General features: G+C 67.4%; 43 protein-coding genes. 26 read left to right on the plus strand and 17 right to left on the minus strand.

The genetic code is table 11. The annotated features are described in order from the left end of the window. Window positions 1–80: 80 nt before the first annotated feature. The 3 genes from AC13GI_RS11365 to adh all read right to left on the minus strand — a co-directional run bounded on the left by AC13GI_RS11365 (window position 81) and on the right by adh (window position 3,207). Complete coding sequence (locus AC13GI_RS11365) at window positions 81–470, minus strand: hypothetical protein (RefSeq protein ID WP_099819675.1); 390 nt, start codon at window positions 468–470, stop codon at window positions 81–83. Between the two features lie 104 nt (window positions 471–574). After that, a complete protein-coding gene (adhP, locus tag AC13GI_RS11370) occupies window positions 575–1,603 on the minus strand; it encodes an alcohol dehydrogenase AdhP (RefSeq protein ID WP_482996309.1) in 1,029 nt (342 codons plus the stop codon). A gap of 74 nt (window positions 1,604–1,677) precedes the next feature. Next, window positions 1,678–3,207, minus strand: coding sequence for an aldehyde dehydrogenase (adh, locus tag AC13GI_RS11375; RefSeq protein WP_099819434.1), 1,530 nt, complete (start codon window positions 3,205–3,207; stop codon window positions 1,678–1,680). A gap of 222 nt (window positions 3,208–3,429) precedes the next feature. Here adh and AC13GI_RS11380 point away from each other — a divergent pair, with 222 nt between their 5' ends. Then, entirely contained in the window at window positions 3,430–5,280 is a 1,851-nt protein-coding gene (locus AC13GI_RS11380; RefSeq protein ID WP_243379971.1) for a sigma-54-dependent Fis family transcriptional regulator, read from the plus strand. A gap of 51 nt (window positions 5,281–5,331) precedes the next feature. Here AC13GI_RS11380 and eda read toward each other — a convergent pair whose 3' ends face one another. Both eda and AC13GI_RS11390 read right to left on the minus strand, forming a co-directional pair. Next, entirely contained in the window at window positions 5,332–5,970 is a 639-nt protein-coding gene (gene eda, locus AC13GI_RS11385) for a bifunctional 4-hydroxy-2-oxoglutarate aldolase/2-dehydro-3-deoxy-phosphogluconate aldolase (protein ID WP_099819436.1), read from the minus strand. Further along, window positions 5,957–6,976: a sugar kinase gene (locus AC13GI_RS11390; protein WP_099819437.1), complete on the minus strand. Its 1,020-nt coding sequence runs from the start codon at window positions 6,974–6,976 to the stop codon at window positions 5,957–5,959. Before AC13GI_RS11390 ends, eda begins: the two co-directional genes overlap by 14 nt. 285 nt (window positions 6,977–7,261) lie before the next feature. Between AC13GI_RS11390 and AC13GI_RS11395 the strand changes: the two genes are divergently transcribed. Then, window positions 7,262–10,024: a TonB-dependent receptor gene (locus tag AC13GI_RS11395; RefSeq protein ID WP_482996310.1), complete on the plus strand. Its 2,763-nt coding sequence runs from the start codon at window positions 7,262–7,264 to the stop codon at window positions 10,022–10,024. Between the two features lie 136 nt (window positions 10,025–10,160). Then, window positions 10,161–13,964 carry a LamG-like jellyroll fold domain-containing protein gene (locus AC13GI_RS11400; RefSeq protein ID WP_482996311.1) on the plus strand — a complete coding sequence of 1,268 codons (3,804 nt, stop codon included), beginning with the start codon at window positions 10,161–10,163 and terminating at the stop codon, window positions 13,962–13,964. Between the two features lie 92 nt (window positions 13,965–14,056). Here the strand turns inward: AC13GI_RS11400 and AC13GI_RS11405 are convergent, their stop codons facing one another. The 3 genes from AC13GI_RS11405 to AC13GI_RS11415 are packed head-to-tail and all read right to left on the minus strand — an operon-like array spanning window position 14,057 to window position 17,298. After that, the gene (locus AC13GI_RS11405; protein WP_099819440.1) at window positions 14,057–14,644 is read right to left on the minus strand and encodes a cysteine dioxygenase family protein; all 588 of its coding nucleotides are present in this window, start codon (window positions 14,642–14,644) and stop codon (window positions 14,057–14,059) included. A gap of 51 nt (window positions 14,645–14,695) precedes the next feature. After that, window positions 14,696–16,318, minus strand: a complete 1,623-nt coding sequence (locus AC13GI_RS11410) for a carboxylesterase/lipase family protein (protein ID WP_482996312.1) — start codon at window positions 16,316–16,318, stop codon at window positions 14,696–14,698. Next, window positions 16,315–17,298: an alpha/beta hydrolase gene (locus AC13GI_RS11415; RefSeq protein ID WP_099819442.1), complete on the minus strand. Its 984-nt coding sequence runs from the start codon at window positions 17,296–17,298 to the stop codon at window positions 16,315–16,317. Before AC13GI_RS11415 ends, AC13GI_RS11410 begins: the two co-directional genes overlap by 4 nt. Window positions 17,299–17,455: 157 nt before the next feature. Between AC13GI_RS11415 and AC13GI_RS11420 the strand changes: the two genes are divergently transcribed. The 9 genes from AC13GI_RS11420 (at window position 17,456) to AC13GI_RS11460 (ending at window position 26,965) form a co-directional block, all read left to right on the plus strand. Further along, entirely contained in the window at window positions 17,456–18,283 is an 828-nt protein-coding gene (locus AC13GI_RS11420) for a 2-keto-4-pentenoate hydratase (protein WP_099819443.1), read from the plus strand. A 39-nt stretch (window positions 18,284–18,322) separates the two neighbouring features. Beyond that, window positions 18,323–19,327, plus strand: coding sequence for a TRAP transporter substrate-binding protein (locus AC13GI_RS11425; protein WP_346558512.1), 1,005 nt, complete (start codon window positions 18,323–18,325; stop codon window positions 19,325–19,327). Window positions 19,328–19,337: 10 nt separating this feature from the next. After that, entirely contained in the window at window positions 19,338–19,868 is a 531-nt protein-coding gene (locus AC13GI_RS11430; RefSeq protein ID WP_380651722.1) for a TRAP transporter small permease, read from the plus strand. Window positions 19,869–19,871: 3 nt separating this feature from the next. Beyond that, a complete protein-coding gene (locus AC13GI_RS11435) occupies window positions 19,872–21,155 on the plus strand; it encodes a TRAP transporter large permease (protein ID WP_346565165.1) in 1,284 nt (427 codons plus the stop codon). A 17-nt stretch (window positions 21,156–21,172) separates the two neighbouring features. After that, window positions 21,173–22,762, plus strand: a complete 1,590-nt coding sequence (locus AC13GI_RS11440; RefSeq protein ID WP_482996313.1) for a family 43 glycosylhydrolase — start codon at window positions 21,173–21,175, stop codon at window positions 22,760–22,762. Window positions 22,763–22,800: 38 nt separating this feature from the next. Continuing rightward, a complete protein-coding gene (locus AC13GI_RS11445; RefSeq protein WP_025875485.1) occupies window positions 22,801–23,859 on the plus strand; it encodes a LacI family DNA-binding transcriptional regulator in 1,059 nt (352 codons plus the stop codon). A 230-nt stretch (window positions 23,860–24,089) separates the two neighbouring features. Further along, window positions 24,090–24,938: a 5-dehydro-4-deoxy-D-glucuronate isomerase gene (gene kduI / locus AC13GI_RS11450; protein WP_089241851.1), complete on the plus strand. Its 849-nt coding sequence runs from the start codon at window positions 24,090–24,092 to the stop codon at window positions 24,936–24,938. Between the two features lie 80 nt (window positions 24,939–25,018). After that, window positions 25,019–25,774, plus strand: a complete 756-nt coding sequence (gene kduD, locus AC13GI_RS11455) for a 2-dehydro-3-deoxy-D-gluconate 5-dehydrogenase KduD (RefSeq protein ID WP_099819448.1) — start codon at window positions 25,019–25,021, stop codon at window positions 25,772–25,774. Window positions 25,775–25,867: 93 nt separating this feature from the next. After that, the gene (locus tag AC13GI_RS11460) at window positions 25,868–26,965 is read left to right on the plus strand and encodes a GDSL-type esterase/lipase family protein (protein WP_482996314.1); all 1,098 of its coding nucleotides are present in this window, start codon (window positions 25,868–25,870) and stop codon (window positions 26,963–26,965) included. A 75-nt stretch (window positions 26,966–27,040) separates the two neighbouring features. On the opposite strand, the gene AC13GI_RS11465 is transcribed toward AC13GI_RS11460, so the two are convergent. Both AC13GI_RS11465 and AC13GI_RS11470 read right to left on the minus strand, forming a co-directional pair. After that, window positions 27,041–27,517 (minus strand): Imm26 family immunity protein, encoded by a 477-nt coding sequence (locus tag AC13GI_RS11465; RefSeq protein WP_482996315.1) that lies wholly within the window; start codon window positions 27,515–27,517, stop codon window positions 27,041–27,043. Window positions 27,518–27,725: 208 nt separating this feature from the next. Continuing rightward, window positions 27,726–28,382, minus strand: a complete 657-nt coding sequence (locus AC13GI_RS11470) for a DMP19 family protein (RefSeq protein WP_482996316.1) — start codon at window positions 28,380–28,382, stop codon at window positions 27,726–27,728. Window positions 28,383–28,545: 163 nt separating this feature from the next. Here AC13GI_RS11470 and AC13GI_RS11475 point away from each other — a divergent pair, with 163 nt between their 5' ends. Beyond that, the gene (locus AC13GI_RS11475) at window positions 28,546–29,721 is read left to right on the plus strand and encodes a Fic family protein (protein WP_482996317.1); all 1,176 of its coding nucleotides are present in this window, start codon (window positions 28,546–28,548) and stop codon (window positions 29,719–29,721) included. A gap of 12 nt (window positions 29,722–29,733) precedes the next feature. On the opposite strand, the gene phhA is transcribed toward AC13GI_RS11475, so the two are convergent. Further along, window positions 29,734–30,627 (minus strand): phenylalanine 4-monooxygenase, encoded by an 894-nt coding sequence (gene phhA / locus AC13GI_RS11480; protein WP_482996318.1) that lies wholly within the window; start codon window positions 30,625–30,627, stop codon window positions 29,734–29,736. Window positions 30,628–30,752: 125 nt separating this feature from the next. Here phhA and AC13GI_RS11485 point away from each other — a divergent pair, with 125 nt between their 5' ends. Both AC13GI_RS11485 and AC13GI_RS11490 read left to right on the plus strand, forming a co-directional pair. Next, complete coding sequence (locus AC13GI_RS11485; protein ID WP_025875473.1) at window positions 30,753–31,235, plus strand: Lrp/AsnC family transcriptional regulator; 483 nt, start codon at window positions 30,753–30,755, stop codon at window positions 31,233–31,235. A 103-nt stretch (window positions 31,236–31,338) separates the two neighbouring features. Beyond that, window positions 31,339–33,342 (plus strand): hypothetical protein, encoded by a 2,004-nt coding sequence (locus AC13GI_RS11490; RefSeq protein WP_099819452.1) that lies wholly within the window; start codon window positions 31,339–31,341, stop codon window positions 33,340–33,342. A gap of 27 nt (window positions 33,343–33,369) precedes the next feature. Here the strand turns inward: AC13GI_RS11490 and AC13GI_RS11495 are convergent, their stop codons facing one another. Beyond that, the gene (locus tag AC13GI_RS11495) at window positions 33,370–34,362 is read right to left on the minus strand and encodes a patatin-like phospholipase family protein (RefSeq protein ID WP_099819676.1); all 993 of its coding nucleotides are present in this window, start codon (window positions 34,360–34,362) and stop codon (window positions 33,370–33,372) included. Window positions 34,363–34,573: 211 nt separating this feature from the next. After that, complete coding sequence (locus tag AC13GI_RS11500; protein ID WP_099819453.1) at window positions 34,574–35,578, minus strand: TIGR00266 family protein; 1,005 nt, start codon at window positions 35,576–35,578, stop codon at window positions 34,574–34,576. 159 nt (window positions 35,579–35,737) lie between these two features. On the opposite strand from AC13GI_RS11500, the gene AC13GI_RS11505 reads away from it, so the two are divergent. Continuing rightward, window positions 35,738–38,008 carry a TonB-dependent receptor gene (locus AC13GI_RS11505; protein ID WP_099819454.1) on the plus strand — a complete coding sequence of 757 codons (2,271 nt, stop codon included), beginning with the start codon at window positions 35,738–35,740 and terminating at the stop codon, window positions 38,006–38,008. Between the two features lie 132 nt (window positions 38,009–38,140). Here the strand turns inward: AC13GI_RS11505 and AC13GI_RS11510 are convergent, their stop codons facing one another. Continuing rightward, on the minus strand, window positions 38,141–38,980 hold the full coding sequence (locus AC13GI_RS11510) for an acid phosphatase (protein WP_099819455.1): 840 nt from the start codon (window positions 38,978–38,980) through the stop codon (window positions 38,141–38,143). 233 nt (window positions 38,981–39,213) lie between these two features. On the opposite strand from AC13GI_RS11510, the gene AC13GI_RS11515 reads away from it, so the two are divergent. Together AC13GI_RS11515 and AC13GI_RS11520 are read left to right on the plus strand one after the other, a co-directional pair. Next, window positions 39,214–40,092, plus strand: a complete 879-nt coding sequence (locus AC13GI_RS11515; protein ID WP_099819456.1) for a hypothetical protein — start codon at window positions 39,214–39,216, stop codon at window positions 40,090–40,092. Window positions 40,093–40,103: 11 nt separating this feature from the next. Next, entirely contained in the window at window positions 40,104–41,303 is a 1,200-nt protein-coding gene (locus tag AC13GI_RS11520; protein WP_482996319.1) for a DUF4785 domain-containing protein, read from the plus strand. A 128-nt stretch (window positions 41,304–41,431) separates the two neighbouring features. Here AC13GI_RS11520 and AC13GI_RS11525 read toward each other — a convergent pair whose 3' ends face one another. Next, window positions 41,432–42,190 (minus strand): ABC transporter ATP-binding protein, encoded by a 759-nt coding sequence (locus AC13GI_RS11525; RefSeq protein WP_482996326.1) that lies wholly within the window; start codon window positions 42,188–42,190, stop codon window positions 41,432–41,434. A gap of 215 nt (window positions 42,191–42,405) precedes the next feature. Between AC13GI_RS11525 and AC13GI_RS11530 the strand changes: the two genes are divergently transcribed. The 6 genes from AC13GI_RS11530 (at window position 42,406) to AC13GI_RS11555 (ending at window position 49,544) form a co-directional block, all read left to right on the plus strand. After that, entirely contained in the window at window positions 42,406–43,608 is a 1,203-nt protein-coding gene (locus AC13GI_RS11530) for a DesA family fatty acid desaturase (protein ID WP_099819458.1), read from the plus strand. Further along, entirely contained in the window at window positions 43,605–43,940 is a 336-nt protein-coding gene (locus AC13GI_RS11535) for an EF-hand domain-containing protein (protein WP_482996320.1), read from the plus strand. Before AC13GI_RS11530 ends, AC13GI_RS11535 begins: the two co-directional genes overlap by 4 nt. Before the next feature lie 19 nt (window positions 43,941–43,959). Beyond that, a complete protein-coding gene (mutM, locus tag AC13GI_RS11540; protein WP_100554311.1) occupies window positions 43,960–44,772 on the plus strand; it encodes a bifunctional DNA-formamidopyrimidine glycosylase/DNA-(apurinic or apyrimidinic site) lyase in 813 nt (270 codons plus the stop codon). A 69-nt stretch (window positions 44,773–44,841) separates the two neighbouring features. Then, window positions 44,842–45,408: an ECF-type sigma factor gene (locus AC13GI_RS11545; RefSeq protein ID WP_099819461.1), complete on the plus strand. Its 567-nt coding sequence runs from the start codon at window positions 44,842–44,844 to the stop codon at window positions 45,406–45,408. 17 nt (window positions 45,409–45,425) lie between these two features. Beyond that, complete coding sequence (locus tag AC13GI_RS11550; protein ID WP_482996321.1) at window positions 45,426–47,891, plus strand: serine/threonine-protein kinase; 2,466 nt, start codon at window positions 45,426–45,428, stop codon at window positions 47,889–47,891. Between the two features lie 48 nt (window positions 47,892–47,939). Further along, complete coding sequence (locus AC13GI_RS11555; protein WP_482996322.1) at window positions 47,940–49,544, plus strand: OpgD/OpgG family glucan biosynthesis protein; 1,605 nt, start codon at window positions 47,940–47,942, stop codon at window positions 49,542–49,544. A gap of 39 nt (window positions 49,545–49,583) precedes the next feature. Here the strand turns inward: AC13GI_RS11555 and AC13GI_RS11560 are convergent, their stop codons facing one another. Next, on the minus strand, window positions 49,584–50,381 hold the full coding sequence (locus tag AC13GI_RS11560) for an SEL1-like repeat protein (protein WP_243379974.1): 798 nt from the start codon (window positions 50,379–50,381) through the stop codon (window positions 49,584–49,586). A gap of 3 nt (window positions 50,382–50,384) precedes the next feature. Next, a complete protein-coding gene (locus AC13GI_RS11565) occupies window positions 50,385–51,005 on the minus strand; it encodes a thymidine kinase (RefSeq protein ID WP_099819678.1) in 621 nt (206 codons plus the stop codon). Between the two features lie 102 nt (window positions 51,006–51,107). On the opposite strand from AC13GI_RS11565, the gene AC13GI_RS11570 reads away from it, so the two are divergent. Further along, window positions 51,108–53,084: a UvrD-helicase domain-containing protein gene (locus AC13GI_RS11570; protein ID WP_099819465.1), complete on the plus strand. Its 1,977-nt coding sequence runs from the start codon at window positions 51,108–51,110 to the stop codon at window positions 53,082–53,084. 262 nt (window positions 53,085–53,346) lie between these two features. Further along, on the plus strand, window positions 53,347–53,871 hold the full coding sequence (locus AC13GI_RS11575) for a GNAT family N-acetyltransferase (protein WP_099819466.1): 525 nt from the start codon (window positions 53,347–53,349) through the stop codon (window positions 53,869–53,871). Window positions 53,872–53,932 lie beyond the last annotated feature (61 nt).

Raw genomic sequence — 53,932 nt, forward strand, 5'->3', positions numbered from 1 at the left:
TTGGGTTGGGGCGGGCGGGGGCCCTCATTTTTTTGTTTCTGGGGGGGGGCGGCCCCGCGCCCGCCACTACCGGTATCCGCTCAGCGCGGATCGCGCGATGCGCGACGACCGAACCACCAGCCAACCAGCAACTGCACCGGCAGCGAAACCAGCAGGCCGATGACGAACCACTGTGGGAAATCGCCCCCCATCACCCACAGGCCATAGCCCGCGCCAAGCACCAGCAACGACCAGATCGAAGTGCCATGCGCGCGCGGCCAGCACGGTGCGTAGTAGGTGGCAAAGGCAATGGCGGCGATGCCGCCGAGCACGGTGAATGCCAGGTCCCAGCCGAGCTGCGCCTCGCTTCCCGGCGTCATGCCCAGCAGCGACGGCAGCCAGCCGGCGGCACTGCTGACCAGGGCCAGCGCGAGCAGCGCGCCGATCAGGGCGAGCAGGGAGAGAAAGATGGTCTTGAGCGTGGCGGGCATGCGCGCATTGTACGGCCGCCAGGCTGCCCGGCGCTGCCGGTGGATCGGCATGGCCGCCGTGCCCGTGGGAGAGGGGAACGGGCACGGCGGCCATGCACAGGGGGTCAGGCAGCGAAGTCGATCACCACGCGGCCTTCGATGGTGCCGGCGTGCATGCGCGCGAACACATCGTTGACGTTCTCCAGGCGATCGGTGCTGACCGTTGCCGCAACCTTGCCTTCTGCGGCGAACCGCAGCGACTCCTGCAGGTCCAGGCGGGTGCCGACGATCGATCCGCGCACGGTGACGCCGTTGAGCACCATGCCGAAGATGTCCAGCGGGAAATTGCCCGGTGGCAGGCCGTTGAGCGAGACCGTGCCGCCGCGACGGACCATCCCCAGCGCCTGTTCGAACGCCTTGGGCGAAACCGCGGTGACCAGTGCACCATGCGCGCCGCCGATCTCCTTCTTCAGGAACGCGGCCGGATCGGTGGTGCGCGCGTTGACGGTGACCTGCGCGCCCAGGCGCCTGGCCAGGGCCAGCTTGGCGTCGTCCACGTCCACCGCAGCAACGTTCAGGCCCATCGCGCGGGCGTACTGCACGGCCATGTGGCCGAGGCCGCCGATGCCGGAAATGGCCACCCAATCACCGGGCTTGGTGTCGGTGACCTTCAGGCCCTTGTACACGGTGACGCCCGCGCACAGCACCGGCGCGATCTCGACAAAGCCCACTTCCTTCGGAAGCAGGCCGACATAGTTGGCATCGGCCAGTGCGTACTCGGCGAAGCCGCCGTTGACCGAGTAGCCGGTATTGCGCTGCGTTTCGCACAGCGTTTCCCAGCCTCCCAGGCAGTGTTCGCAATGGCCACACGCCGAGTACAACCAGGGGATGCCGACCCTGTCACCTTCCTTGATGTGCCCTACCCCGCCTCCCACGGCCACGACGTGCCCCACGCCCTCGTGGCCGGGGATGAACGGCGGGTTCGGTTTCACCGGCCAGTCGCCCTCGGCGGCGTGCAGGTCGGTGTGGCAGACGCCACAGGCCTCGATCTTGACCAGCACCTCGCCCGCCCCCGGGCGCGGTACCACGACTTCTTCGATGACCAGCGGCTTGCCGAACTCACGGACGACGGCGGCCTTCATGGTTCTGTTCATGCGTGCTTCTCCGTAGTGCGCTTGCAGACAGGATGGCGCCGGCCCCATGCCCGCGCCTTGATCCCGATCAATCCTCAGAAGAAGCCGAGCTTCTTCGGTGCGTAGCTGACCAGCAGGTTCTTGGTCTGCTGGTAGTGGTCGAGCATCATCCGGTGGTTCTCGCGGCCGATGCCGGACTGTTTGTAGCCGCCGAACGCGGCGTGTGCCGGGTAGGCGTGGTAGCAGTTGGTCCATACCCGCCCGGCCTGGATCGCGCGGCCCACCCGGTACAGGCGCGCGGCATCGCGGCTCCAGACGCCGGCACCCAGCCCGTACAGCGTGTCGTTGGCGATCTGCAGCGCTTCTTCCTCGGTCTTGAACGTGGTCACCGACACCACCGGCCCGAAGATCTCCTCCTGGAACACGCGCATGCCGTTGTGGCCCTTGAACACGGTCGGCTGCACATAGAAGCCGCCGGCCAGGTCGCCACCGAGCGCAGCCTTGTCGCCGCCAATCAGCACCTCGGCGCCTTCCTCGCGGCCGATGGCGATGTAGGACAGGATCTTCTCCAGCTGTTCGGCCGATGCCTGCGCACCCACCATGGTGTTCGGGTCCAGCGGATTGCCCTGCCGGATCGCTGCCACGCGTTCCAGCACGCGCTCCATGAAGCGTTCGTAGATCGATTCCTGCACCAGCGCGCGCGACGGGCAGGTGCAGACCTCGCCTTGGTTGAAGGCGAACATGACGAAACCTTCCACCGCCTTGTCGAGGAAATCATCGTCCTCGGCCATCACGTCGGCGAAGAACAGATTCGGCGATTTGCCCCCCAGTTCCAGCGTCACCGGAATCAGGTTCTGGCTGGCGTACTGCATGATCAGGCGGCCGGTGGAGGTTTCGCCGGTGAAGGCGATCTTGGCGATGCGCGGGCTGCTGGCCAGCGGCTTGCCCGCCTCCAGGCCGAAGCCGTTGACCACGTTGAGCACGCCCGGCGGCAGCAGGTCGCCGATCACTTCCATCAGCACCAGGATCGACGCCGGCGTCTGCTCGGCCGGTTTGAGCACCACGCAGTTGCCCGCGGCCAGTGCCGGCGCCAGCTTCCAGGCCGCCATCAGCAGCGGGAAGTTCCACGGGATGATCTGCCCGACCACGCCCAGCGGTTCGTGGAAATGGTAGGCCACGGTGTCGTCGTCGATCTGCGACAGGCTGCCTTCCTGCGCACGCAGGCAACCGGCGAAGTAGCGGAAGTGGTCGGCCATCAGCGGCACGTCGGCGTTGAGCGTCTCGCGGATCGGCTTGCCGTTGTCCCAGGTCTCGGCATGGGCCAGCAGTTCCAGGTTCTGTTCGATGCGATCGGCGATGCGGTTGAGCAGCAGCGCGCGGTGTGCGGCCGATGTGCGGCCCCAGGCGTCCTTGGCGGCGTGCGCGGCATCGAGTGCGGCGTCGACGTCCTCGGCGTTGGAGCGGGCCACTTCAGTGAACACCTGGCCGTTCACCGGCGAGAGGTTGTCGAAGTACTGGCCGCTGCGCGGGGCGACCCATTCGCCACCGATGTAGTTGCCATAGCGCGGCTTGAACAGGGAGCGCGGATCGGTGGCATGCGGGCGGGTGGACGGTATGGCGTTCATGGCGGTTCCTGCGATGGGCGTGGTACCTCCACAGGCGCAAGGACGATGCCAACCCTGGCCTGCTGCGCTGCATCACGCCTTCATCGCCCGGCCGTCGGTCATCCTGTCGCGCGCCCTGCGGCGGCGCAGCAAGCGCGGCCGTTGCAGGCCGGCGCAGGGTGTGCTGTTAATCGGGACAGGTCCCGCAACAACTGTCGCAATGTGCGACACAGGAGGCTGTCGGTGTCCCCGCTTGCTCCCGATCCCCGCCTGGGCAGTGCCCGGCGCAGTTTCTTCGAGCGCGGCGCTGCCCCGGTCGGCGCGGTGCCGGAGGCGATCCTGCATTCCTGGCAACGCTGCCAGCGGCACGGCCTGCTGGTGGATGCGCAGCCGGCCGCCGAACCACTGACCGACCACCGCCTGCGCGAACTGCGCCAGCGCCGCGAGCGCCTGTGGCGACAGGCGCGCCCTGAGCTGGATGGGTTGGCGGCGGAAATGACCCACAGCGGCAGCATCGTGCTGCTGACCGATGAAGACGGCTGGATTCTCGACGCCGAAGGCAGTGCCGGTTTTCTCGACAAGGCGGGTCGTGTCGCGCTGATGCCGGGCATGCGCTGGGACGAGGGCACGGTCGGCACCAACGCGATCGGCACCGCGCTGGTCGACGGGCGCGCGCTGCAGGTGCGTGGCGGCGAGCACTACTTCGCCCCGCACGGCATCCTCACCTGTTCGGCGGTGCCGATCCTCGATCCCTACGGACAGTGCCTGGGTGTGCTCGATGTTTCGGGCGACGCGCGGCTGCCACACGTGCACGCGCTGGCGCTGGTGCGGCAGGCGGTAGCGCAGATCGAGCACCGCGGTTTCGCCGACGGCCTGGCCGACTGCGAGCTGCTGCGCCTGCATCATCAACCCGCGCTGCTCGGCAGTGCGCGCGAGGGTGTGCTCGGCTTCCGCGGCGGTCGCCTGGTCGCAGCCAATCGTGCCGGCCTGTCCCTGTTCGGGCTCGATCGGCAGGACATCGGCCGCACGCCGTACGAAGCACTGTTCGAACAACCGCTGTCACGGCTGGCCGATGACGGCGTGCTGCTTGATCGCCAGGGTCGTCGTCTGTACGGCGTGCGCGAAGCACGCGCGTCGCGACGCAGTGTGGCCACGCCGGCGGCGACCGCGCCGTTGCCGGCGCGCGCGCAGGGGCCGCTGTTCGATACCGCACAGCAACAGCAGCTGGCCACCGCCGGGCGTGTGCTGCAGGCCGGGTTGCCGGTGCTGCTGCAGGGCGAGACCGGCACCGGCAAGGAAGTCTTCGCGCGCGAACTGCACGCACGCAGCACGCGTGCCGGTAAGCCCTTCGTCGCGGTGAACTGCGCGGCGTTGCCGGAAGGCCTGATCGAAGCAGAACTGTTCGGCTACGAGGACGGTGCCTTTACCGGTGCGCGCCGCCAGGGCAGCCCGGGCCTGCTGCGGCAGGCAGAGGGCGGCACGTTGTTCCTCGATGAGATCGGCGACATGCCGCTGGCGCTGCAACCGCGTCTGCTGCGCGTGCTGCAGGAGCGCGAGCTGTCACCGCTGGGCGGTGGCAAGCCGGTGAAACTGGATTTTGCGCTGGTCTGCGCCAGCCACTGCGAGTTGCTGCAGGCGGTGGACGCCGGTCGCTTCCGTGCGGATCTGTATTACCGCATCGCCGACCACGTGGTGACCCTGGCACCGCTGCGGCGGCATCCTGATCGCGGTGCCGTGGTGGATGCCCTGTGGCAGCGGCTGGGACAGGGCCACGTGTTGTCTGCGCAGGCGCGCGCGGCACTGCTGGCCCATGCCTGGCCCGGCAACCTGCGCCAGCTGAGCGCCTGCCTGCGCACGCTGGCCGCCCTAGCTGAGCCGGGTCAAGCGGTGGATCCGCAGCTGCTGCCGGTGGAGGTGCGTGCAGGCACGACGGCCGCGCCAGCACTGCCTGCCAGCGGTGCGCTGGAAGAAATCGCCGAGGCGGCCATGCGCCAGGCGCTGGCTGATTGCCAGGGCAACGTCAGCGCGGCCGCCAAGCGGCTGGGGATCAACCGCAGCACTCTGTACCGGCGGCTGGGTACGCCACGCGGCTGAGCGGATGCGCTGGCGCCGGGCCTGTGCCCAGCTCCAGCAGGGGCCAAGGAATCAGCTGGCCAGCACCGCGGCCTCGCGCGCCAGGCGCTCGACGCTGTCCCAGTCGCGGGTCTGCATCAGCGCGGCGGTGGTCAGCCAGGAGCCGCCCACGCACAGCACGTTGGGCAGGTGCAGGAACTGGCTGGCGGTCTGCGCGCTGATGCCGCCGGTCGGGCAGAAGCGCACATCAGCAAACGGGCCGTGCCATGCCGACAGCATCGCGGCCCCCCCGGCCTGCACGGCGGGGAAGAACTTGAAGGTATCCAGGCCATGTTCCAGGCCGACGATCAGCTCCGAGCCGGTAGCCACACCCGGTAGGTAGGGCAGATCGGCATCGCGTGCGGCGGCGTACAGCCGTGGCGTCGCCCCGGGCGAGACCGCGAAGCGGCCGCCGGCTTCCTTCACGGCCTGCATCTGTGCAGCATCGAGCACAGTGCCGGCACCGATCACCGCATCCGGCACCGCTTCGACCATGGCCTTGATGGCCTCCAGCGCGCGTGGCGTACGCAGGGTCACCTCGATCACCGGCAGGCCACCACGGAACAGTGCCTGCGCGACCTGCACCGCATCGTCGATGTCATCGGGGGTGAACACCGGAATCACCGGTGCCAGTTTCAGTACCGCACGAACGCGTGGATCAGCGCCGGACATCGAATCGCTCCTCGCCCATCAGGGCCAACACATCAGCTTCGCTGACGGGATTGAAATCGCCGGGAATGGAGTGCTTCAGGCCCCCGGCGGCCAGGCCGAAGCGCACGGTGGCGTCGGCATCGAAGGCGGACAGGATGCCATGCAGGATGCCTGCCGCGAAGGCATCACCGCCGCCGATGCGGTCGACGATGCCCTGCAGCTGGCGTACCGGCGCCTGTGCACGGGTGCCATCGCGGCCCAGCAGCAGCGCGCCCAGCGCATGGTGCTCCACGCTCAGCGTCTGCCGCTGGGTGCAGGCCAGCCACTGCAGCTGCGGGAATGCGTCGAATGCCGCTTCAGCTGCCGCTTCCACGCGCGCGACCACGTCGGCCTGTTCGAACCGCTGGCCGAGGATGACTTCGATATCGCGGTAGTCGGCAAACACGATGTCGGCCTGCGCGAACAGTTCGTGCAGGATCGCCTGCGCATCACCGCCCCAGCGCTGCCACAGCTTCGGCCGGAAGTTGCCATCGAAGGACACGCGCACCCCCAGCGCACGGGCGGCGCGCGCTGCAGCCAGCGTGGCCTGGGCCACGTCCGGGCCCAGCGCCGGACTGACCCCGGACAGGTGCAGCCACTGCGCGCCCTGCAGCAGCGCCGGCCAGTCGTAGTCGGCGGCGGTGCTGTTGGCGAATGCGGAATCGGCACGGTCATAGACCACTTCACTGGCCCGTTGCACCGCGCCGGTGGTCAGGAAATACAGGCCCATGCGACCGTCGGCATCCTCGCGCACGCTGCGCGTATCGACGCCATGCCGGCGCAGTTCGGCCAGCGCATGCGCGCCGAGCGCGTTGCCGGCGACGGTGCTGACCATGGCCACGTCATGTCCAAAGCGGGACAGCGAGACAGCCACGTTCGCCTCGGCGCCGCCGACGTGCACCTGCAGCTGCGGCGACTGCAGCAGCAGTTCGCGACCGGGTGCACCCAGGCGCAGCAGCAATTCCCCGAAACACACGATACGACCCATTTCTGCTCCTTCACGCGTGCCGCCCGCATGTGACACTGGGCGGCGTGGTTGTGGACCACGCGTGGGGCGTGGATTTGGCTAGCGGTGTCATTTCAATCCCGCCCAGCCTTGCCCTAAGCCTACCAAACTGTTGGAAGCATTGTCCTGCAAGCGTCTTGGAGACATTTCAGATCTGTTGCGGTGCAAGATGCCGGATCGGGAACGTGCTGTTAACGTCCGGCCTGACCAGCGGTGTCATCACGCTGAAACAGCCGCGATACCAGACCTTTGGGAGAGGGGAAAGGCATGCATTCTCGGAACCATGAAAAAAAGACACCGGTTACCTTGCTCGCGATGGCCGTCGCACTGGCCCTGGCAGGCAACGCCGGCGCGCAGCAGCAGAGCGCCAACCCGAACGCCACCGACCTGGATACGGTCACCGTCACCGGCTACCGCGCCAGCGTGGAGAAGGCGCTGGACATCAAGCGCGGCGAAGCCGGCGTGGTCGATGCCATCGTTGCCGAAGACATCGGCAAGTTCCCCGACCTGAACCTGGCCGAGTCGCTGCAGCGCATCCCCGGCGTGGTCATCACCCGCGAGGCCGGCGAAGGCCGCAACATCTCGGTGCGTGGCCTCGGCCCGGAATTCACCCGCGTGCGCATCAACGGCATGGAAGCGCTGACCACGGTCGGCGCCGGTGACCAGAGCGGCGGCACCAACCGCGGCCGTGGTTTCGACTTCAACGTGTTCGCCTCGGACCTGTTCTCGCAGCTGCTGGTGCGCAAGACCGCATCGGCCGACGTCGAGGAAGGCTCGCTGGGCGCTACCGTCGATCTGCGCACCGCGCGTCCGTTCGACTACGACGGCTTCACCTTCGCCGCCAGTGGCCAGGCCAGCTACAACGCGATGGCCGAGAAGGCCGACCCGCGCATCGCCGCGCTGGTCTCCAACACCTTCGCCGATGGCACCTTCGGCGCCTTGCTGTCGGTGGCCTATTCCGAGCGCCAGGCGCTGGAGGAAGGTTCCAACACCGGCCGCTGGGCCAACGGCCCGAGCAACGGCAACTTCGCCGCGTCCTCGCCGTTCGCCGCCGCGCGTGGCGCCAACGTGTTCCATCCGCGCTTCCCGCGCTACGTGCAGATGGAACACGAACAGAAGCGGCTGGGCGTAACCGGTTCGCTGCAGTGGAAGCCGAACGACGCCACCGAGATCTCGCTGGATGCGCTGTACTCGAAGATCGATGCGACGCGCGACGAGCACTACATCGAAGCGATCTCCTTCAGCCGCGGCGCCAATGCGAGCGCACGCCTGTCGGGCAAGCCGACCACCATCGTCAAGAACGGCGAGATCCGCGACAACGCATTGCTCTACGGTGAATTCGACAACGTCGACATCCGCACCGAGAACCGCCACGACGAGTGGAGCACCGAGTTCAAGCAGATCGCGCTGAACGGCCAGCACCGCTTCGGCGATGACTTCACCCTGTCCGGCAAGCTCGGCATCTCGCGCTCCAAGCACGAGAACCCGGTGCAGACCACCGTCATCATGGACAAGTACGACGTCAAGGGTTACAGCTACGACTACCGTGGCAACAGCCGTGCGCCGGTGCTCAACTACGGCATCGACCCGACCAATCCCAACGGCTGGGAACTGGCCGAGATCCGCCTGCGTCCGCAGTACGTGGACAACGACTTCGACACCGGCCAGATCGATTTCAACTGGAATATCAGCCCGGGCTTCCGCCTGAAGGGCGGTGTGCTGGCCAAGGACTACACGTTCAAGACCGTCGAACTGCGCCGCGCCAGCGAACTGGCCGTGCCCAACTTTGCCGGCGGCAGCAAGATCGTGCCGGCGGACCTGACCGAGCAGGCCGGACTGAAAGGCATCAGCGGCAGTCCGTCGAACTGGGTCGTGCCGGACCTGGATGCGATCGCCGAACAGCTGGACATCTACAGCAACAGCGGCACCTTCGCCGTTGCCCCGCGCGCCAACAACGTGCGCAGCGTGGAAGAGAAGGACCGTGGCGCCTACCTGATGGGTGAGTTCTCCACCGAACTGGGTTCGCTGCCGCTGTCGGGCAACTTCGGCGTGCGCTACGTGCGCACCAAGCAGTCGTCCACCGGGCAGTCGACGCTGGCCAACGGCACCGTCGAAACCACGGTCAGCCGCACCTACGACGACACCCTGCCCTCGTTCAACCTGGTGGCTGAAGTCACCCCGGACTTCCTGATCCGGCTGGGTGCGGCCAAGGTGATGAGCCGTCCGGGGCTGGGCAGCCTGACGCCGGGCGCGACGGTGGCGGTGGCCGGTGGCGCACGCACCATTTCCAGTGGCAACCCGGTACTGGATCCGATCCGTGCGACCAATGTCGACCTCGGCTTCGAGTGGTACTTCGCCGAAGGCGCGATGGCCGGCATCGGCCTGTTCTACAAGGACATCGAGAGCTTCGTGCAGACCACCCGCGAAGTGCGCCCGTACAGCGACAGCGGCCTGCCGGCTTCGCTGCTGGTCGGCACCGGCGCCTCGGCCACCGATGACTTCACCTACAGCAAGCCGGTCAACACCCCCGGCGGCGAACTGCACGGCGTGGAGGCCAACTACACCCAGCCCTTCACCTTCCTGCCGGGCAAGTGGGCGAACCTGGGCGTGCAGTTGAACTACACCTGGGTGGAATCGAAGATCCAGTACATCAACGCGGCCGGGCAGCCGGTGATGAAGACCGACCTGACCGGCCTGTCGAAGTCGTCGTGGAACGCCACGCTGTTCTATGAAGGCGAGAAGTTCGCCGGGCGCATCTCGGCCACCAACCGCGATGACTACCTGACCCAGGCACCGGGCCAGGAAACCGGCTTCAACCTCGATGGCTACCACGGCATGACCGGTACCACGGTGTTCGATGCGTCCATCCGCTACAAGATCAGCGACCAGCTGGAACTGAGCCTGGAAGGCATCAACCTGACCAACGAGGCGTCCGACGAGTGGGTGTACTCGCCGCTGACCGGTCGCCTGCCGCTGCAGTACACCGAGACCGGCCGCCAGTACCTGCTGGGGCTGCGCTACAAGTTCTGAGCAACGCCGGCGGCGTGCCACCCGGCACGCCGTCGTTCGCCACGACCGCTGCTGCGCCGCAAGGTGCCGTCGCGGCGTGGCCTTGCTACGGTCCGGCGGCCCTTGCCGGCCGTCGCCCGTTGAAAGGAAACGCCTGATGCCGCACCGCTCGACCCTGTCCCGCTGCCTGTTGCTGGCGGTGGCCTTGGCTGCCGGCCCCGCGATGGCCGCTACCGATGCACCCACGCTGCTGTTCCACGTCGATGCCGGCAAGGGTCTTGAGGCCGTGGTGGCGCAGGGTGAGGCGGTGCCGAACTTCCGCGACAAGGTCGACATCGTCGACGACGGAGCGCGCGGCAAGGCGATCCAGTGGCAGGACGACGGCGTGCTTGCCTGGGATGCGCCTGGCAACATCCTTGCCCAGCGCGGCACCCTCGCCTTCGACTGGCGCGCGCGGTATGCGGTGGGCGAAGCTCCGTTCGTGATCTTCCGCGTCGGCTACGCCGACCACAGCAGCTGGGACATGGCCTGGCTGCGCATCGACTGGAACGGGCATGGCTTCGATGCGTTCGTCACCGATGCCAACCTTGCCCGCACGCGTGTGTCGTTCCGCATGGACACGCCGCCACGCGCGGACCAGTGGCTGCACCTGGCCTTCGCCTGGGATGAAGACCAGGGCGTACGCCTGTTCGTCGATGGTCGCGAGGTGGCGCGTGTGCAGGCCAGCGGTGACTACGATGCGGCCCTGGACCAGCTCGGCCTGGCCGGACGGGTGATGGCGCCCTACCAGGTGCAGAGCCGCTACAACTTCCTGCGCGGCAGCGATTTCCAGCACATCCGCGTGTACGACCGCATGCTTGATGCTGCGGCCGTCAGTGCGCTCGCGCGTGGCAAGGCCGTCACCAGCGCCGTTGCCAGCGCCAGCGATGACCGCGCCTGGCGCCATCGCTTCGGCTGGGACGGCGCAGCGCCACCGGCATTGACCGCAGCCAGCACGCGCATCCGCAAGATCGAGTTCGCCGATACCCGCGATATGAAAGCGTGGATGTGGAAGGCCACCGACGGTATCGCCGAAACCACCTGGCCCGGTGTCTACAACCGCTCGCGCCTGCCCGGCCGCAACGACTACTTCCAGTTGCCGGACTGGAACACCTATGTGGAAAGCGGCCAGCACCTGGACCTCACCCTCCCGGCCGGCGAGACCGTCAACCGCGTGGAGATCCGCGGTGCGGCGTTCGGCACGCTGGCCCACGGCCGCGATGCGGCGCACGCCACGCAGGTGCTGGCAACGCGTCCCCAAGGCGTGGTGCGCAGCGTCGACGACATTCCGGCACAGACCGGGGGCGTGCTGCGTTTCAGCAACGTTGAACAGGAGACGCCGATCCAAGAGATCTGGGCGTATGACGTGAGCGAAGGCGCCGAGCCCGATGGCACGGTCAAGCAGAACTATGTCATCGACAGCCAGGCGCTGCCCGACTACACCAACCTGGACACGCTGCGCCGTTACATCGACGGCCGCTATCCGCTGGCCGAACGCAGCACGGTGATGGCGCTGCCGAAGGGCGCAGGCTCGCGGCGCCGCAGCGCCGACACGCTGCCGGCCGAGCCGAAGCCGATCGTGCACGTGCTGATTCCCTCCGGCGTGGGTGATGCGCCGGCCAACCAGCCGTTGATCCGCAGCTGGGCCTACAGCTGGGAAAACATGCATGACGGCCTGGACGGCGTGGCCATCGACATCCCCGCACTGGACCTGCCGGCCACGCACGATGGGCTGATCCCGCTGAACATCCGCATCAAGGATCCGATCTGGCCGGCGCGCGACATGATCGATGTTTCGGTCTCGGTGCAGCCCGGGCAGAAGCGCACGCTGTGGCTGGACCTGCGCGACCGCATCCTGACGCCCGACAGCCTGTGGTTGAGCATCGCCTCGGCTGCTCCCGGCTTCGACGCCAAGGCACTGGACGGTGCGCAGGTGCGGCTGGTGTTCAAGCCACGCGCCGAGGCGATCAAGGAGCATGTGGCCGACCGCTTCAACCAGGTGCGCGACAACTGGGGCTTCCTGGTGGAGGAACACACCACCTCCAAGCGCCAGCGCCTGTATGCGCGCGTATACGCGGACCTGAGCGACCTGCTGCGGGTGGACCCGGACCACGAACTGGGCCGGTTGTACTGGAACTACATCAGCTACAACAGCCAGGGGCGACCACCGTACACCGCGCCGGACGCGCCCAAGGGCGTACCGGCGTGGGCGTTCCACCAGGTGCAGGACCTGGCCCAGGTGCGGCAGTTCGTCGACTGGTGGATCGATCAGCGGCAGGTGGCCTACGGCGATTTCGGTGGCGGCATCTCCGACGATTCCGACCTGACCCAGCAATGGCCGGGGCTGGCCCTGATGGGCGTGCAGCCGGACCGCCTGAATGCCTCGCTGACCGCATTGTCAGACGCGGTGTACCGCAATGGCATGTTCAGCAATGGCCTGAGCACCATCGAGACCGACGAGCTGCATGCCTACGAGGAAGGCATCAACACCAACAGCGCGATGCTCTACCTCAACTGGGGTGATCCACTGACCCTGGAACGATTGATGGAAACGGTGAAGGCGTTCGACGAGCGCATCATCCTGCGCAACCCGCAGGGTCATCTGCTGTTCTCCAGCAACTGGTTCGGTGGCAACAAGGTCTACCGCGAACCGAACTGGCAGTGGCAGAAGCCGTACTCGTTCCCGGTGCTGCATCCGGCCTTCCTGCTGGGCCAGTACAACGCCGACGCGACCGGACGCCGGCTGGTGATCGGCCTGGCCGATGGCTATCTGGCCCACGCCGGCAGCGACGACAAGGGCCGCTTCACCCTGCCCAACGAAATCAACTGGGCGACCGGTGAGACCCGCGGCGGCGAACTCAACAGCGGCTCCGGCAGCGGCGATACCATGCATACGTTCTGGGCGGCATGGCGCTGGACCGGCGATGCGAAGTACCTGCAGGCGCTGGACTACCGCGTGCAGCGCGGCGGGCCCGGCGCGCTGGCCAACCTCGGCGAGAACTACGTGGAGGCGCTCGGCCGGCAGCAGGACTGGTACCCGCTGCTGACCGCCGAGGCCGATGCCGGGAAGACCGGCTTCGCCAGCCTGATGGCCTGGCAGGCCAGCGGCGACCGCAAGTACATCGACGCACTGCATGCCGATGGTCTGCAGGCCAAGGCGCAACGTGCGTACATGAACACCGAAGGCCACTGGTGGTCCGACCGGGTGGAAGCGCCGAGCGAGTTCCTGCAGCGTGCACGGCTGGGTGGCATCGCCCTGAAGCGCAACCAGAGCTGGCCCGGGCACACCGTCAGCTGGCGCTTCGATCGCGAGGGTGCCGCCGAACAGGTGGCGCTGCTGGTGCATGCGCCCTCGCGCGAGCGTTTCACGGTCACCAGCCATAACCTCGGTTCGCGCGTGATCGCCGCTGACATGACCGGTTGGAACGTGGCCAGCGGTACCTGGCGCGTGCGCAGTGGCGTGGATGGCGACGGCGATGGCCGCATCGACGGTACGCCGCGCGAGCGCGTGGTGCAGCTGGAAACGAGTGCTTCGGTACCGATGCAGTTCCAACCTGGCCGCACCGAGGTATTCGAGTTCGAGCGCGTGTCTGCGGGGACGCCGGTGGATACGCGTCCGGATCTGGGCGTGGGCCGTGGTGATGTGCGGATGGACGGGCGCCAGGTACACGTGACGGTACATGGCCTTGGGCATGTGGCCAGCGGCGTGGGCGTGGCGGTGCTGGAAGATGCGCGGGGCCGCGAGATCGCACGCACCGAAGTGCCGGCGATGGCTGCACCGACTGACCTGTTGCCGAAGACCGCAGTGGTGTCGTTGCCGTTGCCGGCCGGTGATCGAAGTGGCCTGCGCGTGCGTGTTGCACTGGCCGACGGCGGAGAGGAAGTCACGCGGCTCAACAATGTGGTGGATGTGCCGCGGTGAACTCCGCGTTCCGCCGGGCATGGCCCGGCGCTACCGATGAATCGGTTGCCCACAAGCCCTGGTAGCGCCGGGCCATGCCCGGCGGAACGCGATCAGGACGCTTCGGTCTCCATCACCTTCACCCGGCGCTGGTACCAGCCGTCGTCGAGCGGATCGAACACCGCGCTGCGCTCCATCACGCCCTGGTAGACGTGGACGGATACGGCTATGTCCTCGTCGCTGGCGTTGCGCAGCGTGTGGTACTCGTGCGGTGGGATCAGGCTGCCGGCGCTGCCGCGGTGACCGTACAGCGTGTCCTGCGCGGCGAAGCGGTGACGTTCGCCACGCTGTTCCAGCAGCGCATACGGGGTCACGATCAACTCGCCCTGCCAGACCCCCTCCACGCACCACATCGCATCGTGGTCGTGCAGTGGCGTGCCCTGCCCCGGGCCCCAGCACATCGCAATGACGCTGTAGCCCAGCGTAGGACTGCGGTGCAGTTCACGGCGCGCGTAATGGCCATCCACCGGACGGCGTACACAGGGCGGCAGCTCGATCAGCGGATCGATGATGGCCTCACGCAGCACCCGCTGCAGCGCATCGGTGATCGCCTTCGGATCGACCAGGCAGACAGCGCCGTCGATCCCTGCAATCAAGCGCTCGCGGCCGGTAAACGGCGGTGGCGTGAACATCGCTTCCATGAACCGACTCTAGCCGAGGCGGGTTAACAGAATGTTTGCATCGCGGTGTCATCACTGCGTGCCGCGCTGAACGAAGGGCACTTTTGCATAGAGCGCACGCTCTCCCGCGCGTGGATCGTCAACCACGCGGCTGTGCCGATCGAACAACATCGTCTGCCGTTGTGGCAGTGAATACGGGGCCCATTGCGACAGTCCTGCGTGATTCGGATCACCAGAACGCGCAAACGCAATCAGGGCATCGCTCATCGTCGCCGCCAGTGCAATGGCGGCGTCACCACCGCCGGTGCGGGCACCGGGCAGGCCGGCGTTGTCGAACACCAGCGGGATATCGAGCGTGTGGAACGCGCGCAGACGTCCCTCTTCCACCGGTGACGGCCAATCGAGCTGGTAGGCCCAGGTCGGTGCGGCACCCGATGTCTGCCGGGCGCGCGCCTCCAGTTCTTCCACTGCACCACGCCAGGAACGACCGGCCGTAGTGGCGGCGAAGAACACCTCTGACGGCGTGTAGTGCGGATACAGGCGTCGATATTCTGCGATCACCACCGAAGGTAAAAGATCGACGAACTGCTGCTTCTCCAGTTGCGCCGGCAGGCTCTCCCAGGTCAGCGTGAAGTTGGCCGGGTCGTTGCCTAGAAACGCGCGCGTCTCATCGTGGGTGTTGCCGATCACCATCGGAATCGACGCGGACTGCGCCGGTGCCTGTGGCCAGAACGGATGCACCGGCAGCACCACCTCATCCAGCACCGGGCCGAAATACAGCGCGCTGCTTTCCACCCGCGAAGGATCGCGTGCGCGGGTGGCGGCCAGCAGCTCGGCCGTCGGCAGGCGCAGCAGTGCCTGCAGGTCGCGCGCGCCAACCGCGTCCATCGCAATCGAAGCGCGTTGCGCCGCCGCACGTGGACCGGCCGCGGTGACCTGCTGCCCGCTCATCGTCCACGCGCGCTGGAACAGGCCCTTCGCTGCGGGCATCGCCATCAGCGTGGCGATCTTGGCGCCGCCACCGGACTGTCCGAACACGGTGATGTTGCCGGCATCGCCACCGAACACCGCGGCGTGCTCCCGCACCCACTGCAGCGCCTGCACCAGATCGAGCTGGCCGACGTTGCCGGAGGCCGCATAACGCGGGTCGCCCAGCGCGCCCAGGTACAGGTAGCCGAAGGTGTTCAGGCGGTGATTGACGGTGACCATCACCACGTCACCGCGCCGGCACAGCGCGCTGCCGTCGTACAGCGGGTCGCTTCCGGAACCGTTGTTGAAGCCGCCACCATGCAGGTAGACCAGGATCGGCCGCTTGCCGCCGTCGCCGAGCGCTGGCGTCCATACGTTGAGGAACAGGCAATCTTCGCTGCCCGGACCATCCGCCCCCGTCTGGGGTGCAGAGGCGGCGTATTCCAGGGCGTCGGCGATGCCTCGCCAACCTGTCTCGCGGCGTGGTGGCTGGAAACGGTAGGCGGAGGTGTCGGCGCCATAGCGTAGGCCACGGAACATGTGCACGCCGTGCTCGCGCTGGCCACGCACGCGGCCGCCACGCAGGCGTGCCACCACCTGTGTGTCAGCACGTGGTCCAGGCAGTGCGGATGCAGGAAGCGCTGCGAGGGTGGCCGTGGCCAGCGCCCAGCGTGCACTGTCGCGCAGGAAACGACGGCGCTGCAGGTCGGTCGTCCCTGCGTTCAAGGTGCGGCCTCCGTCGTCTGCAGCCAGCGTTGTGCCAGCAGCGGCCACACGGCCAGCGTTGAATCAGGCGGCATGCGCATGCCGAAGCCATGGCCGCCGTGGGCGAACAGATGCAGTTCGTGCTCGACGCCCGCCTTGGCCAGCGCCTGCGCCATCACCTCGCTGTTGTGCACGCTGACCACGCGGTCGTCGTTGGCGTGGATCAGCAGCGTCGGCGGCATGTCCGCGCGTACGTGCTGCTGCATCGAATACTGCGCAGCCAGCGCCGCATCGGCCCGCTCGCCCAGCAGGCGTCCGCGTGAGCCGCTGTGTGCATGCGGGCCCATGTCGATTACCGGATACACCAGCACCGCGCGGGCGGGACGCGCGCTGAGGCGGTCGATGGCATCGCGCGGCGGGTAGACCGGTGCATCGAAGCCGGTGGCCAGCCGTGCGGCGACGTGGCCACCGGCGGAGAAGCCCATCACCGACACGCTGTCGGCATCCAGCCTGCGCCGTGCGGCCTGGTCGCGCACCACGCGCAGTGCGCGCTGCGCGTCTGCCAGCGCCGCCTGGCGGTCGCGGTCGGCCTGCGGCAGGCGGTAGCGCAGCACGAACAGGGTATAGCCGGCACGCTCCACCCACGCCGGCACCAGCGCGCTGTCTTCCTTGTCGATCACCACGCGCTGGTAGCCGCCACCGGGAATCACCAGCAGCGCGCGGCCGTTGCCGTGGGCGGGTGTATGCACCAGCAGGTAGGGCGCATCGACCTGGTCGATGAAGCGATCAGGGTGGGCCGGATCATCGCTGCGCTCGACCACGCGCGGCGGTCGCGCAGTGCCGGTTTCACCGGGCACCTGGCCGGCTGGCCACAGGGGTATCTGTTCACCAGCCAGCTCCTTGCCCAGCCGCTCGCCCGCGCGCAGCGGCGCATCGGCGGCGGACGCAGGGATGGCCAGCAGCAGACCGGACAGCAACAGCAGCACACGGGAAAAACGCATGGTGGGCAGGGCTCCAACGGGGAGGCAACAGAGTGGCCGAGGTCACCGGCAAGCGCTCGTGATGCGCTGCGGCTTGCACGATGACACCGGTTTACCATATACACCTCCTGCAGACGCTGTCGATGGGCAGTGCAACAACGCCAGAGGGAGACCGTTCTTGAGCAACGAACACGGCATACATGGGCAGACGCCGCCGCCGGACGATGCGGCCGCGATCGCCCACGCCTTCACCACCGCGCGCCGCGCCGGCCAGGCCCTGCCCGGCTTCCCGGGCCTTGTTCCGCCTGATCTGGTGGCTGCCTACCAGGTGCAGGATCTGGCCATCGCCAACTGGGATGACCAGGTGGTGGGCTGGAAGGTTGGCTACATCGCTGCCGAGCGCCGCGACGCATCCGGCGACGACCGCCTGCTGGGCCCGGTTTTCTCGCGTCAACTGAAAAATGCTACCGGTGGAACAGTGGACATTCCGGTGTTCGTCGGAGGCTTCGGCGCGGTCGAGGCCGAGTACGTGCTGGAGCTGTTGGAGGACGCTCCGGCCGCACAGCTGCACTGGTCGCCCGAGCAGGCCGAAGCGCTGCCGGCGCGCCTGTACATCGGCGTGGAAGTGGCCAGCAGCCCGCTGGCGACGATCAACGAGCTCGGCCCGCGCGTGGTGGTGTCCGACTTCGGCAACAACAATGGCCTGGTGCTGGGGCCGGAGATCGCCGACTGGACCGCCCGCGACGAGACCGACCTGCGCGCCGAAACCCTGATCGAGGGCGAGGTGGTCGGCACCGGCGGAGCAACCCGTCTGCCCGGCGGCCTGCGTGCGGCGTATGCGTTCGCGCTGTCCCGTTCGGCGCTGCGCGGCCGGCCGTTGCGGCGCGGCGACCTGATCGCCACCGGCAACGCCACCGGCATCCATGACATCACCGCAGGACAGACGGCGCTGGTGCGGTTTGCCGGCTTCGGCGAGATTGCCTGCAGGGCCGTACCGGCCGGGTAACCGCCGCACGATCCGGTGAACACGCGCGGGAGGGCGCAGATGATCACACGACGACACTTCCTGGCCGGTGGCGCTGCTGCGCTGGCCACCCCGATGCTCGCGGCCTGTGGCCGCGGGCCCGCCGATGCCATCGACGGTGGCCAGCTGCTGACCGCTACCGACGTGCACGTGGCCGACTACCCCACCGTGACCGCGGTGAAGTGGATCGGCGAAACGCTGCAGCGCGAAAGCAACGGTCGCCTGCGCCTGCGGCAATACCATTCCGGCCAGCTCGGTCGCGAATCGGAAGCGATCGACATGGCCCGTTTCGGTGCCATCGACATCACCCGCGTGTATGCCGGTGCGCTGAACAACGCATTCCCGCTGACCCAGGCACTGTGCCTGCCGTATGTGTTCGAGTCGGTGGCGCACCAGCGCGCCGCACTCGATGGCGGCATCGCCGAGGCGGTGCTGCGCGGGTTCGAGAGCCGCGACCTGGTCGGCCTGGCGATCTACGATTCCGGCGCGCGCTGCTTCTACAACACCAAGCATCCCATCGTGCAGCCCAGCGATCTGCACGGGCTGAAACTGCGCGTGGCGTCCTCGGACATCTTCATCCAGCTGATGCGCCTGCTCGGCGCCAACCCGACGCCGATGTCGCTGGGCGATACGTTCTCCGGCATGGAGACGCACATGATCGACGGTGCCGAGAACAACATGCGCAGCTTCCATTCCAGCCGCCACTTCGAGGCCGCGCACTACTGGTCGCAGAGCGATCACTCGTATGCGCCGGACGTGCTGCTGATGTCGCGCGCCAGCTTCGAGCGCCTGCAGCCGGCCGACCGCCAGCTGCTGCTGGAGACCGCACGCGCCTCGGTGAAGGTGATGCGCGCGCAATGGGATGCGTCCGAAGACGCCGCGCGTCGCGCGGTGCTGGCCTCTGGCGTGAAAGCCAACGAGGTGGACCTTCCCGCGTTCCGCGCCGCCGCCCAGCCGCTGCTGCAGCAGTACCTGCAGCAACCCGAGCTGGCCGCGCTGGTCGCCCGCATCCGCGCTGCCGCCTGAGGACACTGCCATGACCGAGACGACGATTCCCGCCGCCGGCCCCGGCCAGCGCCTGCTGGACCACATCGCCGACATCGCCATCTACATCGCCGTGGCTGCGCTGCTGGGGCTGGTGGTGGTGCAGGGCTGGCAGGTGTTCGCCCGCTACGTGATCAACGATTCGCCCAGCTGGACCGAGCCGGTGACCCTGCTGCTGCTGGCCACGGCGATGAGCCTGGGCGCGGCCTGCGGCGTGCACACCAACCGCCACTTCGGCTTCTTCCTGCTGCACGCCTACATGGGTGCCGGCCTGCGCCGGGCGGTGGATGTATTCACCCAGCTGGTGGTCGCCGTGCTGGGCGGCTTCATCGCGTTCTGGTCGGCCGACCTGCTGCTGGATGGCATGGACATCAAGACCGCCGGCGCCAATCTGCCGCAGAGCATCAACTACCTGCCGCTGGCCGTGGGCGGTGCGCTGATGCTGTTGTTCGCACTGAACCGTGCATGGAAGGCGCTGCAGGCCACGGCCGCCGACGCCGCCGACGCTGAAGGAGATCGTTGATCCATGGGCATCACCATCCTGTTCTCTGTTTTCGCCGCGCTGCTGCTGTTGGGTGTGCCGGTGGCCTACGCGTTGGCCGCTGCGGCGCTGGCCACCCTGCTGTACCTGGACATTCCCAGCATCGTGCTGGTCCAGCAGATCTCCGCCGGTACCGGCTCGGCTTCGTTGATCGCCATTCCACTGTTCATCTTCGCCGGCGAGATCATGATGCGCGGCGGCATCTCTGAGCGCCTGATCGCCCTGGCCTCATCGCTGGTGGGGCGCATGCGCGGTGGACTGGGCCAGGTCTCGATCCTGTCCTCGCTGTTCTTCGGCGGTGTGTCCGGCTCGGCCATCGCCGATGTTTCGGCCGTAGGCGGCACGATGATTCCGCAGATGGTCAAGCGCGGCTACGACCGCGACTTCGCGGTGAACGTCAGCATCACCGCCGCGTTGGTGGCGCTGCTGGTGCCGCCATCGCACAACCTGATCCTGTTCTCGGCCGCTGCCGGTGGTGGCCTGTCGATCGCCGACCTGTTCGCCGCAGGCATCGTGCCGGCGCTGTTGATGACGCTGGCATTGATGATCACCGGCTACGTGGTCGCGCGTCGCCGTGGCTATGGCGTGGAAGTGTTCCCGGGCTGGCGCGCGGTACTGCTGCGCATCATCTCCGCCCTGCCCGGCCTGGGCCTGGTGGCGCTGATCTTCGTCGGTATCCGCGCCGGCATCTTCACCGCAGTGGAAAGCGCGGCCATCGCCGTGGTCTACGCCCTGCTGGTTACCACCGTGCTGTACCGGCAGCTGCGCTGGCGCGAGTTCTTCGACACGGTCATCCATGCCGCGCGCAGTACCGGCGTGATCCTGTTCGTGATTGCCACCGCGGCGGTGTTCGGCTGGCTGCTGGCCTACCTGCAGGTGCCTGCGGCGGCGGTGGACTTCCTGCAGTCGTTCGCGCACAGCCAGTTCATGGTGCTGCTGATGATCGTGGTGATGCTGTTGCTGCTGGGCACCTTCATGGACCTGGCACCGATGATCCTGATCTGCACGCCGATCTTCCTGCCGGTGGCCAAGGCCTATGGGATCGATCCGATCCACTTCGGCCTGGTGCTGGTGCTGACCGGTGGCCTCGGCCTGGTCACCCCGCCGGTGGGCTCGGTGCTGTTCATCGGCACCGCCATCGGCAAGATCAGCGTCGGCCAGAGCATGCGCACCATCTGGCCGTTCTGGTTTGCCGCGCTGGGCGTGCTGCTGATCGTCACCTTCTTCCCGTCGCTGTCGCTGTGGCTGCCCGCCGCACTGCGCGCCTGATGAGCGGAGGCGATCCCATGACACCCACGCTGCACCGCGCTGCTGCAACTGCCCTGCTCAGCCTGTTGCTGGCTGCGCTGCCCGCACTGGCTGCCGATCCCGCGCCCGCGCAGTGGAAGCGCGGCATCGAGCAGCAGCGCCAGGCTGACCTCGGCAACGGCACCTTCCTGAATCCGGTGCTGGCTGGCGACAGGCCCGATCCGTCGGTGCTGAAGGACGGCGACGACTACTACCTCACCCTGTCTTCGTTCGACGCCTACCCCGGCCTGCCGATCTGGCACTCGCGCGACCTGGTCAACTGGCAGCCGCTCGGCCATGCGATCACGCAGAACGTTGGGGCGATCTGGGCACCGGACATCGTCAAGTACCAGGGCCGCTACTTCATCTACTTCCCGGCGCGCACCGGTGAGCGCCGCAGCAACTTCGTGGTCTGGGCCGATGACATCAAGGGCCCGTGGAGTGCGCCGATCGACATCGGCCTGGGCGGCTACATCGACCCCGGCCATGCGGTGGGTGAAGACGGCAAGCGTTACCTGTTCCTCAGCGGTGGCGACTATGTGCAGCTGGCCGATGATGGCCTGAGCGTGGTGGGTACGCCGAAGCACGTGTACGACGGCTGGCGCTACCCGGAAAGCTGGGACGTGGAGGCGTACGCGCAGGAAGGGCCGAAGATCCACTTCCGCGACGGCTGGTACTACATGACCACCGCGGTGGGCGGCACCGCCGGCCCGCCGACCGGGCACATGGTGATCACCGCGCGCTCGCGCTCGATCCACGGCCCGTGGGTGAACGCGCCGAACAACCCGATCATGCGCACGCAGTCGGCCGCCGAACCGTGGTGGTCGCGGGGTCATGCCACGGTGATCGAAGGTACCGACGGCCGCTGGTGGATGATGTACCACGGCTACGAGAACGGCTTCTGGACGCTGGGTCGGCAGGCGCTGCTGGAGCCGATCGAGTGGACCGCCGATGGCTGGTTCGTGGCCAAGGGCGGTGACCTCGGGCAGCCGCTGCGCAAGCCATCGGGCAGCGCGCTGACGCCGCATGGCATGGCCCTGTCCGATGATTTCAACGGCCGTACGCTCGGCCCGCAGTGGGCGTTCTTCAACCCGGCCGTGGATGAATACCGGCGCCTGCGCTTCAGTGGCGACGGGCTGGTGCTGCAGGGCAAGGGCAGCACGCCGCGCGATGCCTCGCCGCTGACCACCATCGCCGGCGACCCGGCCTATCAGTTCGAGGTGCAGATGGAGATCGCTCCCGGCGCGGTCGGTGGTGCCCTGCTGTTCTACAGCGACCGCCTGTACGTGGGCGTGGGCAGCAATGGCGAGCAGTTCGTCATGCACCGCTACGGCGAGGAGCGCCCCACCCGGCTGGCGGCCAGTGCCAAGGGCGGCCGGCTCTGGCTGCGGGTGACCAACAACCGCCACATCGTCACCATCCACTCCAGCGCCGATGGCCAGACCTGGCAGAAGTATCCGGTTCAGATGGAAGTGTCCGGTTACCATCACAATGTGGCCGGCAAGTTCCTGGCACTGAAACCGGCGCTGTATGCGGCCGGCAACGGTGCGGTAACCTTCCGCAGCTTCCGCTATCGCGCGCTGGACTGAGCGCGCGCTGGAATCCCCAGGCTTATCGGGTTCACTACATGTCAGTGCGCAACAAGAACGATGCCGCTACGCCGGCATTGGCAAAGGGCAAGGCAGCCACGATCAATGACATCGCGCGACTGTCGGGTGTATCCAAGAAAACGGTTTCAAGGATCATCAACAACTCGCCGCTGGTGCGCAAGGACACGCGCGACAAGGTGGAAGCGTTGATGCGCGAGGTCGGTTACACCCCCGACCCGCTGGCCCGTGGCCTGGCCTTCCGCCGCTCGTTCCTGATCGGCATGGTCTACGACAACCCCACCGCGCAGTACATCGTGGACATGCAGTACGGCGCGCTGGATGCGCTGCGCGGCTCCAGCTTCGAGCTGGTGGTGCACCCCTGCGACAGCCGCAGCCCGGGTTACATCGACGGCGTGCGCCGCTTCGCCCAGCAGCAGAAGCTGCATGGGGTGATCCTGGTGCCGCGTGCGTCCGAAGACCAGGCGCTGGCGGACATGCTGGACGAGATCGGCTGCCGCTTCACCCGCGTGGCGGCGCTGCCGCTGGATGAAACCTCGCAGATGGTGGTCACCCACGACCGCGATGGTGCCGCCGAAGCGGCTGATTACCTGCTTTCGCTGGGCCACCGCGATATCGCCCTGGTAACCGGCCCGAGTGCCTACCGCTCGGCGCACGAACGCACCGCCGGCTTCATCGAGGCGCTGTCGCAGCGTGGCATCGAGCTGCCGAAGGACCGCATCATCGAGGCCGGCTACACCTTCGAATCCGGTGTGGCCGCCGCCGAGAAACTGCTGCTGGGCAAGCGCCGGCCGACCGCGATCTTCACCGGCAACGATGAAATGGCCGCCGGTATCTACAAGGTCGCGCTGCGCGCCGGCATCAACATTCCGCGCCAGCTGTCCATCGTCGGCTACGACGACAGCCCGCTGGCCTCGCGCCTGTGGCCGTCGCTGACCTCGGTGCGCCGGCATACCCGCGACACCGGCCGCACCGCCGCGGCGATGCTGATCCAGCCCGAAGGGCAGCCTGCGCTGCAGATCGCCAGCGTGCGTCCGCACCTGATCGTGCGCGATTCCTGCCAACCGCCGGAGGACTGATTCCAAAGGAATCAGTCCTGTAGGTCGCCAGCTTGCTTGCGACGCGTCCAGAAGGCCTCAATCCGGTAGGTCACGACCGTTGGTCGTGACACTCCACCCGCCCCACCCCGCCGATGCCGTCTGACCGCTATCGTGCGGCGCAAAATGACACCGGTTTCCTGTCTGGCTAGAATCGACCGTGAACCGTGCCGGGGCCGAACCATCGGCCCGCCCCCTGCTCTGGAGAAGCCATGTACTGCAAGACCCATTACGCCACCCATCCCGATGCCATCAAGGGCGCCAGCAACGATCAGCTGCGCGAGCTGTACCTGCTCGATGGCCTGTTCAACGCCGATGCGGTGACCCTGAAGTACACCCATTACGAACGCTTCGTGCTGGGTGGCGCCGCGCCGGTCAACGGCCCGCTGGCCCTGCCTGCGCAGACCGAACCGGCCTCGGCCGCCGGCCATCCGTTCCTGGAGCGCCGAGAGCTGGGCATCATCAACGTCGGCAGCGGCACCGGTACGGTCACCGTCGATGGCACCGTGTACACGCTGGGGCCGAAGGATGGCCTGTACGTGGCGATGGGCAGCAAGGACGTCGTCTTCGCTTCGCAGGATGCCGCCAACCCGGCGCAGTTCTACCTGGCCTCGACCCCGGCCCATGCGCGCTTTGAAACCAAGCAGCTGTCGATCAAGGACGCGGTTGCACTCGATCGCGGCGCGCTGGAAACCAGCAACGAACGCACCATCTACCAGTACATCGTGCCGGCCACCTGCCAGTCCTCGCAGCTGCTGCTGGGCCTGACCGTGCTCAAGCCGGGCAGCGTGTGGAACACCATGCCGCCGCACCTGCACGACCGCCGCAGCGAGGTCTACTTCTACTTCGACCTGGGCGACAGCGACCGCGTCTACCACTTCATGGGCGAGCCGGACGCACAGCGCCACATCGTCATCCAGAACAACGAAGCGGTGGTGTCGCCGCCGTGGTCGATCCACATGGGTGCCGGCACCAGCAACTACGCCTTCATCTGGGCGATGGGTGGCGAGAACCTGGACTACACCGACATGCACGTGCTGGACATCTGCCAGCTCAAGTAAGCACTGACAGGCCGCCGCGCACGTTGTGCGGTGGCCGCTTGCCTGCATCACGCACGCCTCTACCAAGGAACGCATACGCAATGACCAATCCCTTCAGCCTGGAAGGAAAAGTCGCTCTGGTAACCGGTGGCAACACCGGCCTGGGCCAGGGCATCGCGGTGGCACTGGCTGCCGCTGGCGCCGATGTCGCGGTGGCCGGCATCGCCCCGCCCACCGAAACCATCGAGAAGATCACGGCGCTGGGCCGCCGCTGCCTGGCCATCGAAGCCAACCTGATCAGCATCGAACCGGTCGAGCGCGTGGTGCGCGAAACCATCGAGGGCCTCGGCAGGCTGGACATCCTGGTCAACAACGCCGGCCTGATCCGTCGCGCCGATGCGGTGGACTTCAGCGAGCAGGACTGGGACGACGTGATGAACGTCAACATCAAGTCGGCCTTCTTCATCTCGCAGGCTGCCGGCCGCCATTTCATCGCCCAGGGCAGCGGCAAGATCATCAACATCGCCTCGATGCTGTCGTTCCAGGGCGGCGTCCGCGTGCCGTCGTACACCGCCAGCAAGAGCGGCATCGCCGGCATCACCCGCTTGCTGGCCAACGAATGGGCCGGCAAGGGCGTGAACATCAACGCCATCGCGCCGGGCTACATGGCTACCGACAACACCGCCGCGCTGCGCGCCGATGCAGACCGCAACAAGGCGATCCTCGAGCGCATTCCGGCCGGCCGCTGGGGCAACCCGGAAGATCTGGCGGGAGCGGCGGTGTTCCTGGCTTCGTCGGCGTCGGATTACATCAACGGCGCAGTGCTGCCGGTCGATGGTGGCTGGCTGGCGCGCTGAAGTACACCGGTCTGTAGAGCCGAGCCAATGCTCGGCTGTCGCGCTCTGATCAAAAAACAGCCGAGCGTGGCTCGGCTCTACAGGGGGCTGGCGATGCGAAGGCTGTTGTTGCTGCTGTTGCTGTCGAGCACCGCCGCGCATGCGGCGCCGGTGCGGCTGTTCATTGCCGGCGATTCCACCGCTGCCGAATACGGCCCCGAACGCGCGCCACAGGCCGGCTGGGGGCAGATGCTGCAGAGCTATCTGGACCCGGCGCGTTTCGAAGTGCACAACCACGCCAAGGGCGGGCGCAGCACGCGCAGCTTCATCGACGAAGGGCGCCTGGATGCGATTGCCGCCGAACTACGTCGTGGCGATGTGCTGCTGATCCAGTTCGGCCACAACGACGCGAAGTTTGAAGATCCCACGCGCTACACCGACCCGGACAGCGACTATCCACAACTGCTGATGCGTTACGTGCAGGTGGCGCGTGACAAGGGCGCCACACCGGTGCTGGTCACGCCGGTGGCGCGGCTGCTGTACGACTTCGGTTCGCTGCTGGATACGCATGCGCGTTACACGCTGGCCATGCAGCAGCTGGCCGCACGCGAACACGTCGCGCTGATCGACCTCAACGACCGCAGCATGCGCTGGATCCGCGCACTGGGCGAGCAGGGCGCGCGTCCGTACTTCCTGTTCGTGCCGGAACAGCACAAGGCCGATGGCACGCACTTCAGCGCGGCCGGTGCCACTGCAGTGGCGTGCCTGGTGCTGCGCGAAGCGGTGCAGGTGTTGCCGACGCTGAAGCCCGCACTGGTGCGTGATATCGACTGCGATGTGACGGGTGCAGGGCAGGGTGACGATCCTGCGCGACCCTCGCAGGTGGTGCATGAGGACACGCTGGCGCGCGCGCAACCGGGCCCGCACGGCGGCGCCGGGCCGACCACGGCGTATCCGTTCTTCGCCGATGCGCAGGGCCTGCCGTTCGTGCTGCGCAAGCGTGTGCTGCACAAGGGCGCGGGCATCGGCCTGCACCCGCAGCACAAGGATGAGATCTACTACATCGTCAGCGGGCAGGGCAGCTATGTGCTGGATGGAAAGCAGTACGACGTGCGTGCTGGGCATGCGCTGCTGACGCGCATGCCCAGCACGCATGCGCTGCAACAGGTGGGCGAAGAGGATCTGGTGGTGCTGCTGGTCTACCCACGTTGAACCTGTAGGGCCGAGCCTACGCTCGGCTGCTTTTGGTCGAAGCAGCGAGGGCTCCTGTAGGTACAGATGGGTGTGCTAAGAGCCCACGACAAGAAATCCATCTGCTCGCCGCAGTATTTCCTTTATGACATCGTCTTCGTCGAACTTCTGAAAAAGTGGAAGCTCGTCATACTGACCAAACTTGGCTGCCGGAATGAAGTGCCCGCGGAATACGACCATCTTCACTTCAGGTCGCGATGCGGCAACCTGTTTCCTGGCGGGAGCCCATGCGGATACCTCATCCGCGAATGGCAAATTGCCGACACGCGGCCATCTTCCCTCCTTCATGACATCTTGGAAGAGAAATACGTCCAGCACGCTGTTCACGGCGGGTATCTGCGCGGTGGAAAGAATGCACGCCTTGGAGATGACAGGGAGTATGCCGACGTCCACATCCTGATATGCACGGATATAGCCGAAGCTCTGCTGCTCGGCATCCAATGGAACTGCAAAGACGTCTCCAGCGACGACACGTACGCGCTTCTTGGTCTTTGCTTCAACTCTCGTTGGCATTAGTGGGGCGCCTCTGATGAACGGTCTTCAAATCTGAGCAGCGGTCAGGTACCGGCAACGAACATTCGAGCGTCACTAGTCACCGAGGTTGTCGTCGGCCAACGTTGTAGTGCGAATGAGACAGCGCGGGAGAATGCAACGGTCGTGGACCGAGATTCAAGGCCAGGTGCGACATTGCACTGATTTAGACCCGTGCAATACAGGTGGATCAGATTTGCAGCGGCTCCGCGCCAAAATGCAGCAGACCCAGCCTGGCAAGGTCTTCCGGGCGGGCGTAGTAGTCGTCCTCGAACGCCTCCAAGGCCTGCTGCTCGTTTTCGCTCATCGCGCCATAAAGGTCGGTCAGTTCCTCGATCGCCGGGTCGTCTTCCAGACGATCCAGCAGCCCGCGCATGCCCGCCAGGATCGCGTGGGTCTGTGTTGCGCCCATCGCCTGCAATGCGCGCAGCGCCAGCTGGCAGGTGGGGTCGCCCCAGTTGCACAGGAACTGCATGAAGCCGCCGTTGTTGATGTCTGCTTCCATCCGCCACAGCGCGACCAGCAGCTGGTCTTCATCGGACAGCGCGTCCAGTTTCCACGCACGCGATTGCAGGCGGGCGAGGGCGGCTTCATAGCGGTCATCCCACACCTGGTTCGGAACGTTGACTACGCCGCGCTCCTGCGCCGGCAGCAGCGCCGGCCAGTTCACGCCCAGGCCATCGGCGGTGGTGACCCACTGCGCACGTTGTTCGGCATTGGCTTCGAACAGGGCTGGCGCCCAGCGCAGCGGCTGCCGGGTGTGGCGGCCATCGGCCAGGGTCAACAGGACGAAGTCGTCGTTGAAGGCAACGTCGGTAACCCGCAGGTCGGTAAACACATCGGTCATGGCCTGCAGGGTACCGGGACGGGCGATCCATCCCCAAAAACTTCAAAAGCCCTGGGTGAATTTGAAGGTTACTTGCCTAAACTTCAAAAGCATGGGAGCCTTTTGAAGGATAGAGCGACTTCCGAGGAGATTTCCGATGCGCCGGGCAGACATTGCAGGGCCCTTGCAGACCTACCTCGTTCCCGTGGAAGGGCGGCCCAATCTGCTGGCGATGGTCCCTCCACCGACGCCTCGCCGGCTGCCGGAAGGGCATGCGGGCTCGCGGCAGCGCCTCATCGCTGCAAATGCCTCGCTGGATCGTCTGGATCAGGCGATGAGGCAATGGCCTGCCCCCGACATGGTGACCCGCACGCTCGCGCGGCGAGAAGCCGTTCAGAGCTCCCAGATCGAGGGTACCCAGACCAACCTGGACGAACTGCTGGTGTTTGAAGCCACACTCGGCCTGGATGGTTTGCCTGCCGATGTGGTGGTGACCGAGCGCTACGTACAGGCATTGCAACTGGGCCTTGACGCCGTGCGTGCCCGCGGACGTGAGGCACTCGATCTCACGCTGGTGAACCAGCTCCATGCAGTGCTGATGCAGGACGCTGCGGACGACTTTCCAAAGGGATGCTACCGCCAGGAGCAGGCCATCATCGGCCCGCTGGGTGGACGACCGGAGGATGCCCGTTTCGTTCCTTCGCCGCCCGATCGCATTGACGAGGGGATGCGTGAACTCGAGCGCGCCATGTTGAAGTACGAGCCCGTTGAGGGCGAGCCGTTTGAACTCAACATCATTGCGCAACTGGCAATAGCCCACGCCCAGTTTGAAACCATCCATCCTTACAAGGATGGCAACGGACGCACGGGAAGGCTGCTGTTGCCGTTGATCCTGGCCGCCGAACACCACCCCCCGCTTTACCTGTCAGGCGCCTTGCTGCGCAACAGGAGCGCCTACTACGACGCCCTCAACCAAGTGCAGCTTCGCGGTGAATGGGGCCCGTGGATGGATATGCTGTGCCAGGCCGTAGTGGAGTCTGCCCATGACGCGATCTCCATCGCCGACGACATGTCCCGGCTGATGGCAGAGTGGGAGATTCAACTTCGAGGGTATCGACGCGACTCGGTGGCACGCAAGCTTCCGCCACTGCTGATCGGCCACCCGGTGGTGACCGCAGCCAAAGTGGCTGCGTTATTGGACGTTTCCGATAGATCTGCCCTGACGGGCATCTACGCGCTTGAGTCTGAAGGAATCCTTGTCTCCGGCAACGATCGTCGCTGGGGACGGACCTATCACGCGCACGCCGTGCTGCAGCGGCTCAATCAACTGCCAGCGACGATTCCTGACCGCCTGCGTTGAACCGGTGGACCCTCACACATCCCCACCATCAGCCCAGCCTTCGCCCGTACCGGCCTGGAACACGCGGTCGTCGCCCTGCACATCGCCGGCCGGCAGGTGCGCCTGGTCGGCCAGTGCGGCATAGATCGGGGTGAAGTCCGGTGACGTCGCCTGCATCAGCTGTTCGAAGCTGTCGATGACGAAGTAGGTCTTCTGGAACGTGTCGATGCGGTAGCGCGTGCGCATGATCCGCTGCAGGTCGAAACCGATGCGGTTCGGTGCGGCCGACTCCAGCGAGTACAGCGATTCGCCCTTCGACGAGACGATGCCGGCACCGTAGATGCGCATGCCTTCGGGCGTATCGATCAGGCCGAACTCCACCGTGTACCAGTACAGGCGGGTCAGGTTCTGCAGCGCCTCCGGGCCGATCGCGTGCGCTTTGACGCCACCACGGCCGTAGGCCTCCATGTAGTTGGCGAACACCGGGTTCATCAGCAGCGGCACGTGGCCGAACAGGTCGTGGAACAGATCCGGTTCGGCGATGTAGTCGATCTGGTCGGGACGGCGGATCCACCAGGTGACCGGGAAACGGCGGTTGGCGAGGTGATCGAAGAAATCCAGTTCCGGCAGCAGGCCTTCCACGCCCACCAGGGTCCAGCCGGTGGCCGCACCGAGCACTTCGTTGAGCTGGTCGAAGCGCGGAATCATGTGCGCGCTCATGCCCATCTCGTCCTGTGCATCCAGGAATTCCTGGCAGGCGCGGCCGACCAGCAGCTCGCGCTGGCGCTGGTACAGCGTGCTCCAGGTAGCGTGGTCGTCGGCGGTATAGGTGTCCCACGGCTGCTCGACGAGCGCGGTGGTGTACACCGGCACGTAGCCCTTGTCGGTCTGCTGGTGTTCGACGCGGCGGGGCTGGGCGAGGTCCATGGAAGACTCCTTGACGGGATACCGTTGATGCTAGGGCAGGGGGCGCGCAACAGGGTTGCAAAAGTTGCGCGGATCAGCCGCCTTGGCGCAATATCATTGCGTACTCACCATGTTGCGGGGCAACAATGGCCGGAGAAGTCCAGTTCGATCGCACGGATATACGTCTGCTGGCCGAAATCCAGCGTGATGGTCGCGCCACCAACGCCGAGCTGGCGACACGGGTGAACCTGTCGCCGTCGGCCTGCCTGCGTCGCCTGCAGCGGCTGGAAAGCGAAGGGGTGATCGTCGGCTATGGCGCGCGCCTGGAGCCGCGCCGGCTCGGCCTGGGGCTGCAGGCCTTCGTGCGCGTGCAGCTGGAAAAGCATGACCAGGCCGCGATCGGGCACTTCGTCGACAGCGTGCAGGCCTGGGATGAAGTGGTGGCCTGCCACGCCCTGACCGGCGACATGGACTACCTGCTGCATGTCTATGTGCGCGACCTGGAACATTTTTCACGCTTCCTGCTCGACAGGCTGCTCAACGCCGGCGGCGTGGCCGACGCCAATTCCAGCTTCGTGCTGCGCACGGTCAAGGGTTTCCAGGCATTGCCGTTGTCGCAGCTTGAATGAGCGGGCGCCGTGATGTTTGACGGCGCGCGCGCACTGGTCGAGCATCGTGCCCCGCGGCGGCCGTCAACACGCAGGCAGCGCAGTGATTCCTTCTGGCTCCGGCATGTCTGATACCCCATCCTCGACGTCTTCCCTGGTGTTCCTTCCGCTGCGCGAGCAAAGCCTGCTGCGGCACCTGACCGACGGCACGCAGCCGGACACGCCGCTGGAGCAGGCCGGCCTGCTGGTGGCCATGCTGTGCCGCCGGCAGAAGCAACCGGCCGCCCAGCTGCAGCGGTTGCTGCACGATGCCTGTGCGTTGTTCGCCGCGGATGATGGCCCTGCTGCGCAGGCGCAGCTGGCGGCCAGCGCTGGACAGGATGCGCGGGCGCTGGAAGCGTGGCTGGGTGTGCTGGCTGCGCAGGACGTGCTGCTGGCACCGGACGAAGTGATGGAGACAGTGCTGGCAGCGTCGCCGCACGCGTATCCCGGCGCGGACTTCCAGGCGGCCTGCAGGATCACCCTGGAAGAGCACACCATCCATTTCCCGGCGACATCACTGGCCGAAGGCGATGACGAAGACGCCGGCGATGACGGACAGACAACGCACGCGACCCAGCACAACGGCCTGTTCACCTCCGAACAGGCACGCGTGCTGCGCGCGATCGCCGCCAATCCCGATGAACTGATCGACCTGCAGGCCTACGCCGGCACCGGCAAGGGCCATCTGGTGCTGGCGCTGCTGCAGGCGCGCCCGGGCCGCTACACCTACGTGGCGCCCACGCGTGGCCAGGTCGAGGCATTCCGCGCGCGGCTGCCGGCCGACGCTGGCACCCGCCTGCTGACCCAGATCGAGTTCGCCAACACGATCGCCCGCCATGCCGCCGCCAACGGCCTGACCGGCGGCTTCGTACCCACCTACCGGCAGAGCACGCTGACCTTGCGCGAGGCGGCCGCACGGCTCGGCCTGCCGGCCATCGGCGCGCGCCGGCCGGACCAGGTCTTGATGATCGCCCTGGACGCCATCAACCGCTGGTGCGCGTCGTCAGCGCCGAACCTGCAGGCCTGGCACTTCCAGCGCTCGCTGGGCGCAGCGCAGCTGGAAGCCACGCCGTTCATCGCGGCGGCGGAGTTCGTCTGGCGCTGCATGTTCGATGCAGTGGTGCAGAAGGGCGGCTGCCTGCGGTTGGATGCGGGCCATATCGGCAAATGGCTGGCGCTGCGTGGCGTGCCGCTGCCGGTGTCGCTGGGCATGGTGCTGGTCGATGAGGCGCACGATCTCAGCCCGGCGTGGAAACAGCTGCTGGCCACCCACGCGCCCGGCGTGGTCAGCCTTGGCGATCCGCATCAGCGGTTGAGCGGACGCGTACAGCGCTGGTCATCGGCGAAAACGCTGGAGATGCACCAGTCGGTGCGCCAGGGGCGCCAGGTCGATGCGCTGGTCAACCAGTCGCTGGCACTGGACGATCTCGGCGAGCCGGCACCGTTCATGGGGGCCAGCGACCGCGCCACCGGCCTGCGCCGTTATGACGACTGGTCGGTGGTGCCCAGCACTGGCGCCCGACTGTACGGCAGCCTGTGGCGGATGCTGCTGGAAGCCAACGCGCTGGTTGCGCGTGGTGCGCGCGTGCATCTGCATCCGGCGTCGCGGCAGGCGCTGTTGAAAGAGGTGGACGGTCCGATCGATGCATGGCGCAGCGCCGCCGCTGGCGGCCCCGGACAACGCTGGGAAAGCTTCGTGCAGGTCTGCGCCAAGCGTGGACAGGCGGACATTCCCGCGCTGTTTGCCGGTGGCTTCGATGCTGCGGCGCTGCAGCGTCTGCTCGGGCAGCTGGTCGATGCGGGCGAGGCCAGCATCGTGCTGTGCCTGGCCCAGCATGCCAAGAACCTGCAGTTCGCCACGGTGTCCATGGCGCCGTGCTGCTTCGACAGCGGCCATGATGCGCGCGCGCTGCACAGCCCGGTGCGCGCAGCCTACGTCGCGATCACCCGTGCGCAGCAGCAGCTGTGGCTGCCGGGGGACGCGATGGAGCAGTTGCAGCTGAGCGCACAGCGGCATGACCGGGCGGTCGACGAGCGGCGCCGTCAGCGACGCCTGGCCAGTGGCTATCCACCGCCGCGGCGCTGACCGCCTGGGTCGTTCAGGCAGTGCGCTTCAGCACTTTTCCTTGCGGCCCATCAGCTTGCCCAGGCGCGAAGGCTCGTCGCACTTCGGCGCAGCCACCGGTGCCGGTGCCAATGCGGCGGCGCGGGCCTTCTGCATCTGCTGGATCTTGGCGCGGATCTGCGGCATCGCCGCCATCGCGGCCTTCTCGCCTTCCAGGATGGCGGTGCCGCGCTGGCTGAAGTCGGCCGCGCCGATGTCCAGCACCTTCGGCCGGATCACGATGTCCGCGCGTGCCAGTTCCTGCTCGCCCAGGCGCTGGCCCATGATCGAGATCGACTGGTTGACGATGCCGAGCATGCCGGTCGGCGCCTTGCCGCTGGCCTTGCTGGAGATGTCCACGGCGATCACGAACTCGGCGCCGAGCTGGCGCGCGGCGTCCACCGGCACAGGGCTGACCACGCCGCCGTCGATGTAGTTGCGGCCACCGATCTTCACCGGTTCGAACACGCCGGGGATGCTGCTCGACGCGCGCACCGCCTGACCGACATTGCCGCGCACGAAGATCGAGCGCTCGCCGGTTTCCAGCTGGGTGGCGACGGCAGCGAACGGCTTCTTCAGGCGCTCGGCCGGGCGGTTGGCCACCTGTTCGTTGACGTAGTCCTGCAGCTTCTGGCCCTGCACCAGGCCACCGGAGAACAGGCGTACGTCGCGGATGCTGGCTTCATCCAGCGCCACCGCCTTGCTCTGCATCTGGAAGGCGTCCATGCCGCTGGCATACAGCGCGCCGACCACGCTGCCGGCACTGGTGCCGGACACCACCACCGGTTCGAAGCCGTTGGCCTCGAGCATCTTGATCACGCCGATATGCGCAAAGCCCTTGGCCGCGCCGCCGCCGAGGGCGATGCCGATCTTCACCGGCTTGGCCTGCGGCACCAGGGTGGGCTGCGCGGGCGGGGTGGGGCGGACCTCTTCGCCACCGCAGCCGGCCAGCAGGCCGAGCAGGGCGACGGACAGCAGCACACGGGGGCGGAACAGGCTCATCGGCAGTGCGCTCGCGGCGCCGGATTCAGGAAAGGGCGCCAGCATACCGAAGGCGTGGCAGGGCGGGCAGGGTGGGGCGGCTCCCCATTCATGAAATGCGGGCGGTAGATGCCGACCTTGGCCGGCGCTTGCACAATCCAGTGCCGGCCAAGGTCGGCACCTACCGATATCCTGCGGTCAGAACCGGCGCGCCGTCCGGCCGTCGGCCCACTCAGCCCAGCAGCGAACTCTCGCCGCGGCTCTTGCCGCCGCCCTGCGGCGCCGCCATCCACATGCGGCCGGCCAGGCGCGAGAACGGCAGCGACTGCAGCCAGACCTTGCCCGGCCCGGTCAGGGTGGCCAGGAACACGCCCTCGCCACCGAACAGCACGCTTCGGATGCCTTTGACCCGGCGCACGTCCATGTCCACGGTCGGGTGGTAGGCGACGATGCAGCCGGTATCGACATCCAGGCGTTCGCCGGCGGCCAGCTCACGCTCGACCACGCAGCCGCCGGCATGGATGAACACCCAGCCGTCGCCCTCCAGCTTCTGCATGATGAAGCCCTCGCCACCGAACAGGCCGGTCATGATCTTGCGCTGGAACTGCACGCCGATCTGCACGCCGCGCGCGCCGGCCAGGAAGCTGTCCTTCTGGCAGATCAGGCGCCCGCCGTGCTGGTCCAGCTTCATCGCCAGCACGGTACCGGGATAGGGCGCAGCGAAGGCGACCTTGCCGCGGCCCTGGCCGGTCTGCGTGTAGACAGTGGCAAACAGGCTCTCACCGGTCAGCACGCGCTTGCCGGCGGCCATCACCTTGTCCATGAAACCGCTGCCTTGGCCACCGCGTGCACCGCCGCCGAAGACGGTATCCATCTGCACCGAAGCGTCCTTGAACATCAACGCGCCGGCCTCGGCCACCGCACCCTCGCCGGGGTCCAGTTCGATTTCCACGAACTGCATTTCATGGCCGACGATGCGGAAGTCGATGCGGTCGGCACGGCTGCCGGTGGACGCAGTTGCGGTTGCGGGCGTGGCTGGGGGCATCGGCGGCGGCGCTGCCGTGGCGGCGCCGGCCTGCTGCAGGGCGACGATTTCGGACACCGGTGTCCACCCTGTCATGCCCTGGCACCAGGCCAGCGCGCGCGGATTGGCCTGGGCGAAGCGGCGCGCGGCCTCCTCGTCGAACGGACCGACACGGTCGGCCTGGCCGGGAGCATGGAAGTACCACTGGGTCATCGCAGCAGGTCCGTTGCGGGGGAAAACGCCGAGTCTAGCGGCAGCTTCCGGCGGCGCGCGAGGCGGCCATGAACGATCGGCATTTGCGAGGGAGGTGCTGTATTGCAACAATTATCTGGTAGCGCCGTTTTACCACCCCTCCAAACACAGCCTACCGCCATGTCTCCGACCCGTACTTCCCGTGGCCGCTCTCCGGTCGCGCGCCCGCTCGTTGTCGCTCTTTCCGCCCTGCTGCCGCTGGCAGCAGCCGCTCAGGAAACCCCCGCCGCCAAGGATCCGGTCGCCCTCGATGCGCTGCAGGTGACTGCACAGCGTCGCGTCGAGAACGCCAAGGACGTACCGGTTGCGATCAGCGCGATCCAGGGCGAAAAGCTCGACGTGCTCGGTTCGGCGGGCGATGACATCCGCTTCCTTGCTGCGCGCGTGCCGAGCCTCAACATCGAGTCCTCCTACGGCCGTGCCTTCCCGCGTTTCTACATCCGCGGCCTGGGCAACACCGATTTCGATCTCAATGCTTCGCAGCCGGTCTCGCTGGTGTACGACGATGTGGTGCAGGAAAGCCCGCTGCTGAAGGGCTTCCCGCTGTTCGACCTGGCCGGTGTGGAAGTGCTGCGCGGTCCGCAGGGCACCCTGTTCGGGCGCAACACCCCGGCCGGCGTGGTCAAGTTCGATTCGGCGCGTCCGTCGCAGGATGCCGATGGCTACGTGCGCGTGGGCTATGGCACCTACAACAGCTGGAACGTGCAGGGCGCCTACGGCGGCCCGCTGACCGACCGCTGGTCCGCACGCGTGTCGGCCATCTACCAGCGTCGCGACGACTGGGTCGACAACACCCGTGCCGGTGCGCCCAACAGCGGCTTCGAAGGCTATGACGAAGCCGCCGGCCGCGTGCAGTTCCTGTACGAAGGCGAGGATTTCGAAGCGCTGTTCAACCTGCACAAGCGCAAGCTCAACGGCACCGCCCGCCTGTTCCGCGCCAACATCATCGAGAAGGGCGGCAACGCGCTGGTCGAGAACTTCGACCGCGACAAGGTCGCCAATGACGGCGTCAACTTCTCCGACCTGGAAACCTGGGGCGGCAGCGCGCGCCTGCAGTGGAACCTCGGTTCGGTGACCCTGCATTCGATCACCGGCTATGAGACCGCCGAATCGCTCAACCGTGGCGACATCGACGGTGGCTACGGCGCAGCGTTCCTCGGCGCGGGCAACTCCGGCCCGGGCCTGATTCCGTTCTCGTCCGAGTCGGCCGACGGCCTGCCGCACCACCGCCAGTGGACCCAGGAATTCCGCGTGGAATCCAACGAATGGGGCCGCTTCGACTGGCAGGCCGGCGTCTTCTACTTCGATGAAGACGTCACCATCAACAACTTCAACTACGACTCGCTGACCCCGGGCAATCCGCAGACCGGCCACGTGGTGCAGCAGCAGCGCAACAAGGCGTGGGCGGTGTTCGCGTCGGGCGACTTCGATGTCACCGACCGCTTCAAGCTGCGTGCCGGCGTGCGCTACACGCAGGACAAGAAGGACTTCAGCGCCAGCGTGCTGCAGGCCGTGCCGTTCGGTACCCCGGTCAGTGGCCCGTACCTGGCCAACACCGACGTCAACGACGTCAGCTGGGATGTCAGCGGCGTGTACAAGCTGACCGACAACGTCAATGCCTATGCGCGCGTGGCCAAGGGCTTCCGTGCACCGTCGATCCAGGGTCGCCTGGCGTTCGCGCCGGGCCTGTCGCAGGCCGATTCGGAGAAGGTGATCTCGTACGAAGCCGGCATCAAGGCCGACCTGTTCGAGCGTCGCGCACGCCTGGGCTTCAGCGTGTTCCGCTACGACGTGGACGGCCAGCAGCTGATCGCCGTGGGTGGCACCAACAACACCGCCACCCTGCTCAACGCCGACAAGACCATCGGCCAGGGCGTCGAGCTGGACCTGGAAGCCTACCTGGCCGACAACGTTCTGCTGACCTTCGGCAGCAGCTACAACGACACCGAGATCAAGGACAAGAACCTGGCGGTGGCGGTCTGTGGCGGCGGCTGCACCATCACCGACCCGACCACCATCATCAATGGCGGCACCTACGCCCTGGTCAACGGCAATCCGCTGCCGCAGGCGCCGAAGTGGATCCACAACGCGACCCTGCGCGTGGGCTTCCCGCTCAGCGATGGCAGCGAGCTGTATGCCTACACCGACTGGGCCTACCGCAGTGCGGTCAACTTCTTCATCTACGAGTCGCCGGAGTTCCGTGGCCGCAGCTCGCTGGAAGGTGGCCTGCGCCTGGGCTACAACTGGGATTACGGCCAGTACGACGTGGCCGTGTTCGGCCGCAACCTGACCAACCAGACCCGCGTGGTCGGCGCGATCGACTTCAACAACCTGACCGGCTTCCTCAACGAGCCGCGTACCTGGGGCGTGGAGTTCACCGCGAAGTTCTGATGCGGTTGCAGCAGTGATGCAATGAAGAAGGGCCGGCGCAATGCCGGCCCTTCTGTTTTCTGCTTCCTGTAGAGCCGAGCCTGCGCTCGGCTGCTCTGAGCCGAGCATGGCTTGGCTCTACAGAGGCATGGCTTACAGCGCGCTCTGCGGGCGCACCTTCAGCACCGCGTTCTCGGTGGCGCAGTCACGGCTGGAATGCAGGCCGGCCTTGCGCGCGGCAGCGATTTCCTTGCGCGCAGCCAGCAGGTCCTTGTTGAACGCGGCGTTGTCATGCAGACGGGCGACGGCAGCCGCGCCCATGAAGCGGCCTTCGAGGATGTCGCTCTGCCAGTGCACGTTGCACACCAGGCGGCTCTCGCCGTAGTTGCGACCGCGTGCCTGGATGGCATCGGCGCGGTCCGGTGCGATCTCCGACAGGATCAATGCCCATGCCCAGCCGATCGAGGTGTGGCCGGACGGATAGGAACCGTTGCTGCGCAGCCCCTCCTCATCCTTCGGCGAGCAGGTCGGCTCGCCGTTGACCATGAACGGACGGGGGCGCTTGTAGGTGTTCTTGGCGGCCTTGGTGGCAGCGCTGGCGTCGATGCGGCTGCGCTCCAGCAGACGGTACAGGGCCGGGGTCTTCACTGCGTCGACATCAATGTCGGCGGCGCAGGAGAAGTGGTTGGCGCCTTCCGGGAAACCCAGCTCCGCATCGACGCCGGCCTGGGTGAAGCGCGGGCTGCCGCGCAGCGCACGGGCTTCACGGCTGACCTGTTCGTCCAGCGCGAAGGCGGCCGAGCCGGCCGCCGGTGGTGCTGGTACCAGGTCGATGCTGGCCGGCACCGCGGTCTTGTCCAGGTAGCCCACGGCCTTGGTGGTGATGTTGGCTTCGACGGCGGTCGGCTTGCTGGCGGTGGCGGCACAGCCGGCCAGCGACAGCGCGATGGCCAGGCCGAGCAGTGGACGGGCAGGGGAGAGGATCGACGACATGGGCAGACTCGGGAAGGAAACTCGCCGGCCATGATCGCAGCCTCGATCACCGGCCGCAGTGGCCATCGGTCATACGGCCAGACCCGGCATGGTCCGCCGCTGGGTGGTGAAAACCGTCATCAAGTGTCGGCAATCTCCTGAATCCGGGCGCAGCGCACGGACTTTCACGTGCTGCCGCCATGAGCATCAGGTCACAGCCGGGCCGGGGGGATCCGCTGAAAGGGAGAGAAGCGATGCGCAGCACCGCAACAGGAAGTACCGTCCTGGCCCTGGTTCTGGGGTTGGCGACCGCCCCGGCGCAGGCCGCCGATGTCTACGGCGTGGCCTTCGTGCATGGCACCGGCGCGCAGACCAATGCCACGCAGGACTACTGGCAGCCGGCGATCATCGACACCGTCCGCCAGGGCATGCCGAACAGCAGCAACTACGTGGTCATCAACTGCGACTTCACCCAGTACATGTGGAAGCCGGAAGCGGCCGGCTGCCTGGCCAACCAGCTCACCGGCTTCATCGACAGCCGTGGCATCACCCAGCTGGTGGTGATCACCCACTCCAACGGCGGCAACGTGATGCGCTGGATCCTGTCCAACCCCACCTACGACAGCCGCTACCCGAAGATCATCAACCGGGTGCGCAAGGTCACTGCGCTGGCGCCCTCGTCGGCAGGTACGCCGCTGGCCGACGCGGTGCTCAACGGCAACACCTTCGAAACCTCGCTGGGCTGGCTGCTGGGCTACAAGAACGATGCCGTGCGCATGCAGCAGGTGGGACACATGGCCACCTACAACGCGCAGAACCTGTATGGCACCGCCGGCCGCCCGGCCCTGCCCAAGCCGTTCCGCGCAGTGGTTGGCAGCGATGTCGAATCGGCGGTGTGGGACAGCAACAGCTACTGCGGTGGCTACGCCGCCAATGTCGGCCTGGAGTTCACCCAGAACTGGCTGTCATCGTGCTCGGACGGCTTCCTGGAATGCAGCAGCCAGAAGGCGGCCGGCACCCTGTGGTTCACCGACAAGGCGCGCACCCAGGGCGCCGAGCCGCTCAGCCACAACCAGAGCCGCCGCGAGTGCTTCGGCCTCGGCAGCATCCTGCGCAACGACCTGACCCAGTGAGGGAGATGACCATGACGATCCATTCCACCCTGCTGGCTACCGCCGTGCTGGCGGTCCTTTCCACCGCATCGGCGCAGGCCGCGCAGCCGCTGCGCGTCGCCGCCGGCGACCAGATTCCCGCTGGCCTGGTTGCCGCGCCGCTGCCGGCCGATGAAAGCGAGCACGCGCCACTGGCCTTCGCCTGGGCACTGGACCCGGCGCAACCACTGCAGGCCCTCGGTCCCCAGGCTGCGATCAGCCGCAGCTATTGGCAGCAGGTCGACGGTGCCGAGCTGCAGCGCGGCCTGGAGCTGCCGCTGAGCGCACCCGATGCGGTGATCCAGCTCAGCCCGGCGCCGGGTGCCCGCGCGCTGCCGGCCAGCGCGCTGCAGGTGCGTGATCCGGCGGGGCGCAGCAGCATCGCGCGCAGTGTCGATGCACGCCAGCTGCAGGATGCGGGCATGCCGGTCAGCGATGGCAGCAGCATGCTGCGCACCGGTGCCACCAGCGCAGCTGGCGCCTACCGCCTGCAGAGCGCGCAGGCGCAGGGCCGCTACGTGGTGCAGGTGCTGGAGCCCAACAGCCCGCTGCGGTTGGAAGTGCAGGCCAGCCAGGCGCAGGTGCTGGCCGGTGGCAACGTGCAGCTGCAGGCGCGTCTGCTGGAAGACGGGGCCAGCGCAGCGACGCTGCGTGCACGACGCGGCAGCCTCGGCGGTGAAGCGCTGCTGGTCGCACCCGATGGCCGCAGCTGGCCGCAGCGGCTGCTGCGCACCACCGATGGCAGCCTGCGCGCACAGGTAAGGATTCCGGCCGAGGCCAGCAACACCCAGGGCCTGTGGGAGCTGCAGGTGTTTGCCCAGGCCGACGGCGTGCTGCGCGATGGCAAGGTTGCCTTCGCGGTGGCCAGGCCGACCGCCCGCTTCGTCGGCCAGGCCATGCCCGATCCGGCCAGCCGCCAGGTCAGCCTGCCGCTGCAGGTGGCCGCCGCCGGCCGCTACGAGGCGCGCGGCACGCTGTATGCCACCGCGGCCAACGGCCAGTTGCAGCCGGTGGCGCAGGCCCATGCTGCAGCGTGGTTCGATGGCCCGGGCCGTGGCGCGCTGGTGCTGCCGTTCGACCAGGCCGCGTTGCCTGCCGGCTTCGGTGCGCCGTATGAACTGCGCGACCTGCAGCTGCAGGACCAGAGCCGGATGGCACCAATCGAGTCGCGCGCGCTGGCGTTGCGGTTCTGAAGCAAGGCGTGGCGGGCCGGATGTCCGGCCCGCTGCACCGTCTTCTGTAGAGCCGAGCCTATGCTCGGCTGCCGTTCCCGCGGCCACGAGCAGCCGAGCATAGGCTCGGCTCTACCGGGGGCTGTCGATCACCCCGCGGAGGCGGTCAGCCGTCCGTCCTGTTCCACCACCGTGATCGCGCCGCCGAACACGGCCGACAGCGGTTCGTCGCGCAGCAGCTCGGCGCGCGCGCCATCGGCCACCACGCGGCCGTCGCGCAGCAGCACCACCCGCTCGATCTCGGGAATCACTTCCTCGATGTGATGGGTGACCAGCACCAGGGTGATGCCCTGCTGGGCCAGCACGCGCATGGTGGCGATCAACTGCTGGCGGGCCACCAGGTCCAGCCCGGTGGAGGGTTCATCCAGCAGCAGCGCCTGCGGCCGGTTGACCAGCGCACGGGCGATCAGCACGCGGCGGGTCTCGCCGGCCGAAAGTTCGGCGTAGGCACGCTCACGCAGGCCCGACGCACCGGTCATCGCCAGGGTCTCGCCGACCCGCCCGCGCATGTCGGCGGTGACCTCGCGGAAGGCCGGCACCATGTAGCTGGCGAAGAACCCCGACAGCACCGCCTGCTCCACCGTCAGCCCCGGCATGTCGGCCAGGTTGCTGCTGAGGTCGCCAGTGACGATGCCCAGCTGCGAACGCAGGCGGTCGACCTGCCAGCGGTTCTGCCCCAGCACCTTCACTGCCACCGTGCCGTCGGCCTGCGCCAGCGGGTACAGCTCGCGGGTGATCAGCTTGATGAAGGTGGACTTGCCACAGCCATTGGGGCCGATCAGGGCGGTGTGCTGGCCCTGCGCGATGCGCAGGCTCAGCCCGTGCAGGACCTTCACCTGGCCGCGCATCACGCTGGCGCGGTCCAGTTCGATCAAGGGCGGCAGGTCCCCGGCGGATGGGGCAGGGTCTACGGCGCGGATGCGCGGATCAAGGCTCGACAACACGGGTCCCCAACTGTGAACGAAGCCACGGAATGGCGCTGCCAATCCAGCGGTGCAAGGTGCAGTTTGCAACGCAAGCGCCCATGATGTCTTCCATACCTGTGTCGCTCTGGAGAGCCGCCATGCCTGATGCCCTGATGTCCCTGCTGACCGGTGGCGTGCTGGGCCTGGGCTGGTGGCAGCTGGCCCTGGTGCTGCTGGTCTTCACCCAGCTCACGATCTTCTCGGTCACCCTCTACCTGCACCGCAGCCAGGCGCACCGGGGCGTGGACTTCCACCCGGTGGTCGCGCACTTCTTCCGCTTCTGGACCTGGCTGACCACCTCGATGATCACCAAGGAGTGGGTGGCGATCCATCGCAAGCACCACGCCAAGGTGGAAACCGAGGACGACCCGCACAGCCCGGTCACCCGGGGCATCGGCCAGGTGTTCTGGCGCGGCGTGGAGCTCTACCGCGAAGCACGCGGCATGCGCGAGGACATCGAACAGTACGGTCGCGGCACGCCGGACGACGCCATCGAGCGCCGCCTGTACACCCCCTATGCCACCTTCGGCCCGGTGCTGCTGTTTGCGATCAACACGGTGCTGTTCGGCCTGCCGGGCATCGCCCTGTGGGCGATCCAGATGGCGTGGATTCCGTTCTGGGCCGCCGGCGTGGTCAATGGCCTGGGCCACTGGTGGGGCTACCGCAACTACGAGTCGGCCGACACCTCCACCAACCTGACGCCGTGGGCGTTCTGGATTGGCGGCGAGGAACTGCACAACAACCACCATGCGTTCCCCAGCTCGGCGCGCTTTGCGATGCGGCGCTGGGAGTTCGACATCGGCTGGAGCGCGATCCGCCTGCTGCAGGCCCTGCGCCTGGCCAAGGTATTGCGGGTGGCGCCGGCGATGGACGTGCGCCCGAACATCGCCGTGCCCGACGCCGACACGCTGAAAGCCCTGTTGTCGCATCGTTTCCAGGCGATGACCGACTACCAGCGCAACGTGTTCATGCCGGCATTGCGCGAGGAAGCACGGTACGCCGGTGCCAAGCTACGCCGGTTGCTGCCGCGCCGGCTGCGCCGTGGCCTGGTCAACGACGGCCGCTGGTTGAAGCCGGACAGCCGCGCGCAGCTCAGCGAATGGGTCGCCCAGCGCCCGCGCATCCGTACCCTGGTGGAATACCGAGCGCGCCTGGCAACGCTGCTGGAAGCGCGTGGCCACGATGCCGCCGAGCGCCTGCGTCAATTGCAGGCCTGGTGCCGCGAGGCCGAGGAAAGCGGCATCGCCGCGCTGCAGGCCTATGCCGCGCGACTGAAGGGTTACACCCTGGTGGGCGGATGAGGGCTGCGCTGACGGTGTTGCTGCTGGTCGCAGTGTGGGCGCCTGCCGTGCGGGCCCAGGTCAGCGACACCGCCAGCTACCTGCAGCGCATGGACAGCGACGGCGACGGCAAGGTCAGTGAAGCCGAGTACCTGCAGTGGATGCTGTACGCCTTCGATCGCATGGATCGCAACGGCGATGGCGTGCTGAGCGCAGATGAGCTGCCCGGTGGCAAGGGCAGGGCCATCACCCGCGAACAGCAGCGGCAGACGATCGTGCAGCGCTTCCACAAGCAGGACGCCAACGGCGATGGGTTCCTGGATGCGCGCGAACTGGCTGCACCACCACGCTGAGCGGGCATAGAATCGTGCCATGCCCGAACTGCCCGAAGTAGAAACCACCCGCCGCGGCCTGGCGCCGCACCTGCAGGGCCGCCGCGTGCATGGGGTGATCCTGCGCCGCGCCGACCTGCGCTGGCCGATCCCGCCGGAAGTGGCCGAGCTGCTGCCCGGCCAGCGCATCGAAGACGTGCGCCGCCGCGCCAAGTACCTGCTGCTGGACACCGCCATCGGCAGCGCCGTGCTGCACCTGGGCATGTCCGGCAGCCTGCGCGTGTTGCCCGGCGACACCCCGCTGCGCGCCCACGACCATGTGGATATCAGCCTGGACAACGGCCGCCTGCTGCGTTTCAACGACCCGCGCCGTTTCGGCAGCCTGCTCTGGCAGCCGGCCGGCGAGATCCATCCGTTGCTGCAGGGGCTGGGCCCGGAACCGCTGGATGAAGCCTTCGACGGCGACTACCTGTTCGCCCGCAGCCGGGGCCGCAGCGCGCCGGTGAAAACCTTCCTGATGGACCAGGCGGTGGTGGTCGGCGTGGGCAACATCTACGCCGCCGAAAGCCTGTTCAAGGCCGGCATCAGCCCGCTGCGCGAGGCCGGCAAGGTCACCCGCGAGCGCTACCGGCGGCTGGCCACGGCAGTGAAGGAAACGCTGGACTACGCCATCACCCGTGGTGGCACCACCCTGCGTGATTTCATCAGCCCCGACGGCGCGCCGGGCTACTTCGAGCAGGAGCTGCTGGTGTATGGCCGCGATGGCCTGCCGTGCCCCAGCTGCGGCCGCCCGCTCAAGCACGCGATGATCGGCCAGCGCGCAAGCGTGTGGTGCAGCCGCTGCCAGCGCTGAACGTCTTCATGCGCTGCACACGCGCAGCGCTATAGTCCAGCCGACATCCGCTGCGGGGGAGCGTTGGCGATGGACGAAGGCCCGGATATCACTGTCTGGCTGGATGCTGCGCGCGGCGGCGACCGTGCCGCGCTCGACCGCGTGCTGACCACCCTGTACCAGGAGCTGCACAGCATGGCCCGGCGGCAGTTGGCCGGGCAGCAGGGGCGCACCCTGGATGCGACCTCGCTGGTCCACGAGTCTTACCTGAAGCTGTTGGGCAGCCGCGGTGCGGCGCGTTTCGAGGACCGTTCGCACTTCTTCGCCTACGCCGCATCGTCGATGCGCAGCGTGGTCGTCGATTACGCGCGCAACCGCCTGGCGCGCAAGCGCGGTGGCGACCTCAAGCGGGTGGCCGAGATTCCCGAGAACAGCAGCAGCGGCATACGCCTGGACGAGGATCTGCTGGCCCTGGACGTGGCGTTGGAACGCCTGCAGGCCGTCGATGCGCACCTGGCCAAGGTGGTGGAACTGCGCTATTTCGCCGGGCTGTCGGAGCTGGAGATCGCCGAGCTTAGCCAGCGCTCGGAACGCAGCATCCGCCGTGACTGGCAGAAAGCACGGCTGTTCCTGCTGGCCGCGATGCGCAGCGACTGAGTCGCCGCCACCCACTCATGGATACCGCCCGCTGGCAGCAATTGTCGTCCTGGCTGGACCAGCTGCTGGAGCTGGCACCCGCCGCCCGCCAGCTGCGCCTGCAGCGCTTGAGCGCGCAGGACCCGACGCTGGGCCGCGAGCTGGAACACCTGCTGCAGCAGGAAGCCGACAGCCACGAGTTCATGGCCCAGCCGCTGTGGACCGCCACACCGCCGGGCCGCGCCGGCAGCGAGGTCGGGCCCTATCGGCTGCTGCACCCGCTCGGTGAAGGTGGCATGGGCGAGGTCTGGCTGGCCGAGCGCTGCGATGGCCTGTACCAGCGCCAGGTCGCACTGAAGCTGCTGCGCAGTGGCGTCGCCGATCCCGGCCTGCGTCAACGCTTCGGCCGCGAGCGGCAGATCCTGGCCCGCCTGCAGCACCCGCATCTGGCACAACTGCTGGACGCCGGGGTGGACCAGCACGGGCAGCCCTACCTGGCGCTGGATTACGTGGAAGGCGAGCCGATCAGTGACTACTGCCGGCGCCTGCAACCGCCGCTGGAAGCGCGTCTGCAGCTGATGCTGCAGGTCTGCGCGGTGGTCAGCCATGCGCATGCGAACCTGGTGGTGCACCGCGACCTGAAGCCCTCCAACATCCTGGTACGCGCCGATGGCACGGTGAAACTGCTCGACTTCGGCATCGCCAAGCTGCTCGACCACGACGATCCGAACGCGGCCCATCCGGCCACCGAAATCCGCGCTTTCACCCTGCACTACGCCGCGCCGGAACAGGTGCGGGGCGAGGCGGTGACGACCCTGACCGACGTCTATTCGCTGGGCGTGGTGCTGTTCGAGGTGGTCACCGGGCACAAGCCCTATCGTCTGCGCCGGCACAGCGACGCGGAATGGGAGCGCTCGATCCTGGATGTGCAGGCGCCACGTGCCTCGGCGCTGCTGCAACGGCTGGCCGCCGAGCCCGGAGCGCCGAAACGCGCCCTGCAGCGGCAGGCGAAGCGATTGCGGGGTGATCTGGACGTGCTGTTGGAAAAGGCCCTGCAGAAGGATCCGCAGCAGCGCTACAGCTCGGCCGAAGCGCTGGCCGGCGACCTGCGCCGCTACCTGCAGGGGCAGCCGATCCAGGCGCGACCGCCGGGCGTGGGGTACCGGGTACGCAAGTACATTGGCCGCCATCGCTGGGGCGTGGCCTTGGCGACGCTGTCGGTGTTGGCGCTGCTGCTGACCACGTCCATCGCCCTGTGGCAGGCGCGCCAGGCGCGGGTGGAAATGGCGCGTGCGCAGGCCATGCAGGATTTCACCGTCGGCCTGTTCGACAAGGCGGCCAGCCAGCGCCACGGCCATTTCGACGTGCCGCAGCTGCTGGCCACCGGCCAGCAACGGGGCGAAGCCGAACTCGCCGACCAGCCGCTGGCGCTGGCCGAGCTGCAGGGGGTGATCGGCCGCCTGCGCATCGGCCTGGGCGATTACCAGCTGGCGCTGCAGACGCTGGACCAGCAGCGCCGGCTGCTGCAGGCGGTGGGCGAGGTGCCGCCAGCGCTGCAGATCGAGGCGGTGACCCAGCGCGGGCGCGCGTTGCGCATGCTCGGCCGCGCGCGCGAGTGCCTGGCGCACCTGCAGCCGCTGCAACCGCTGGCGGCCAGCGAGGCGGCGGCCTTGCCGGCGGCCGTGGCCGAATTCCACAGCCAGCTGGGGCGGTGCCAGGCCCAGCTGGGTGACGCCGAGGCGGCGCGCCGCTCGTTCCAGCAGGCGCTGGCGCTGCGCCACCAGGGGATGGTCGAGCGCTTCGGGCGTGCTGAATCACTGGCCGATCTGGCCGCGCTGGACGCCACCGCCGGGCGCCTGCCGGGCGCGCTGGCCGGGTACCGGCAGGCGCTGGCCCTGCTCGGCCAGCGCGCCGACGCCAGCAGCCCGCAGGTGATCAGCCTGCACCGGCAACTGGGCGATGTGCTGGCCCGCCAGGGCGACACCAAGGCGGCAGCGGCCGAGCTGGAGCTGGCCTGGCAGGCAGCGCAGGATGCATGGGGACCGCGCCACCCGGAGGCGCTGGTGGTACGCCGCGCACGCGCGCTGCTGGCCCTGCAGCGCGGCCAGCGCACGCTGGCCGGCCAGGAACTGCGGCAGGTGCAGGCACAGCTGCTCGGCGCCCTGGGCCCGGACCATCGTGAGATCGGCTACGGCGAGTTCGCCCTCGGCAAGTGGGCCAGCGCCAGCGACGACCCCTCGGCAGCGGCGGCGCACTACGCCCGTGCGGTGGCGATCTGGCGCCAGCCGGACCACGTCGCCTTGCTGCCGCAGGCACTGCTGGCGCAGGGGCAGGCCCTGCAGGAGGCCGGCCAGACCGCACAGGCCCGCAGCGTGCTGGCCGAGGCACGGCAGCTGCTGCTGGCCCAGCGCGGGCCACAGGCGCCGGCCCTGCAGGAGCTCGATGCGCGCATCGCGGCATTGGCACAGGCTGAACAGCGCATCGATTCCACCGCTGCCCGTTAACGTTTGTCTGCCTATGATGGCCGACCTTCCCTTTGCTCCCGCGCCTGCATGCAACGACGCGACTTCATCCGCAATGCCTCCCTGGCCCTGGCCGCCTTCGGCCTGCCGTCACTGCCGGCCTGCGCGGCCAGCAAGAGTGGCCAGCTTGGGCTGCGCCGGCTTGGCCAGCCGCAGCCGTTCGATTTCGCCACCCTGAAGGGCCAGGCGCGCGCGCTGGCACAGGCGCCGTACCAGAGCCACAAGCGGGTGCTGCCGGGCAAGCTGGAGGCGCTGGACTGGGATCAGTACCAGTCGATCGGCTACCGCCAGGACCATGCCCTGTGGGCCGACCAGCCGGGAAAATTCCAGGCCAAGTTCTTCCATCTGGGCCTGTACTTCCATTCGCCGGTGCGCATGTACGACGTGGTCGACGGCAAGGCGCAGGAACTGGCCTATGACGGCGCTGCGTTCAACTACGGCAAGAGCGGGTTGAAGAACGGCGAGCTGCCGGCCGACCTCGGCTTTGCCGGGTTCCGACTGAACACGCGCAAGGACACCGACCGCGATTTCGCCGCGTTCTTGGGGGCCAGCTACTTCCGCGCCGTGGGCAAGGAAGGCCAGTACGGCCAGTCCGCGCGCGGCCTGGCCATCGACACCGGCATGGGCAAGCCGGAGGAATTCCCGGACTTCATCGCCTATTACCTGGAACAACCTGCGGCCGACTCGGACACCATCATCGTCTACGCGCTGCTGGATTCGCCCAGCGTGGCCGGTGCCTACCGCTTCGCCGTCACCAACGGCGACGTGCTGCTGATGGACATCGACAGCGCGCTGTACCCGCGCAAGGCGATCGAACGCCTCGGCATCGCGCCCTGCACCAGCATGTACCAGGTAGGCGAGAACGACCGCCGCATGGGCTGGGACTGGCGCCCGGAGATCCACGATACCGACGGCCTGTCGTTGTGGACCGGCGCTGGCGAATGGATCTGGCGGCCGCTGCTGAACCCGCGCAACCTGCGCTTCAACATGTTCGTCGACCGCAATCCGCGTGGCTTTGGCCTGCTGCAGCGTGACCGCAACTTCGATCACTACCAGGACGACGGCGTGTTCTATGAGAAGCGCCCGTGCCTGTGGGTGGAGCCGAAGGGCGACTGGGGCGAGGGCTCGGTGCAGCTGGTGGAGATTCCCACTGTCGATGAAACCTTCGACAACATCGTGGCCTTCTGGAACCCGAAGGAAAAGCCGCAACCGGGCCAGGAACTGCTGGTCGGCTACCGGCTGTACTGGGGCGCACAGCCGCCGGCGCATACGCCGCTGGCCCACTGCGTGGCCAGCCGCACCGGCCTGGGCGGGGTGATCGGCAAGAAGCGGGAGTATTTCTCGTGGCGTTTCGCGGTGGACTTCGAAGGCGGCGAACTGGCCGGCCTGATCGACAAGGCCGACGTCGAAGCGGTTGTCGAAACCAGCCGTGGCCGGGTGGAGATCGTCTCGGCGCGGCCGTTGCGCGAGATCAAGGGCTACCGCGCGATGTTCGACCTGGTGCCGCCGGAGGGCAGCACCGATCAGATCGACATCCGCCTGTACCTGCGCAGTGGCGGCAAGACCCTCACCGAAACCTGGCTGTACCAGTACACCCCGCCGCCGGCCGGTGCGCCGGAGCGCACGCTGTACTGAGTGGATGCAGGGTGCCGGCTGGCCGCCGGCACCGCTGGGTCACGGCTTGCCGTCGATGGGCGCTGGAGGTGGCGTCTGGGTCGGCAGGCCGACTTCCACGGTGCCGCGACGGATCTTCATCCAGTTCTCGTCTTGCCACCGCTGATACCGGTCTGGATCCCAGTACGTGGGATCGTAGAGGCGATCGGCTTTGATGGTTCGGCTTACGCCTCCATCCATGTAGACGATGTCCACGTTGTTGGACAACGAGCCGGTCCGGCTCCCCGTCATCGCACGCTTGCCCCGCTGCAGTTCCGCGGCCAGGCGTGGGCGAGCCGCCGCATCGCCGTACTCATCGCGCAGCCGCAGCGCCTGCGCACGCGCGATATCGTGCTGCTCCAACGGCAGCGCTGCCCAGTACTTGTCGCGCAGCTCGAGCATCAACGGGTATCCGCGCTCGGCTGCGACATCCATCCACGCAAAGGCCATGACCGGGTCGGCAGCACGTTTGACACCGTACCAGTACATCTCGCCCAGCAGGCCCTGCGCAGGCTTGTCGGCATAGCGGGCCGCCTTGCGGAAGTTGTCCATCGCCGCTTCGGCATCGCCGCGGTGCAGCGCATCCATGCCCCACTGCCGGAATTTCATGTCTGGATGTCCGTCCAGAAATCCGGCGCCCAGCAGTGCGGCATCATCCAGCGGAGCGGCGGGCGCCTGGCCGGAGGCGACGGCAAGTACAGGCAGCAACAACAGCGGCATCAACAGCAGGGCGGAACGCATGGCGGACATCCAGTTCGGCAGCAGACGTTGCCGCAGCCTAGGCACGTAGCCGTCTACTTGTAAACGGCTGGACGTCACGCCCTACAGCGGCAGCGGTGCCTGCGCCGGATCGATACGGCCCTCGCCCCGGGTGATCTTCTTGAACTCGGCGCGGCTGACCGAGACGTAGCGCTCGTTGCCGCCGATCTCCACCTGCGGGCCGTCCTGCACGGCATGGCCGTGCTCGTCCACGCGCACGGTCATGGTCGCCTTCTTGCCGCTGTGGCAGATCGTCTTGATCTCCTGCATCTCGTCGGCCCAGGCCAGCAGGTACTGGCTGCCCTCGAACAACTCGCCGCGGAAATCGGTGCGCAGGCCATAGCACAGCACCGGGATGCGCAACTGGTCGACCACCTCGCTGAGCTGCCAGACCTGACTGCGGCTGAGGAACTGTGCCTCGTCCACCAGCACGCAGCCCAGCGGCCCGTTGGCCTGCAGATCCTGCGTGACCCACTGCTGCAGGTCGGTGTCGCGTTCGAAGGCCATGCCGTCGGCGCGCAGGCCGATCCGCGAGGCGACCACGCCCGCGCCGGCACGGTCGTCCAGGCGCGGGGTCAGGATCGCCACGCGCATGCCGCGCTCGCGGTAGTTGTGCGCGCTCTGCAGCAGGGTGGTGGTCTTGCCGGCGTTCATCGCCGAATAGTAGAAATAGAGCTTGGCCATCGGCCGATTGTACGACGCCACCCGGCACCGGCCGAAGCCGTTCAGCAAGCCCACCGGCCGGCGGCTGTGGCTGCCATCAACGCCCGCTACAATCCCCACCCAATGCACGGTCTCAATCCCCCCCAAGCTGCCGCCGTCCTCCACATCGAAGGACCGCTGCTGGTGCTCGCCGGCGCCGGCAGTGGCAAGACGCGCGTGATCGTGGAGAAGATCGCCCACCTGATCGGCTGTGGCCGCTACCCGGCCAAGCGCATCGCCGCGATCACCTTCACCAACAAGTCGGCCAAGGAAATGCGCGAGCGCGTGGCCAAACGCCTGCGCGAGCAGGATGCCGATGAAGTGACCATCTGCACCTTCCATGCGCTGGGCCTGAAATTCCTGCAGATCGAGCATGCCGCGGTCGGGCTCAAGCGCGGTTTCTCGATCTTCGATGCCGATGACGCGGCCGCGCAGATCAAGGACCTGATGTACGGCGCCAAGCCCGACGACATCGAGGACATGAAGAACCTGGTGTCGCGCGCCAAGAACGCCGGACTGTCGCCGGAGCAGGCGATGGCCGCTGCGCGCAGCAATCGTGAAAAGGAAGCGGCCGGCATCTACGAGCGCTACCAGTTGCGCCTGAGCGCGTTCAACGCCGTCGATTTCGATGACCTGATCCGGCTGCCGGTGCAGATCCTGGAAGAGAACCCGGACATCGCGCTGGCCTGGCGCGAACGCATCGGCTACCTGCTGGTCGACGAATGCCAGGACACCAACGATGCCCAGTACCGCCTGCTCAAGCAGCTGGCCGGTGACAAGGGCAACTTCACCTGCGTGGGCGATGACGACCAGTCGATCTACGCCTGGCGTGGCGCCAACCCGGAAAACCTGCAGCAGATGGGGCGCGATTACCCGGCCCTGGAAATCATCAAGCTGGAGCAGAACTACCGGTGTTCCAACCGCGTCCTGCGCGCGGCCAATGCGCTGATCGCCAACAATCCGCACGAACACCTGAAGAAGCTGTGGAGCGACCAGGCCGATGGCGAGCGCATCCGCGTGTGGGAGTGCCGCAACAGCGAACACGAGGCCGAGAAAGTCGCCGCCGAGATTGCGTTCGTGGCGCAGACGCGCAACGTGCCGTGGAGCGATTTCTGCATCCTGTTCCGCGGCAACTTCCAGTCGCGTCCGCTGGAAAAGGCGATGCAGCTGCTGCGTATCCCCTACCACCTGACCGGCGGCACGATGTTCCTGGAGCGCCAGGAAGTGAAGGACACGCTGGCGTGGCTGCGGCTGCTGGTGAACCCGGACGATGACACCGCCTTCCTGCGTGCGGTGCAGTCGCCCAAGCGCGAGGTCGGCGCCGGCACCCTGGCCAAGCTGGCCGAACTGGCCTCGGAAAAGGACATGCCGATGGCGCAGGCCGCCGAAGCGATCGGCGCGCTGCAGCAGCTGCCACCGCGCGCGGCCAACAGCCTGGCGCGCTTCACCGACATCCTGCGTGACCTGCGTGCGCAGACGCGACAGATCAGCTCCGGCGACATGATCCGCAAGGTGGCCAAGGAATCGGGCCTGCTCAGCGAGCTGCGCCAGCAGGCCAAGGAAGAAGCCAGCTACCAGCGTCGTGCCAACAACATCGAAGAGCTGGCGCAGTGGTTCGAGGGTGGCCCGCGTGGCGCCACTGCTGCCGATCTGGCCGGCCAGCTGGCGCTGTTGTCGCGCAGTGACAAGGACGAGGGTGGCAACCAGGTGCGGATGATGACCATGCACGCCTCCAAGGGCCTTGAATTCCCGTACGTGTTCATCGTCGGCTGCGAGGATGGCGTGCTGCCGCACCAGGTCAGCCTGGACGAGGGCAATCTGCAGGAAGAGCGGCGCCTGCTGTACGTGGGCATCACCCGCGCCAAGATCCAGCTGTGGATGAGCTACAGCAAGCTGACCCGCAAGTTCGGCGAGCACGTGCGGTTGAAGCCGAGCCGCTTCTTCGACGAGATTCCGGCCGAGGAGATCCAGCGCGATGGCGCGGATCCGGTGGCGGATGCGGCGCGGAAGAAGGAACGGGCGACGGCGGGGTTGGCGGCGATCGAGGCGTTGTTCGATTGACCGGCGAACGGCGCAGCCCCTCGTGGCCGTTCGCGGTGCATGTGTGCTTGGCCGGGTAGATGGGCTGCGCAGGGGACGCTGCAAGTACGTCCCTGTAAGCTCGGTCGCCGCATCCATGCGGCTCACGCCCCTGCGCAACCCATCTACCCGGCCTTGGACAGGTTCCGTGCGCGTCAGCCACGGAAAAGAAAAAGAAGATCAAAGGCCACGGCAACAGCCGGGGGCTGAGGCACAATCGGAGCTTCTGGCTGGAGGTTTGTCCGTGCACCCGATTGAAAGCGAGCGCCTGCGTCTGCGGGCCATTGAACCGGACCGTGATGCGGCACCGATGCTGGCCCTGCTCAATGATCCGGGCTTCGTGCGGTTCATCGGTGACCGCAATGTGCGCGACGAAGCGCAGGCGCGCGAGTACATCGCCCTGCGGGTGCTGCACAGCTATGCGTTGAATGGCTTCGGCATGTATGCGATCGAGCGGCTGTCCGATGGTGCGTGGCTGGGCAACGCCGGGCTGGTGCGGCGGGATGGGTTGCCGGCGCCGGATATCGGCTACGCGGTGCTGTCGGAATTCGTCGGGCAGGGCTATGCCAGCGAGGCGGCGCGGGCGGTGTTCAATCACGCGCGCACGGTGCTGGGCCTGCAGGATCTCTACGGCATCACCGATCTGGACAACGTCGCCTCGGCAAAGGTGCTGCTGGGCCTGGGCATGCACGAGCGCGGGGTCATCCAGCTGCCGGGCATCGACAGCCCCAGCCGCCTATACGCCACGCTCGGCGCGGCCGAGGTTTGATCGTGGTGGGGGGGGCCCCCGGGGGGGGGCGCAACAGGGGCACCCCGCCGCCCCCCCCGGC

This window comes from Stenotrophomonas sp. 82F1, assembly GCF_056861525.1.

Bases quoted from the DNA above. Each gene is read 5' to 3' on its own strand.
- AC13GI_RS11365 (WP_099819675.1), bottom strand. From the start codon at position 470: ATGCCCGCCACGCTCAAGACCATCTTTCTCTCCCTGCTCGCCCTGATC.
- adhP (WP_482996309.1), bottom strand. From the start codon at position 1,603: ATGAACAGAACCATGAAGGCCGCCGTCGTCCGTGAGTTCGGCAAGCCG.
- adh (WP_099819434.1), bottom strand. From the start codon at position 3,207: ATGAACGCCATACCGTCCACCCGCCCGCATGCCACCGATCCGCGCTCC.
- eda (WP_099819436.1), bottom strand. From the start codon at position 5,970: ATGTCCGGCGCTGATCCACGCGTTCGTGCGGTACTGAAACTGGCACCG.
- AC13GI_RS11390 (WP_099819437.1), bottom strand. From the start codon at position 6,976: ATGGGTCGTATCGTGTGTTTCGGGGAATTGCTGCTGCGCCTGGGTGCA.
- AC13GI_RS11395 (WP_482996310.1), top strand. From the start codon at position 7,262: ATGCATTCTCGGAACCATGAAAAAAAGACACCGGTTACCTTGCTCGCG.
- AC13GI_RS11400 (WP_482996311.1), top strand. From the start codon at position 10,161: ATGCCGCACCGCTCGACCCTGTCCCGCTGCCTGTTGCTGGCGGTGGCC.
- AC13GI_RS11405 (WP_099819440.1), bottom strand. From the start codon at position 14,644: ATGGAAGCGATGTTCACGCCACCGCCGTTTACCGGCCGCGAGCGCTTG.
- AC13GI_RS11415 (WP_099819442.1), bottom strand. From the start codon at position 17,298: ATGCGTTTTTCCCGTGTGCTGCTGTTGCTGTCCGGTCTGCTGCTGGCC.
- AC13GI_RS11425 (WP_346558512.1), top strand. From the start codon at position 18,323: ATGATCACACGACGACACTTCCTGGCCGGTGGCGCTGCTGCGCTGGCC.
- AC13GI_RS11430 (WP_380651722.1), top strand. From the start codon at position 19,338: ATGACCGAGACGACGATTCCCGCCGCCGGCCCCGGCCAGCGCCTGCTG.
- AC13GI_RS11435 (WP_346565165.1), top strand. From the start codon at position 19,872: ATGGGCATCACCATCCTGTTCTCTGTTTTCGCCGCGCTGCTGCTGTTG.
- AC13GI_RS11440 (WP_482996313.1), top strand. From the start codon at position 21,173: ATGACACCCACGCTGCACCGCGCTGCTGCAACTGCCCTGCTCAGCCTG.
- AC13GI_RS11445 (WP_025875485.1), top strand. From the start codon at position 22,801: ATGTCAGTGCGCAACAAGAACGATGCCGCTACGCCGGCATTGGCAAAG.
- kduI (WP_089241851.1), top strand. From the start codon at position 24,090: ATGTACTGCAAGACCCATTACGCCACCCATCCCGATGCCATCAAGGGC.
- kduD (WP_099819448.1), top strand. From the start codon at position 25,019: ATGACCAATCCCTTCAGCCTGGAAGGAAAAGTCGCTCTGGTAACCGGT.
- AC13GI_RS11460 (WP_482996314.1), top strand. From the start codon at position 25,868: ATGCGAAGGCTGTTGTTGCTGCTGTTGCTGTCGAGCACCGCCGCGCAT.
- AC13GI_RS11465 (WP_482996315.1), bottom strand. From the start codon at position 27,517: ATGCCAACGAGAGTTGAAGCAAAGACCAAGAAGCGCGTACGTGTCGTC.
- AC13GI_RS11470 (WP_482996316.1), bottom strand. From the start codon at position 28,382: ATGACCGATGTGTTTACCGACCTGCGGGTTACCGACGTTGCCTTCAAC.
- phhA (WP_482996318.1), bottom strand. From the start codon at position 30,627: ATGGACCTCGCCCAGCCCCGCCGCGTCGAACACCAGCAGACCGACAAG.
- AC13GI_RS11485 (WP_025875473.1), top strand. From the start codon at position 30,753: ATGGCCGGAGAAGTCCAGTTCGATCGCACGGATATACGTCTGCTGGCC.
- AC13GI_RS11490 (WP_099819452.1), top strand. From the start codon at position 31,339: ATGTCTGATACCCCATCCTCGACGTCTTCCCTGGTGTTCCTTCCGCTG.
- AC13GI_RS11495 (WP_099819676.1), bottom strand. From the start codon at position 34,362: ATGAGCCTGTTCCGCCCCCGTGTGCTGCTGTCCGTCGCCCTGCTCGGC.
- AC13GI_RS11500 (WP_099819453.1), bottom strand. From the start codon at position 35,578: ATGACCCAGTGGTACTTCCATGCTCCCGGCCAGGCCGACCGTGTCGGT.
- AC13GI_RS11505 (WP_099819454.1), top strand. From the start codon at position 35,738: ATGTCTCCGACCCGTACTTCCCGTGGCCGCTCTCCGGTCGCGCGCCCG.
- AC13GI_RS11510 (WP_099819455.1), bottom strand. From the start codon at position 38,980: ATGTCGTCGATCCTCTCCCCTGCCCGTCCACTGCTCGGCCTGGCCATC.
- AC13GI_RS11515 (WP_099819456.1), top strand. From the start codon at position 39,214: ATGCGCAGCACCGCAACAGGAAGTACCGTCCTGGCCCTGGTTCTGGGG.
- AC13GI_RS11520 (WP_482996319.1), top strand. From the start codon at position 40,104: ATGACGATCCATTCCACCCTGCTGGCTACCGCCGTGCTGGCGGTCCTT.
- AC13GI_RS11525 (WP_482996326.1), bottom strand. From the start codon at position 42,190: ATGCGCGGCCAGGTGAAGGTCCTGCACGGGCTGAGCCTGCGCATCGCG.
- AC13GI_RS11530 (WP_099819458.1), top strand. From the start codon at position 42,406: ATGCCTGATGCCCTGATGTCCCTGCTGACCGGTGGCGTGCTGGGCCTG.
- AC13GI_RS11535 (WP_482996320.1), top strand. From the start codon at position 43,605: ATGAGGGCTGCGCTGACGGTGTTGCTGCTGGTCGCAGTGTGGGCGCCT.
- mutM (WP_100554311.1), top strand. From the start codon at position 43,960: ATGCCCGAACTGCCCGAAGTAGAAACCACCCGCCGCGGCCTGGCGCCG.
- AC13GI_RS11545 (WP_099819461.1), top strand. From the start codon at position 44,842: ATGGACGAAGGCCCGGATATCACTGTCTGGCTGGATGCTGCGCGCGGC.
- AC13GI_RS11550 (WP_482996321.1), top strand. From the start codon at position 45,426: ATGGATACCGCCCGCTGGCAGCAATTGTCGTCCTGGCTGGACCAGCTG.
- AC13GI_RS11555 (WP_482996322.1), top strand. From the start codon at position 47,940: ATGCAACGACGCGACTTCATCCGCAATGCCTCCCTGGCCCTGGCCGCC.
- AC13GI_RS11565 (WP_099819678.1), bottom strand. From the start codon at position 51,005: ATGGCCAAGCTCTATTTCTACTATTCGGCGATGAACGCCGGCAAGACC.
- AC13GI_RS11570 (WP_099819465.1), top strand. From the start codon at position 51,108: ATGCACGGTCTCAATCCCCCCCAAGCTGCCGCCGTCCTCCACATCGAA.